Below are 51,165 nucleotides of genomic sequence, written 5' to 3'. Positions count from 1 at the left end.
CGCCAAATTCACGCCACTCTCGGCCTCGTCGGACAACCGCAGCACGGTCGGAGCCGATCCTTCCTGGACCAGCTCACGCAATGCAGCTGCGCCGGTGGCGAAGTCGGGGAAGCTCCACCCTTCGCGCACGGTGGTCTCGGGCAGACGGTGAACCCGCACACGCACGTGCGTGATGACGCCGAAGGTGCCCTCGGAGCCGACAAAAAGCTCACCCAGATCGGGGCCTGCAGCGGATGCCGGCGCACGCCCGGTCTCGATCACTCCACTCGGGGTGACAACGGTGAGGCCCTGAACCATGTCCTCGAAGCGCCCGTATCCAGCCGACGCCTGCCCCGAAGACCGGGTGGCGGCAAACCCGCCCAGAGTGGCGAACAGGAAGCTCTGCGGGAAGTGCCCGACCGAGAAACCGTGCTCACGCAGAAGCTCCTCGGCCCGTGGGCCGGTAGTTCCGCCGCCGAACGTCGCAATGCCCGATTCCTCGTCCAACCCGACAAGCTGATCGAACCTGCGCAGATCGAGAGATAGAACTGCGTCGAACCCGTCACGAATGGGATCGAGCCCGCCGACGACGCTGGTGCCACCACCGAACGGGACCACTGCGATCCGGTTGGCAGAGCAGTATCGGAGAACCTGCTCGACCTCTGCGTCTGTCCCTGGAGTGACGACTGCGTCCGGTGCGTCCTGCGGCTCGACGCTACGGCGGCGAAGCAGATCCGGGGTGCTCTTGCCACCGGCCCGAAGGATTCGATCGGAATCCTTGGTACTGACGTACTCGGCCCCGACCAGCCCAGCCAGCGCTTCGACATGCGACTGGGTCATAGCGGACGGAGCCACCTGGACGTCTTCGATGGCGAGACGCGATCGAGTCGGTGCGGAGACACCGAGAAATCCGGTCAACAATGATGTGACTGCGTCCGACAGTTCACGCTTCTTGGCCGGATCGCCCCAGGCGTCCCACTGCATCGGCGGTTGCAAGGCAGACTTTTCGGTGCTCATAGACACTAGTGTTACATATTTGTGTGATGTGTAAACATCCCGGTGGATCAATCCATCCATCAACCCATCGTCTTGGAACCGTCGATGGCTTCGCGAAGCATGTCCGCGTGGCCCGCATGCTGGGCCGTCTCGGCGATGATGTGCAGCAATGCGCGCCGCGCTGACCAGCGAGCTCCCGCTTCGAACCACGGCGCCGACGGCAGTGGATGCGAGATGTCGAGGCTGTCCAGCGAGGCCACCAACTCGTCGGTCCTGGCCGCGATCCCCTCGTACTCGGAAACGATGCCTGCCAAGGTTTCACCCTCGACCATCGCGAATTCGTTCGCCCGTTCCTGTTGCATCTCTTCCGACCACTGGGTCGGGTCGAAGTCCCCACCAAGTCCGGCCGGCCCTTCCAGAATGAAGTCGACCCATCCCTTTTCCGCCTGACCCACATGCTTGATCAATCCGCCGAGGCACAGTTCACTCACGGTCGGCCTCGAAGCGGCCTGCTCGTCGGTGAGGTCCTTGACGGTGAAGAGAAGGAATTCACGATGCCGACGCAGGCTCTGGAGGAGATCCGCGCGCTCGCCGGTGACGGTGGTGATCGGTGCGTTCATGATGTTTTCCTTCGCTCGTGGGTTCGTGCCCTGTGAGAACTACGTTAGAAGTTATTGCGGACAGAAACGGTCCTCATTAGAAAACGATCAAGAAAAAACTCCCGGCACCCACCGATGAAGGTGAGTGCCGGGAGTTCGAGCGAGCTAGACGAGATCAGACTGTGCGAGCCAAACGATCGGCCAGCAGGCGCGTGAAGTGCGCCGGATCGCTCAGTTCACCGCCCTCGGCAAGCAACGCCATGCCGTAGAGCAACTGAGCCGTCTCCGTCAGGTTCTCTGCATTGTCATTGGCGGCCTGCGCCTCCCGCAGACCCGAGACAAGCGGATGCTCCGGGTTGAGCTCGAGAATGCGCTTGCTGTGTGGAACAGGCTGACCCGAAGCCTTGTACATCTTCTCGAGCGTCGGAGACATGCTGAACGCGTCGCCGACGATGCAGGCAGCCGACGTGGTCAGTCGCGTCGAGAGACGCGTTTCCTTGATGTCTTCGGACAGGGTTTCGGTCAGCCACGTCAGTAGCGCGCCGAATTCCTTTTCCTTCTCTTCGCGCTCGGCCTCGGCCGCCTTCTTCTCGTCCTCGGTGTCGAGGTCGACCTCGCCCTTGGCGATCGACTGGAAGGTCTTGCCGTCGAAGTCCGAGACTGCGTCGACCCACATCTCGTCCACGGGATCGGTAAGTACCAGAACCTCGAGGCCCTTGGCCTTGAAAGCCTCCATGTGCGGCGAGCTTTCGATGAGGTGACGAGATTCGCCGGTCATGAAGTAGATCTGTTCCTGACCGTCCTTCATGCGCTCCACGTACTCGGCGAGAGTGGTCACGCCCTCTTCACTGTTGGTCGAGGCGAAGGACGAGATGTCGAGCAGCGTCTTGCGGTTGTCGGCATCGGCCATCAGGCCTTCCTTGAGCGCGCGTCCGAACTCGGTCCAGAAAGTCGAGTACTTCTCCGGCTCGTTCGCCTTCATGTCCTTGATGGTCGAGAGGACCTTCTTGGTCAGACGACGACGGATGGCAGCGATCTGCCGGTCCTGCTGCAGAATTTCACGAGAGACGTTGAGCGAGAGGTCTTGTGCGTCGACCACGCCCTTGACGAAGCGCAGGTAATCGGGCACCAACTCTTCGCAGTCGTCCATGATGAAGACGCGCTTGACGTAGAGGTGGATCCCGGCCTTGCGCTCACGCATGAACAGATCGAACGGCGCCGTCGACGGAATGAACAGCAGCGCTTGGTATTCGAAAGTACCTTCGGCCTTCATCGGGATGACCTCGAGAGGCTCGTCCCAGGCGTGGCTGACGTGCTTGTAGAACTCCTTGTACTCGTCCTCGGACACCTCGTCCTTGGCGCGAGTCCACAGCGCCTTCATCGAGTTGATCGTCTCGGTCTCGATGGTGACCTCGGGCTCCTCGCCCTCGGCCGGCGTCGACGTACGAGCGACATCCATGCGGATGGGCCACGCGATGAAGTCGGAGTACTTCTTGACCAGTTCCTTGATCTTCCATTCCGACGTGTAGTCGTGCAGGCCGTTCTCGGAATCCTCGGGCATCAGGTGCAGGGTCACGGAGCTACCCTGCGGTGCCTCGTTCACATGCTCGAGCGTGTACGTGCCTTCGCCGGTCGATTCCCAGCGCGTCGCGTGATCTTCACCGGCGCGGCGGGTCAGCAGCGTGACCTTGTCCGCGACCATGAACGTGGAGTAGAAGCCGATGCCGAACTGACCGATCAGTTCTTCGGATGCCGCTGCATCCTTGGCTTCCTTGAGCTTGCGACGGACCTCGGCGGTGCCGGACTTGGCGAGCGTGCCGATCAGGTCGACGACCTCGTCACGCGACATGCCGATGCCGTTGTCGCGGATGGTCAGGGTGCGTGCTGCCTTGTCGATGTCGATCTCGATATGCAGATCGGAGACGTCGACGTTGAGGTCTTTGTCCTGGTAAGACTCGAGGCGGAGCTTGTCCAGCGCGTCCGAAGCGTTGGAGATCAACTCACGAAGGAAGCTGTCCTTGTTCGTATAGATTGAATGAACCATCAGATCCAGCAGCTGACGTGTTTCTGCTTGGAACTCGAGCTGCTCGGTATGCGCGGTCACTTCGATCCCTTTCTCTTCTCGGACTGATCACAGGAATTTTACTTGACCGCGAATACCGCGGGTCGGCCCCCGCACAGACAAGGGAGGCCACGCGACCTGCGCGTGACCTCCCGTTATCTTCACCACCGATCTACTCGGTGACGTTCACCATCGAATAGTTCGAGACGCCGGCGGCCAGCACCCTGAGGTGATCGTCAGATGCGCCCAAAGTGTGTTCGATGGCCACCAGCCGCGAGACGTAGTGCCCGACCGGATACTCGGCTGTCATACCGATTCCACCGTGCATCTGAATTGCTTCCTGACCGATCTGATGCGCGGCGCGACCGACAGACAGCTTCGCTCGCGACGCGATGGTCGGATCGATCACTCCGTCGGCGATGGCCATGGTGGCGTACAGACTCATGCTGCTCGCCAGTTCGAGCGCCACGTACATGTCGGCCGCACGATGAGTCAGCGTCTGGAACTTCGCGAGCGGAACACCGAACTGCTTGCGCTGCTTCAGGTATTCCGTCGTCAGTCGCAGAGCTTCGGTCATGATCCCGATCGCCTCGGCGCACAGAGCTGCCTGCGCCCGAACCTCTGCTTCGACGATCGCCTCCGTGACATCGCCGCCCTCACCAAGCTGTTCGGCCGCGGCATCGGTGAACGTGAACTGCGCACCGCGACGGCCGTCGTGGGTGGCGTACGTGCTCCGTGTGACACCTGAGCCCTCCGCATCCACCAGGAAGAGCCCGGTGCCGCCGCCTGGAAGTGTGGCGCTGACGATCACGACGTGCGCGCTGTCGCCCTGCAGAACCGGGTTCTTGACGCCGGTGATCGTCCACCCCGATCCCTCCTGCGATGCAGTGGTCGTGACAGTGGCGACCGGCCAGCGCGTGCCGGGTTCCGTATGCGCGAAGGCCGACAGAGTGGTCCCGTCGCTGAGCGCCGGCAGGAGCCGCGCCCGCTGATCTGCCGAACCGACAGCCGCGATCAAACCGCCGGGGATCAGAACACCACCCAGATACGGCTCGGGTGCAAGCGCGCGGCCCAGTTCGGTCATCACGACCATGGTCTCGACCGGCCCAGCGCCCATCCCGCCGTCGGCCTCCGCGAATGGCAGGCCGAGCAGCCCGAGCTCGGCGAACTGCTTCCACACCGAGGCATTCCATCCCTCGTCAGTGGCCGAGGTGGCGTTACGCTTCTCCGCGTCGTAGCTGCGGTTGAGCAATTCACGCGTCGTGTCGCGAAGCATCGTCTGCTCGTCGTCGAGTTCGAAATTCATGTCAGATGCTCACAATCCGAGAATCGAGGAGGCAATGATGGAGCGCTGCACCTCACTTGATCCGCTGTAGATGGAAACCTTCCGGTAGTTCAGGTAGCGCGGCGCCGCCTGCTGCGCCCACTCCGGCGAGTCGATCTCGACCGTATTCACCGGCAACGAGTCCGGACCCGCAACATCCATCAGCAATTCCGTTGCGGCCTGCTGCAATTCGGAGCCGCGGAGCTTGAGCAGCGAGGACGCCGGGTTCGGCTTTCCGTCTGCCGAACTCGCCACAACTCGCAGTTGAGTCAGATCCAGCGCAAGCAAATCGTTTTCCAGCTCAGCCAACCGAGCCGCGAACAACGGATCATCGAGGAGGGTGCCGGTTCCGACGCGAACCTCCCGCGCCTTCTCTTTTGCCGTGGCGACAAGAGTTTTGGAGAACCCGACCCGCGTGACGCCCGTGCGTTCGTTGCCGAGCAGGAACTTGGCGTAGTCCCAGCCTTTGTTCTCTTCGCCGACAAGATTCTCCGCAGGGACGCGGACGTTGTCGAAGAACACCTCGTTGACCTCGACGCTGCCGTCGATCAGTTTGATGGGGCGAACCGTGATGCCGGGAGTTGCCAGATCGATGAGCAAGAACGAAATTCCGGCCTGCCGCTTCTGAGCACTTGCATCTGTACGAACCAGACAGAAGATCCACTCGGCGTGCTGCGCGAGAGTAGTCCACGTCTTCTGACCATTGACGATGTAGTCTGCGCCGTCACGAACAGCGGCCGCCTTGAGTGAAGCGAGATCCGAACCGGCTTCGGGTTCCGAAAAACCCTGGCACCACCAGATATCGGCGTTGGCCGTAGCGGGGAGAAATTTCTCCTTCTGCTCCTGCGAGCCGAAGGCCGCGATAACGGGCCCAACCATGCTCACGTTGAACGGCAACGGGTTGGGTACCGACGCCAACTGCATTTCCTCGGAATAGATGTGGCGCTGTACCGGAGTCCAGTCCTTGCCACCCCATTCGATCGGCCAATGCGGAACCGCCAGTCCGTGTGCGTTCAGAATCTGCTGGCCCGCAACGATGTCTTCACGCGTCAGCTTTCCGAATCCCGCTGCACGCGCACGAAGTTCGGGCGAGAATTCGGTGGTGAAGAACTTTCGCATCTCCTCGCGGAACGCAACTTCCTCACCGGTCAATTCGAGATTCATATGGAGTCTGCTTTCTTCTGGCAGGGTTTCAGAACAAGATTCGCGCGACGGTCTGCGCAACGACGGCAGGTTTGCCCACGCCTTCGATCTCGACGGTGTTGGTGATCTGACTCTGTAGTGAACCGTTCGGCAATTCTTCGATTGCGGAGAGCACTGCGGTATTTCGAACCTTGGCCCCGACTGGCACCGGACTCGGGAATCGAACCTTGTCGGACCCGTAGTTGATGACCATTTTCGCGCCGTCGATGCGATACACGGACTTCGACAGAAGCGGCAGGAGTGAGAGCGTCAGATACCCGTGCGCAATTGGTCCACCGAAAGGTGATTCGCGCCTGGCTCTTTCGTCGTCGACATGAATCCACTGATGGTCACCGGTCGCGTCGGCAAATTGATGGACCATCTCGCGGGTGACCTCGACCCACTCGCTCGAGCCCAGCGTTTCACCGACCGCCCCCAGGAGATCGGACTTGTTCTCGAACACCCGTGTCATCTGATCCTCCACGTTCCCGAACACTGTTAGGTTAATTGGATAATAAACTCACAGTGTAAGGTTGTCCAGTACTTTCAGACGAAAGGGTTCTGGCCGATGGCGCGACCGCGGGTTCCACTACTGAGTAAGCCGATCATCAGGGACACCGCCCTGAAACTGGTGGACGAGCACGGTTTGACCGACTTCTCGATGCGCAAACTCGCCACTGTTCTCGGCGTACAGGCACCGTCGCTGTACAGCCATTACGCCAACAAGGACGAGTTACTCGACGACGTCGCGAACGTCATCATGGAGTCCGTCGACGTGAGCGGCTTCGACTCCGACGATTGGCGCGGCGCGCTACGCACGTGGGCGCGGTCCTACCACGCCGCCCTGGGCAAGCATCCCAATATCGTTCCCTACTTGGCCTACGGTCCGAGCGTCAGGCCCATCGCCCTCGATCGCGCGAACGCCATCCATGGCGGACTGGTGCGCGCCGGATGGCCACAGCGCACGGCAACGCTGATCGGCGCTTCCGTCAAGTACGTGGTCATGGGTGCTGCGACGGCGACGTTCTCCGGCGGATTCGTGGACGATCCTGCGATCTACGCCGAGCGTTACCCGCACCTCACGCGAGCACATCTGTTGCGTGAGCGTGCTGCGGAAATCGACAGTGCCAGTTTCGAACTCGCGCTGGAATCCCTACTGGACGGGCTGGACGCCAAATATGCACTGCTGCAGCGTACTTCAGAGTAATCCCCTGAAAACTGTAGGTCGCTACTTTCGGTCGAGCACGCCGAGCATCGCAACGAAGGCCGCCTGACGATCCCCGAGAGCGGCAAAGAATTCCCGATCCGATGCTTCCACCGCACGGTTTGCCTTGCCGGCCAGGGCCGCACCCGCCTGGGTCACCACCACCGAGCGTGCCCGAGCATCGGTCGGATGTGGACGGCGTTCCACAAACCCCTTGGATTCGAGGGTCCGTACCACCTGCGATGTCATCATCGGGTCGGTGCGCGCGTACTCGGCAAGATCGCGTTGAGTTATCGAAGTCTCCGCGTCCAGCCAGGTCAGTGCGGCGAGCAGAACGAACTGCACGTGAGTCAGGTCGAAAGGCCGCAGCGCCGCGCGAATCGAAGCCTGCCAAGCATTGGTGACACGCCACAACATCAGACCCGGACTGTCGCCAGCATCCTCGAAGTCGGTTTCCAGTTTCTTCACCACAGCGTCAGTGTGTCAGCTCGTTGCCGAGCGCAGAATCTCGACGTCGTTGTCATCCAACGGAATCAAGCCACGCCGGAGTTGATACCCCCAATTCGGTGCCGAGGTCAGCGCCAATCGACTCCGGACTGCGTCGAGAGGAACGGGGTTGAACTGTTCGTACCGAACTCGCCGCCGAAACGGCTTGAAACACCCCTCGTCCGCCTGCCAGATCTCACCCTCTTCGATCACACCGAGAGCTGTGAACTCGCGCAACGGATCTCGGTCGCCCATGGACTCGACCGGCGAATAATAGACAAGCACGTCACCTGCTTTCATCCGTACCAAACCAGCTCTCTTTCCGTGCCCGATCTGTGCGATACCGAGATCCACTGCGCGACGCACATGTTCGGCACAGACAACCCCTAACCAGGCATTCATCGCCGGCCCCCTGGCGAACCGAAAGCACATTCATTCATACATTTAGTATGCGCGCTTATTATATTTCACGCAACAGATCCACTCTTGAACGTGTTCAACTCCAGGGCGTACGCTGCACTTGAACATGTTCAAAGAAGGAGTGTCGATGAGTACTCGCGGGATCGAGACCAGGGAAAAGCTGGTGGAAACAGCATTGCGGCTCTTCCGCGACGAAGGCTTCGCAGCGACGACCATGCGCAAGATCGCAAATGAGGCAGAGGTCTCGCTCGGGAACGCCTACTACTACTTCGCCAGTAAAGACGAACTGGTTCACGAGCTGTATCTCGTCATCCAACGCGATCACCGCGCGCGGGCGCTTCCACTCCTTCGCGAAGGTGGGTCACTGACAGAAAATCTCAGGATTGTTCTGCACACCGGACTCGATGTCATGGGGCCCTATCACGGCTTCGGCAGCACGTTTCTGCACGTTGCCCTGCCCACCACATCACAGTCCAGCCCGTTCTCGGCCGAGTCGACCGATGCGAGATCGATGGCCGTCGATCTGATGCGTGAAGCACTGGCGGCGTCGAAGGAGAAGACGCCGGCGTCATTGGAGACCCAGCTCCCCACGCTCTTGTGGCTCAGCTATCTGGGCGTGACGCTGCACTGGGTCACCGACGCGTCTCCGGGGCAAACTCGTACCCGATCCCTCGTCGACGGCCTGGTACCGATCATCGCGAAAGCGCTCACCCTCGCCCGGCTGCCAGTGGCACGAGGTCTGGTCGGCGATGTCGCCGCCCTGATGACAAAAGTCGTTTCTGCAGAGGGGAACACAAAACCATGAAGACCGTTGTTGTCTGTGGTGCGTCGGGTTACGTAGGCCAACACCTTCTTCGAACGCTCGAATCCAACGGGGTCGACGTTCGGACGATCGGCCGGGGAGGAACGAGCGATGCCACGTGGTCCGACGAGCACGGCGTCGCCGATGTACTCAGCGGCACGGATCTGCTCGTCAACCTCGCCGGCCGCTCCGTGAGCTGCCGCTACAACAAGCGCAATGCCGACGACATCTTCTCCTCCCGAGTGGAAACGACTGCACTGTTGGGTCGTGCGCTGACCCGCACGCCGCAGCCACCCTCACTCTGGGCGAATGCCAGTACCGGCACGATCTACCGAGACGCACGAGATCGACCGATGGACGAGAAGAACGGAGAGCTGGGAAAGGGATTCTCCGTAGCGGTCGCGCGAGCGTGGGAACACGAATTGTTCTCAGCCCCAACGCCTGTTCGCAAAGTGGCACTTCGGATGTCGATCGTCCTCGGAGCCGGCGGTGGGGCGATCAATCCGTTCGTCAACCTCGCCCGAATGGGCTTCGGCGGACGAATGGGCGACGGCCGACAGATGTTCAGCTGGATTCACATCGCCGACGTCATTCGCGCGATCATCCACGTCCACGAGAATCCGGAGATCTCAGGCCCGGTCAATATCGCATCCCCGTATCCGGTAACCAACACCGACATGATGCGGATGGTACGAGCGAAACTTGGCCGACAATATGGGTTTCCGACGCCGGGCTGGATGCTCGAGTTCGGCGCACGAATCATCCGCACCGAGGCTGAACTGGTAACGAAGAGTCGCTGGGTTTCACCAGGGGTGCTCGCGGACAGCGGCTTCCAGTATCAATTTCCGACGTTGGAGTCTGCGCTGAACCAGATCGCTCAAGAGACCCCGCGAGGGTTGCTTCCGGTTTCACTCGGCTAAATATCCTGCTCTCCGGTCCGCCCGCCGTACTTCGCAATCTTGTACTCCGTCGCAGCCAAAGACAACGTGAGCTCCTTGATCTGCCGACGAACGGTGTCCCGGTGCTCGAGCAGCATGTCGAGCCTCTCCGGAATTGTCCCTTCACCGGCGTCGACCAGTTCGACGTAGTGCTGCAGGTCGCGAATCGCCATACCTGAAATACGCATGCGGGTCAGAAACACCAGCCTGCGAACAGATTCCGGACCGTACACACGATGTCCGCTCGAGTCACGATCGACCTCGACCAGACCGATCTTCTCGTAGTAGCGCAGCGTATGTGCCGAGACATCCAGCAGGTCCGAGACTTCGGCGATCGACATCGGCTCCTGAACGTCTCCTGCATCGACGAGTCGGTGAATCACCTCGATCGACATGGGCCCGTTCACTTCCCCAAGTGCCTCGAGTGCCTTACGCATCAAGTCTTCGGTAGCCATGCTTCTCAGCCTAGAACGGACGGACAGGGCCGGCAGCATCCGCGAAATCGGCGCTGCGAGCCAGGTCGGCCCAGACGCATACCTCGGCGAGATTCTTCCGATACGACGCGGAGACACGCTCCACGGCTTCCTTTCCGAGTGGCAGACGAAGTGGCACATTCTCGCTGTGCACAAGCGAGGTGATGATCTCTGCTGCTTTCTCCGGATCACCCTCCTGAACACCGTCTGCGGCCGCCATGTCCCGCAGAACGGGATCCAGCAAATCACGGTATTCCGATGATGATTCGGCGAAGCTCAGAACGCCAGGCGTGTTGAATGCTGTACGGAATCGGCTGGGCTCGACGATCATCACCCGAACGCCGAACTGCGCGACCTCACCGGCGAGAGCCTCCGACCAACCTTCGAGAGCGAACTTCGACGCCGAGTACGCCCCGACGCCGGGAAACGACATACGGCCGCCTTGACTGCTCATCTGCACGATCGTCCCGCTGCCCTGCACTCGCATCGACGGGAGGACGGCGCGCACCAACGCGGCGGGTCCGATCAGGTGCAGTTCCATGAGATCCCGCAAGGTCGAATCGTCCACCATCTCCGCCGCGCCGACCATCCCACGACCGGCATTGTTGACCAGCACGTCGATGCGACCAAAACGCTCGAGCGCATATTCGACGACGCCCGGAGCCGCTGCGGTATCTCTGACGTCGAACGTCACCGCCGAGAACCGATCCGGATTCGCCGACGCAATATCTGCAACGGACTCGGGACGACGAACTGCAGCGACTACCGCGTCCCCGATCGAAGTGCAGACAGTGCGAGTTCACGGCCGAAACCCTGAGAAACTCCAGTGATGATCCAGGTCTTTGTTGTCATGGTCGGCAACGCTAGGGGTTAGAGCGCGCTCCAACGCAAGCCTGTGGTTCTACCGCCGAACTACACGCCGGCCCAGAGCGGTCGTTCTCCGCGAAGGAAACCGTCGACGCCGGCTTTGAAGTCGTCACTGCTGTAGATCATGCTCATCAGATCATCGTTGTCGGCAATCACTCGGGTTCTGATGCGCCGCAGGGACTCCCGAATAGTCCAGACGGTCATCGGGGCGGCGGCAAGTAGATCGCGAGATACCTGGGCAGTCAGGGTCGCGAACTCGGACTCTGTTGCACAGTCGCTGAGGAAGCCGCTCCGCAGAGCCTCGCCACTCGACATCACCCCAGCCCGAGCGATCAACGACATCAGACGCGAACTGCCGATCCTGTCCGCCAGCAAAGCCACGGAATGGATCGACAACGAGTTTCCGAGTGTGCGCGCGATCGGTAGGCAGAAGCGTGACCCCTGCGTCGCGATCCGCACATCGCACGCTGCCGACAGCAACAGCCCTGCTCCCGCGCACACACCGTCGATGACCGCGAGGGTGGGAACCCTCACTTTCTCGAGTTCGGTCAGTACGCCGACGAACCGGCTTTCGTAGTCGAGCCCGTCGTGAAAGCTCGAGAAGGTTTGAAAGTGGCCAATGTCGGAGCCCGCCGAGAACGCCTCTCCCCCAGCACCTCGGAGAGTGACTAACCGAATCTCGCGGTCGGAGTCGGCGCGCCGGCAGGCTCCGGCAATGGCGTCGTACATCTGCGGGGTCAATGCGTTGCGCTTTTCCGGCCGGTTGAACACGACGTCGAGGGTCTCGCCACGACGGATGATCAAGATTTCTTCGTGCGTTTCAGTCATGACACTCACGTTATTTCCGGTAGAGAAAAGTCGAAACACATTGCACTTGAATATCTTTGCGAATTCTCGATGCAAAGTTGCAGATAGTGCGAACGGAGAAGCGTCGACGAGGCCAGGAGACGGTGATGCCAGAACCGAACCTCGCCGACGCAGTATCAAAGGGGTGTCATGCCACGACAGCAAAAAGTGTCATGCCACGACTGTGCGCTGTGGCACGCCCGAATACTGGCTCAGCGGCCTGATCAGTGCATTCGACTGCCCCTGCTCGATGATGTGCGCCGTCCATCCGGTGATGCGGCTCATCACGAAGATCGGCGTGAACATCTCGACGTCGAAGCCCATGAGGAAATATGCAGGGCCCGTGGGGAAATCGAGATTCGGCTTGATTCCGGTGGCACTGACCATGGTCTTCTCGAGGATCTCGTACATCTGCACCCACTTCTCGCCGTCGGTCGCTGCCGCGACGTCGAGGAGGGCCTGCTTCATGGTCGGAACACGCGAATCACCGTTCTTGTAGACGCGGTGCCCGAAGCCCATGACCTTCTCCTTGGCAGCCAACTTCTCCGACATCCAGGCTTCGGCGCGGTCGGGGTCGTCGATCTCGAGCATGTCGTGCATGACAGCTTCGTTTGCACCGCCGTGCAACGGGCCCTTGAGCGTGCCGATAGCAGCGGTCACTGCGCTGTAGATGTCCGAAAGTGTGGACGTCACAACACGAGCGGCGAACGTCGAGGCGTTGAAGGAGTGCTCCGCGTACAGGATCAGCGAGACCTCGAAGGCCTTCACGATCGCCGACTCCGGAACAGCACCGAAACACATGTTCAAGAAGTTTTCGGCGAAACCCAGGTCCGACTGCGGCGCGATGGGATCCTGACCGCGCCGGCGGCGGAAATCGGCTGCGACGATGGTCGGCAGCACAGCCGTCATCCGCAGCGCCTTGGCCAGATTGGCCTTCTCCGAGTTGTCGTCCTCCGCCGGATCCTCGGCGCCGAGGTAGCTGATCGCCGTGCGGACAACATCCATGGGGTGGCAGTTGTCCGGCATCTTGGTCAGGAGTGAGAGCAGTGAGCGGTCGGCACGACGGGCCGCACGCTCACGCAGGCAGAGTAATTCGAGCTGCTCGGGAGTCGGCAGTTCGCCGTACCAGAGCAGGTGCGCAACTTCTTCGAAGCTGCAGTTCGCGGCAAGGTCCTGCACTGCGTAACCGCGATACGTCAACGAATTCGTCTCGGGCACTACCTTGGAGATAGCCGTCGTATCGACGACAACTCCGGCCAAGCCCTTGTAGATCGTCGGAATCTGTTCGGTCATGTCCTACTCCCCTCCAAGCTGAAATTGAAAATGCCACTGTCGAATTCGTTGTAGCGCTCGTACTCGAGAATCTCGTACAACCTGCTGCGATGCTGCATTTCGCCGAGCAGTCCTTCTTGCGTGCCCTCCGCAAAAATCTCGCGCAGACCCTTTTCGATAGCGAACATCGCCAGCCGAAGGGTGGTCACGGGGTAGATGACGGCGTTGAAACCGATCTCTTCCAATGTCTTCGCCGAAATGAGGTTCGACTTCCCGAACTCGGTCATGTTGGCGAGGAGCGGAGTGTCGACTGCTGCGCGGAACTTCTCGAAGTCGGCCTCGGTGGCAAGAGCTTCGGTGAAGATCAGATCGGCACCGGCATCCACATAGGCCTTTGCTCGCTCGATCGCCGCGTCGATACCGTCGATTCCGGCAGCATCGGTGCGCGCGCAGATGACGAAGTTCGGGTCACGACGCGCCGACACTGCAGCACGAACACGGCGAACCATGTCTTCGGTGGGCACAATTGCTTTGCCGTCGAGGTGCCCGCAGCGTTTGGGGTTGATCTGATCCTCGAGGTGCAGACCGGCTATTCCGTCGTCCTCGAAGATCGTGACCGTGCGGGCCGCGCTCATAGGTTCACCGAAACCGGTGTCGGCGTCGACGAGCGTCGGGAGGTCCGTGACGCGCGCGATCTGCTTGCTGTGGCCGGCGACCTCGGTCAAGGTGGTCAGTCCGATGTCGGGAAGCGCCAATCCGGCGGAGTACGCACCACCTGAAACGTAGACACCCTCGAACCCGATTTCCTCAATGAGCTTGGCTGTCAGCGGATTGATCGCACCCGGGAGTCGTTGAATCTTTCCGGACGTCAGTCCGGCCCGGAAGGCAATCCGCTTGTCGGCTGCAGACGTCGCGGCTGCGATGAGGCCCGACATCAGAAAAGTCCCTTGGCGACCTTGGGAGCCCGAGCGAGAACGTCTTCGGAAACGGTGAAGGTCAGCTGATCGAGTTCGCCTGCCTTCAATTCGGCGGTGCGCTGAGCCGCATCGAGGAAGCGGTCCTGTTCGCTCGGCTCGATGACGCCCTCGGCGAGGGTGCGGAATTTCGCGACGTACTGATCGCGAGCGAACGGACGTGCGCCGAGCGGGTGCGCATCGGCCACCGCAAGCTCGTCGACGATGACTTCGCCGCTCTTCAAGGTGATCTCGGCGCGAGCACCGAAAGCCTTCTCGTCCGGATCCGTCGAGTGGTAACGGCGTGTCCATTCGGGATCTTCGCGCGTGGAGATCTTGTTCCACAGCTCGATCGTGTCCGCGCGCTGTGCACGCTCGGACGCGTAGGAATGTTCATGGTGCCACGTACCGTCCTGTAGCGCAACGGCAAAGATGTACATCACCGAGTGGTCGAGGGTTTCACGCGAGGCGGTCGGGTCGAACTTCTGCGGATCGCCGGAACCGGTGCCGATGACGACGTGGGTGTGGTGGCTGGTATGCAGGACGATCGAGGCGATCTGGTCGAGATCACCGACACGAGAACGCATTCGGCGAGCGAGGTCGATCGGCGCCTGGCTCTGGTACTCCGCGGAGTGTTCTTTGGTGTACGAGTCGAGGATGGCGCGCTTCGCCTCACCCGAACCGGGCAGCGGAACGTGGTACTCCTTGTCCGGGCCACCGAGTAGCCAGGCGATGACGCCGTCTTCGCCTTCCCAGATCGGTGACGGTGCGCCCTCACCGCGCATCGCGCGGTCGACCGCCTCTACGGCAACCTTGCCTGCCAGCGCAGGCGCGTACGCCTTCCAACTGGATATCTCGCCCTTGCGGGACTGACGTGTCGCCGTCGTGAGGTGCAGCGCCTGGCCGATTGCCTGGTAGACCGTCTCGGTGCCCAGGCCCAGCAAAGTTCCGATACCTGCCGCAGCCGAGGGGCCGAGGTGTGCGACGTGGTCGATCTTGTGCTCGTGCAGGCAGATAGCCCGAACCAGGTCGATCTGGATCTCGTAGCCGGTCGCCAGACCACGAATCAGGTCTCGACCGTCACGGCTGGTGTGCTGAGCGACGGCGAGGATCGGCGGGATGTTGTCTCCGGGGTGCGAGTACTCGGCGGCGAGGAACGTGTCGTGGAAATCGAGTTCACGAACCGCGACACCGTTGGCCCAGGCGGCCCATTCAGGCGAGAACGTACCGGGGATACCGAACACGGTGGAGCCCGGCGTATACGGATGCGACTGTGCTTGCGCCCGCGCATTCACCACGGGACGGCGCACCAGGGAAGCTGCGGCAACTGCCGCGTTGTCGATGATCCGGTTGACGATCATGTCGGATGTGGCGTCGGTGACGTCGACGGAATCCGTCGCAACTTCCGCGATCTTCCACGCGAGGTGGTCTTCCTTGGGGAACTCTTCGGCAGAGCGGTGAGTGCGTACGAGATGCGTCTTCATCGGTCCTCTTCTCACGTTCTTCGGTATCTATTTGCACGCTACGCAGCTCATTCACCTCGGGATAGGCCCTCGCAATTGCCTATTTGTGCAATGACAATGCTGCAATGTTGCGAATGTTGCGAATAGCTTCTCGGTAGGGTGAACGCGATCGGCACCGAGGAGATTCGATGAAGAAGATGTACGCGGGAGCGCGGCTGCGACGGCTGCGGGAGGAACGAAACCTGTCACAGTCCGCACTGGCGAAGGCACTCGAACTCTCCCCCAGCTATGTCAATCAACTGGAGAACGATCAACGACCGCTGACGGTGCCCGTCCTTCTCAAGCTCAACGCCGAGTTCGATCTCGACGTGCAATTCTTCGCCTCCGATTCCGACGCACGCCTGGTTGCGGACGTTCATCACGCCTTGGCCGAAACTTCGGAATCTGGAGACGTATCTCTGGCCGAGGTGGACGAATTGGTGGCCCGCATGCCGGCGGTCGGACGCACCCTCGTGATGTTGCACCGCCGCCTTCACGCCGCGACAGAGCAGTTGGACCAGTTCTCGACGCAGTTGTCCGGCGAACCAGCGTCCGATGTGTCACTCGTACCGATGCCCTACGAGGAAGTTCGGGACTTCTTCTACGACCGAAAGAATCACATCGCCGTTCTGGACGACGCTGCCGAGCAGATGTTTCTGGACAACGGATTGTCCGTGGGCGCAGTGGATTTGCAACTGGCACGACTACTTCGCGATCAGCACGGCGTCACCGTGACGATCCGTACCGACGAACCCGACAAGCTCGGCCCCAAGCGTTACTACGATCCGAACAAGTCGGTCCTCACACTCGCCCGTCGTCTGTCGGCAGGACAACGCGCGTTCCAGATCGCAATGCAGTTGGCCTTCTTCACGCAGGCCGACGTGATCGATTCCCTTGTCGCCGAGGATGAATCATTGAGCGCCGAGTCCGCAGCGCTGGCTCGCGTCGGACTCGCACACTACTTTGCCGGCGCACTGCTACTCCCGTACACCCAATTCCTGCAATCCGCTGAGGCCTTGCGGTACGACATCGACCTGCTCAGCCTCAAGTTCGAGGTCGGCTTCGAGACAGTCTGCCACCGGTTGTCCACTCTCCAACGACACGGCCAACGCGGCATCCCTTTCTTCTTCGTCCGAACCGATCGCGCCGGAAACATCTCGAAGCGTCAGTCTGCTACCGCCTTTCACTTCTCCAGAGTCGGAGGCAGCTGCCCGCTGTGGGTCATCCACGAGGCATTCGCGAGCCCAGGTCGCATCCTCACTCAGGTCGCGAAGATGCCCGACGGCCGGACATACCTCTGGGTGGCGCGCACTACCCACAGCGGCGGACTCGGGTACCTCGCACCCGAGCGCAACTTCGCCGTCGGACTCGGTTGCGACATCGGCTACGCCGATCGCATGGTCTACTCACACGGAATTCAGACGGACGACCCCGCGACCATCGTGCCGATCGGCGCGGGGTGCAAAGTCTGTGACAGGCCAGCGTGCTCTCAACGCGCCTTCCCCCAACTCGGCCGCTCGATCTCCGTCAGTGAGAACAGCAGCAGCCATCTTCCGTATCCGCAACAATAGGGCGCAAACAATAGGGCGCACCGACTCCACCTGCAGTTTCCCGGAGCTACGACGCGCTTCTGCTTCCATGGACGTCATGCAACCCGATGCCGTGACCCCTCGTCGACTGGTTCTTCGCCGCCTTTCGGCCGTGGCCGGTGTGGCCGGCATCGTGACTGGTTTGGTTGCCTTGATCGCAACTCAGTTGGACGTCGATCACAACATCGTGATCGTTCTCGCGTCAGTGGCGCCCTTGTTGATGATTGCTCCGCTGATCGGTGCCGTCGTCTCGGGTATCGGGCGTCAGTGGATCGTGTGCGCCGCCTCGATCCTCGTCCTTGGGTTGTTCGGATGGTCTGTGAGCCCGCTGTACATCGGCGGAACTGGGGAGTCGACGTCTGCGAACGGTCCACCGATTCGAATCATGCAGGCCAACTTGATGGTCGGTGCAGCGGATCCGGAGTCGCTTGTGGCGATGGTCCGCGAACGCGAGGTCGACGTGGTGACGGTCCAGGAGTTGACGTACCAGGAAGCCGACGCGCTCAAAGCCGCCGGGCTTGACGAGGTTCTGAGCCACCAATTCCTCGTCCCGTACACCGACGGTGGTGGCGGGGCAGGAATCTACAGTCGCTTTCCACTCTCCAATCCGCGTAGCCTCGACGGATTCTCACCCGAAACGCTGTCCGCAGAACTGAATGTCGGCTTGGCGCAGCCAGTCACATTGTTCGCCGTGCATCCGGCACCGGCGTACATCTCACCGGCTTCGGTGTGGGCGGACGAGCAGCGAAGGCTTGGGTCTTACATGGACAAAGTCGCCGGGCGGGACAACGTGATAGTGAGCGGCGACTTCAACGCGTCGTACTCGAACAAACAGTTCCGGAATCTTCTCACGAACGGATATACCAGCGCCGCCGACCAATTGGGTTCCGGCCTGATCCCGACCTATCCGACCGACAAGCGGTATCCGGCGGTGGTCGGTATCGACCACATCATCACGAAAGGCGCCGTGGCGACATCCTTGGAACGGATCGAGATCGAGGGATCCGATCACCACGGCCTGATTGCCGACATCACGTTGTCTTGAGTAAATACTGGATTGAGCAAGCACCGGGGCATGGTTGTGCCCCGGTGCTCACGTCTTCAGTTGTCGCGGTTCACGCCGCTGTGGGTGGGCTGTTCCCGCCGATCGGCTGCTGATACGGATCCACCGACATCGGCGGATAGAACACCGCCTTCCGATCCGGTCCGATCTCCACCCGCCACTCGGTGTGATGCAGCGTCCGGTAGTGATGGCCGCACAACAAGATCAGGTTGTCGAGATCCGTTGGGCCACCATCGTTCCAGTGAACAATATGATGGGCATCGCACCACCCCGACGGTGTCCCGCACCCCGGAAACGCGCAACCACCATCACGAACCGCCAACGCCCGCCGCTGCGGAACCGTCGCCGTTCTCGCTTCCTTGCCGCAGTCGAGCGGAACACCATTCTCGTCCAACAAAATCCGCGTCACGGTGCAGTCGCACGCCAACATCCGCGCGGTATCGATACTGATGGGGCCCACCCAATCCGCCCACGCGAAACCCAACTCCTCCGTGGACGGCAACAGGTCTTTCAACGCCTTGAGGTCCGTCATGTCTTTCGCCGACGCAGTCACCGTGATGTGCGGTTTCACCCCGCCCTCGATCGGACCCAACCCCGCCCGCTCGTACCGCCGCAACAACTCGCAAAACCCATCCGCACGCCGTAATGCCGGAGTACGCGTGTCCTTGACCCCGTCCTTCTCCGGCGTCGGCGCAGACAGGCTCGACAGCAACGTGATCAGACGGGCCCCGTTCACAGCATCCAGATCACCCTTCACGGTCACCCGCCCGTACAGGCCCTTCGACGCGTAGAACTCGTTACGCTCCGAATCCTCACCCACCGGAACCCCGTCTTCGCGCTTGCCGTACTGCTTCTCGATCCGCCGGATCGCCGCCCGCACCGCATCACAATCGGCGATGTTCTGCGACGCCAGGCCAAGCAGGATTCCGCGGGCCTTGTCCACATCCGCCAGGGTCATGTTCTTGGGTGGATGCTGACAAAACGACGCCACCTGACGCGCCTTCAACGCGTCAACCTCACCGCGATGAAACGCATCGCCCACCACGGGTTCGAGCATCAACAACCGCGCCAACCCGACGAGCAGACTGCACTCACCGATCTCCAAATTCGTCGAACCATGCAACCACTGCGCGATCGCCCGAAAACCCTTCCCACCGAGAACCTCCCGGGAAAACATCTCCACGATCAGCAACACCAACCGCGACTGCAACTCGTGCCGGACACGCACCAGATCCAGAACCTCACCCTTGAGGTCCTCGCCATCCAGCTGCCACGCATCCCGACTGTCCATGCCCAAAGTTTAATCGAACACACTTTCGAGAACCAGAGACAAAACGGGCAACTTCAAAAAGGTGCGCGACTCGAGACCTGTTGAAGTACAGGCTCGTTCACGACTGATACAGCGCTAGGTCGGAGTGACTATCGCAAAGTTCGGATCCGGCTCGTCGAGGTATCCGGCAAGTTCTGCGAGCTTCGCCGGGTCGCCGGAAACCGAGATGGTTCCATTCGCAATCTCGGCACCCAAGTCCACACCACCGAGCAGCACACCGAGTAAGTCGCGCCGACTCAAACTGAACATCGCATCCACAGACCCAGCATCTGCAGACCCACCTTCCACGTCGAAATGGATCAGAACTCCGTTGCTGAGTTCCGTTCGGTGAACGATGTTTTCGTCAGTGATGTTCCAATCGACGACGATGTGCGAGCCCGCTGCGCGCACTCCATCCACGCGCAGCGATACTGCATCGAAGACTTGACTTACCGACAGCGCTGCGGTGATGTCGGGCGCCGCGGCAACCGTGGGCGTCCCCACTGAGCCGTTGCGCAGTTCGTATGCACCGGTGAGGTAGAAGTTCCGCCATGTGCCGTTCTCGGCGCCGTACCCGAGTTGCTCGAAGGTATCGGCCTGCAGATTCTTGGCCTCGACGTTGTCCGGTTCAGCGAAGACCACGTAGTTCACCACCTGCGCAACCCAGCGAAAGTCGCCGCGCTCGTACGATTCCCGAGCTTTCCGTAACACTTCTGCTGATCCGCCCATGAACTCCACGTGACGCTTGGCCGATTCGACGGGTGGATGCTCCCACAGATGCGCAGGGTTACCGTCGAACCAACCCATGTATCGCTGGTAGATGGCTTTGACGTTGTGACTGACGGAACCGTAGTACCCGTGCGTGTGCCACGCTTGCGCCAATGCAGTTGGCAGCTCGATCGATTCGGCGATCTCGAGACCGGTCCACCCCTGATTGATTCGACGAAGTGTCTGATCGTGAAGGTACCCGTAGAGGTCGCGCTGCAATGACAGGAACTCGGTGAGCCGTTCGGTCCCCCACGTCGGCCAGTGGTGGGACGCAAACAGAACGTCGGATCGTGAGGCGTAACGATTGATCGATTCCGTCAGGTACGCAGACCAGACGTGAGGATCTCGTACCAGGGCACCGCGAAGCGTGAGCAGGTTGTGGAGAGTATGAGTTGCGTTCTCCGCCATACACAGTGCGCGCAAATCCGGGAAGTAGAAGTTCATCTCGGACGGGGCCTCGGTTCCGGGCGTCATCTGGAATTCGATCCGAACGCCGTCGATCGTCTCCGTGTGACCTGTCTTCGAGATCGACACCGTCGGCGAAATGAGCGTCGGTGTGCCGGTTGAGGTGGTCTGCCCCAACCCGGCTCCGACGCTACCTCGGGGACCTCGGGGTAAGGCCGCTCCGTACATGTAGGCCGCACGTCGAGCCATTGCCGTTCCCGCATAGACGTTTTCCTCGACCGCGTGCTCCACGAGCCCGGTGGGTGCGACGATCACGCATCGCCCGGCGGCGACGTCGTCGTCGGTGGTCACTCCTTTGACCCCGCCGAAGTGGTCGATGTGCGAATGCGTGTAGATCACCGCGACAACCGGTCGATCACCACGATGCTCCCGATACAACGCGAGACCAGCGGCAGCGGTTTCCCGGGAGATCAGTGGATCGATGACGATGATTCCGGTATCTCCCTCGATCAACGTCATGTTCGACAGATCAAGTCCGCGAATCTGATAGATCGAATCCGTCACCGCAAAGAGTCCCTGCTTGGCGACCAACTTCGACTGACGCCACAAGCTCGGATTGACCGTTGGCGGGCAGTCCTCGTCAAGGAAGGCGTAGGAATCGTTGTTCCACAGGACTTTCCCGTCCGAATCGGCAACCAGCCCCGGATCGAGTGCGGCGACGAAACCCCGCTTCGCCTCGGTGAAGTCGGCGTCGTCGGAGAACGGTAGAGTCTCGGCGACTCGGGCGTTCGCGGCTTCGATTGCGGCCGATGCCGCACGTGGGTCGATCATAAGTCAGCCTTTCACGCCGAATTGCGGCAATGCGCATTGCCGCAATTGAAGAGAACAGCAGGGCTAGCTCAGCAACTGCGCCTTTGCCGCCGCGAACTCGGCATCGGTCAACACGCCGGACTGATGAAGCTGTCCCAACTCCTGCAGCTTGGAGACCAGATCGTCCGCGCCTGAAGGGGGAACGGACTGCACGGGGGCGACCTGCTGCTGCGGCGGCGGCTGTTGCTGCTGGTACTCCTGCTGATATTCCTGCTGCTGCTCGCTGGCCTTTCGTTGACTCCGTCGATCCATGGCGTTGGACGTCGCCTTTGCGGTTCCAGCCACTACCGCCGTGCGCGCCACCGTGCCGAGCAACCCCGGCCGCCCTCTGCGTCCACCTCGAAAAACCATGCCGAACTCCTTGGGTAATTGTCGCTACTGAAATGCTGCTTCGACCGCTGCGACGACTACCTCGCGCGGTATCTGAACGTGAAGGACTACGTCGCCGCCGCCACCGCGAACCGTCGACGCGAGCTCACGCGCCCACGTCTGCTCGTAGACGATGACTGCGGCGGACGTTCCTGGTTCGAGTGACTCACGGACCACGTCCAGGTCCTCGTCACTGATCAATGCCTTGGCTTCGATGGACAGAATCGCCAGTCCGATGTCGGTGAGATCTTCGTCGACATCGATCTGCGACACCTGTCCGTCCGCGTCCTTGGCGATGTACACGAGGTCGAGCAGAGTGACAAAACCTCGTTCCACCACGTTCTGCAGCGCGGCGACAGCTTCAGGATCCACAGTTGAACCTGGGAATGCCAGCACCACGAGCTCGACCGGTCCGATGTTCATTGCGTCGTTCATCCATCAAGCCTGGTGGCTCGGACGCTTGGGAACCTCACCCGCAGGGGATGAATTACCCGATGCGATCGAGTTATTTGTTGCGACGAATGACTTCGCGAATCGGCCGTACGTGTACGCCTTCTGCTGCGAGGGCTCGCCGGGCTTTGCCTCGGGTGACGAGCACACCGACGATACCGAGAATCCAAACCGGATATTGCACCATCCAGGCGACACGGAATCCGTCGAACGTGTACCCGCCCATGTGTCCGAGGATGACGCCCATCACTTGAATCACGATGAGGGAAGCGAGGAATCCCCCGATGTTGACCATGCCTTGCGCGGTGCCCATCGCCGAACTCGGGTTCGACGTACGCGCGTAGTCGAAGCCGATCACCGAACCCGGTCCACCCACAGAGATGACGACCACCAGGATCGTCAACAACCAGAGCGGAGACGGTTCGCTTCGTGAAAGCACGATCGTCCACATGAGCGCGCTGGCGACCATGATGGTGAGAACCAACCACGATCGACGCATGGGATAGCGACCGGTGAGAATACCGAGGATCGGGCCGGCCACGATTGCCGAGATGACTGACAGCGTCAGCAGCGAGCCGACCGTCGTGGAGTCGAGGCCTTGAGCCGATTTCAGGTACGGCACACCCCACAGCAGCGCGAACGTCGTGATCGAGAACTGAGTCCCCATGTGGCTGAAGAACCCGAGTCGGGTGCCGGGCCGCATCCACACCGTCTTGATCTGTCGCCCGATCTCCTTGGCGCCGGCCGGCACGGCTACCACGTCGGCACCGGGAGGCGCGTCGCGGATGACACTCAACGCCAGCGCAAACGCCAACAGTCCGACAGCGGCAGCGCTGCCGTAGGCAAAAGTCCAGCCCGGTCCGGACAACAGCAACATGAACGGAAGCGCAGACATCACCTGGCCCAGCTGACCGAGGATGCCCGTGAACTGCGAGACCAACGGCACCTGCCGGGGCGGGAACCACTGCGGTACCAACCGCAACACCGAGATGAAGGTGAGTGCATCCCCGGCACCGACGGCAATACGTGCACCGATCGCGACGGGCAGCGATTCGGTGAAGGCGAGAGCCAACTGCGCGGACATCATGATGAACGCACCGACTGCGATCATGATCCGCGAACCGTAGCGGTCGAGGAGGACTCCCGCCGGAATCTGCATGCCGGCGTACACGACGATCTGCAGCACGACGAAGCTCGACAGAACGCTGGGCGAGATCGAGAACCGATCAGCAGCAGACAGACCCGAGACGCCGAACGAAGTGCGGTGAAGCACGGCGATCACGTAGGCAAAAACACCGACACCCCAGACCAACCACACTTTTTTCATCGGGTCTGTATGTTACTCCTGTCTTTCGCAAGGCTCAGGACATGATTATTCGCGGCCCTGAGACACCCAATTCAGATCGGCCGAACGGAAGCCTTCGGTGATCGCGGCGAGGGAGTCGAGGCGAGCGATCTGGTCTTCGCTCAGAACGATGTCCAACGCTCCGGCGTTTTCGGTGACTCGTGCAGCGAACCGAGTGCCGGGAATCGAAACGGAAGGCAACCCGTACTGGCGGCCCTTGGCATCGAGCCATGCCAGGGAAACCTGTGCAGGCGTCGCGCCGAGCTCCTCACCGACGGCGCGGACCACGTCGAGAACCTTCTGATTGGCGGGAAGTGCGGAGTCCGAGAAGCGGGGGAAGCGTCGGCGTAGGTCGTTGTCACCGAGCGTCGCCGCATCGAACGATCCCGCCAAGAAGCCTCGGCCCACAGGTGAAAAGGGCACGAACCCGACTCCGAGTTCCGCCGCGGTGGGTACTACCTTGTTCTCGACGTCACGGCTCCAGATGCTCCATTCCGACTGGATCGCCGCGATCGGATGTACCCCGTACGCACGACGCAGTTCGTCACCGGTCGCCTCGGACAGTCCGATGTTGCGGACCTTGCCCGCCTTCACCTGCTCCGCGATCGCGCCGACGGTGTCTTCGATCGGCACGTTCGGGTCGACCCGGTGCAAGTAGTAGAGGTCGACATGATCGACGCCGAGTCGTCCCAGAGACTCGTCGAGTGCCCGCGGCACGTAAGCCGGGTCTCCGTTGATCCCGCGCTGACCGTTGGCGATGTTGCCGACCAGACCGAACTTGGTCGCCAACTGCACTTCGTCCCGGCGGTCTTTGAGAAGCTCTCCCACCGCACGCTCACTCGAGCCCTCGCCGTACACGTTCGCGGTGTCGATGAATGTGATCCCGATGTCCACCGCATGGTGCAGCGTGGCGAGCGCCTCGGCCGGATCCACCGGGCCGTAGACCGGGGCGACGGACATCGCGCCGTATCCCTGGGCGCTGACAGTGAGACCTTCGGCCAGAGTGACGGTGGGGACGGTCATGAAAACTCCTCGATTCGACTGAGCGACAACCCCGACAGTCTTCACCGAATCGAAGCCTCACGCACCGATTAACGTCACGCTGATCGGGTTACCCTCGAGTGATGGCATTCGATTGGCTCGAACTCGTACTCACCGCCCACCGCGAATTCGGTTCACGACTCGCTGCGGTCGAGGACTGGAACGCACCCACGCCCGACTCCGACTGGCACGTCGAACACCTCGTCCGCCACGTCATCGAGGAGCAGCAGTGGGTACCGCCGCTCCTGGCCGGACTGACGGTCGGCGAGGCGACACCGGACATCGTTCCCGTCGGGGACGACCTGTGGACCGAATGGCAGAAGTACTCCGATGCCGCAATCAAAGCGTGGAAATCGACGGACCTCAGTGCCCACGTTCACCTCTCGTACGGCACGGTGAAGGTGGAACCCTATCTGCGCCAGCAGACCTCGGACGTCACGATCCACACCTGGGACCTTGCGCGAGCGGTCGGAGCAGACGAGCGGCTCGATCCAGACCTCGTCGAGGCCGTCTGGTCCGACCTCGACGGGCAGCGCGACATGCTCGCCGAGAGCGGTCTGTTCTCCGCTCCCGTCGATCTTCCTGACGATGCGTCGTTGCAGGACAAGCTGATTGCCCTGACCGGTCGCGATCCTCGTTAGACGTTCAGCGACACACCCGTCGTGCGAGCGACGCCGTCCCAGCCGCCGGCAGGTGCACCGAGGCCGAGCAGAGCCGCAACCGTCGGCGCGACGTCGATCGTGCGAGCCTGCGTGTCGATCTTCCGTCCACCGTCCAGAGCGGGATGTCCGCCGCTGAGGAAGAACGGAATGGGCAGTGTCACGAAGTGGCCGTGGTTGCCGGGAATCGGGTTGGACAGTGGAGTCGGATCACTGAACCGCCAGCCCTGAGCGCAAAACGCAACGACGTCACCGGCATTGGTGCCGAGATCGAATTCGGCGGGGAGGTGGCTGGATTCGACGCCGTCCACACCATCCACGATCTGCTGAATCCGGCTGACGGCTTCCGCCCGTTCGCCATCGGGTCCGACGAAGTAGATCAGGTCTGCGCCACCGTTCTGGGCGATTCGAATCTTGCCTGCCAGCAATGGGTCCGCGTTCAGCGGTCGATCCAAGCCGATGAGCCGCGCGGGCTCAGACCAGTCCATGGAGTGGTCGGCCAACACGATCAGAATGCTCCGATTCCAGCGACCCGTGTCATGAAGGAAGTCGACGAAGCGGCGAACCTGGTTGTCGGTGTTCTGAAGTGCAGCCGTGCGGGCGATACGGATGGACGGACCGGACAGATCCAGGTGCCCGACCCGATCGACGTCACCGAGGTTGGTGAACGAGAGCCGCGGCGAGTTCCCGCCGACGATACGGATCAAGGCGTCGATCGTGAAGTTGTCCGGCGCATGCTCGGTACCGGGAACGAGCGGCTGCGGATCCCACACCAGTGAGGCGCGGTCACCGAACAGCCCGTGAAGGTAGCGCTTCGACAGCACACTCGCAGTGGTCAATCCGAGTTCGGTGCGTACCCGATCCAGAACCGTCGATGCCTGCAGGTCGGAAGGCCGATCGAGGTCCCGCTTCTTGTCGATGGACGGATCGTAGACGGAGTTGGCGGGTACACCCGAACGCGCCGGCAGCACTCCCGTCATCATCGCCGTGTGGTTCGGCAGCGTCTCTGCGATCGTGATGGCACTGGCGTCCGGGTAGTGGATACCGCCGGCCGCAAGCCCGGTGAGCGTCGGGGTGAGCTCCGATCGCAGCTCGTCCGGCCGCATGCCGTCGACGACTATGACATGCACGTCCAGGTCTGGGATTCCGGCGTTGGTGGGAACGCTCGCGCGCGCGGGCGTTCCGAGCAATGCCGTTCCGGCGACAACACTTCCACCGATCAGAACGCTACGACGCGAAACTTCGATACTCACTGGTCGACTCCTGGTCGGTACGAGGACTGATCGAGGGCGGCCGAGGTGGGTGAGACTCTACTGCCCGCGCCTGCCGGCAGACGGTAGCTCACGGCGTAGTGCGCATTGCTCTGCGGATTGGTGAGATCGTCGACGTAGTACCAGTCCATCTGAGTACCTTCGCGGGCGATTTCGAATACGCCGTAGCCGTGCGAATCCAGTTCGACGTACCGCACGTGTCGGTTCACGGCCTTGAATGCTTCTTCTGCCGCAACGGTTACCGTGCGCGGTGGCACTTTCAGCATGTCGTCGATATTGGGCGACGTCACCGACGGGACGACGAACTCGGCGCCGACGGTCGGCCCACCCGGATAGTTGGCGGCGTTGGTCGGTAGGTCGCAGGCCCATGACGTGTGGATGTCACCGGTGATGAAGACGGTGTTGTCCACACCGTTCGAGGTGATCGCGTCGAAAAGCCTGGTGCGGTCGGCGGTGTACCCGTCCCACTGATCCGTGTTGTACGGGACACCGGCCTGCGGCACACCCACCAGTTCGGTCAACGCCGCGGGGGTCGCCGGTTCCAGCGGCGGGAACACGCAGGGCGTGATCATGACCGGATTGCCGACGACCTTCCACTGCGTCGGGGAGGTGACGATTCCGTTGGTCAACCAATCCATCTGTGCGCGTCCGGTAATGGTGCGCGACGGATCGTCGACCTGCTTCATGGTCGGTTGCTCGTCGCGGTAAGTACGCAGATCGAGCATCGAGATCTCGGCCAGATTCCCGAAGCGGAACCGACGATACAGCTGAACGCTCGAACCACTACCCGACGGGCGGACGGGCATCCACTCGAAATATGCCTTGGCCGAGTTGGCCTTTCGATCTGCCCAGTCACCTTCGACACCGGGAGTGTGGTTTTCGGCGCCGTCCCGGTACGCGTTGTCGGCCGATTCGTGATCGTCCCACGTGGTGATGAACGGGAGCTTCAGGTGCAGAGCTGCCAGATCCGGGTCTGTCTTGTACTGCGCGTGCCGAATTCGGTAGTCGGCCAGCGAAATGATCTCGTGGGCCGGCTCGTGAAGGCGAACGGATCCGTTTCTCGCGCCGTACTCCCCCTGCCCGTACTCGTAGATGTAGTCACCGAGGTGGATGATCGCGTCGAGGTCTTCGCGGAATGCGAGGTGACGATAGGCACCGAAATACCCCGCCTCCCAGTTGGAGCAGGACACCACGCCGAAGCGGAGACGATCGAGATCTGCCGAGTTCGACGGAGCCGTGCGGGTGCGGCCCACCGGAGAAACAGCCGAACCCGCAGTGAATCGGTACCAGTACGTCGTCGACGAATCGAGTCCGGTGACGTCGACCTTCGCGGTGTGATCGGAATCCGCCGAAGCAGCAACACTTCCGGACGCAACGACGCTCGCGAACCCCTCATCGGTCGCGACCTGCCAGTTGAGAGTCACCGCCGGCCCGACGCCGGAACCGGGCGTCGCGTCTGCCGTCGGGGTGATGCGGGTCCAGATGATCACCGCATCCGGCAACGGGTCACCGGATGCCACGCCGTGCGCGAAGCCCGGGCTGCCACCCGGAACCTCGGCACCGGCGTGGCTCGCCGAAGCGACACCGAGACCTACTGCGCCGGCGAGGGCCGCCGATCCCTGCAGCAGGCCACGTCTGGATATTCGATCGAAGGCATTCGTGTGCACGCTAGGAGTGAACCCGCACCTGAACGGGCGTTCAAGAGAGCTTCGGGATGTTCACCCAGGCTTCGCCTGCGCTTCTCTGGAAGTTTGATCGAGTCGATCCCGATTACAACCGGTAATCGAGGGCCGAGCCTCGAACCACACCGACCTTGACTCCGATGTAACCGCCGAGTGCACCCCCGGCCGCGATCAGGATCCAGAACGCCGGCGGAAGCAGAGCCTCGGACCCGTCGACCTCGGAGAACGCGGAATAGCCTGCAATCAACGCGCCGAACAGGATGGGCAGTATCAGCAGAGCGGCAAAGAAAGTCACCCACACCGATACGAAGCGGCCCTTCCACCGGGCAATCTCGTGCAGAACCGTCAGAACGACCAGGAAGACACCACTACCGGTCAAGAAGGCGGCCAGAACTGCAAATCCGAAAGCCGAAGTCAGTTCCGACTCCACGTGAATCCCCCTGTACGTCAATCACCTGCACACTCAGCCCCAACTGCGATGCGACGAGTCTATTCACGACGGACGGCGTTTGTCGGCAAGTCGAGTCGCTCGTCTGCCGGAAACACACCCCGCTGACGCCTATGCTTGGAAAATGACCGAACCCGACATCAAGCCCAGAAGTCGTGACGTCACCGACGGACTCGAAAAGACCGCAGCGCGCGGCATGTTGCGTGCAGTAGGAATGGGCGACGACGACTGGGTCAAGTCGCAGATCGGCGTCGCCTCGTCCTGGAACGAAATCACGCCATGCAACCTGTCCCTCGATCGCCTGGCCAAGGCCGTCAAGGAGGGCGTACGGGAAGCCGGCGGGTTCCCTCTCGAATTCGGCACTATCTCCGTCTCCGACGGCATTTCGATGGGGCACGAGGGCATGCACTTCTCCCTCGTCTCCCGTGAAGTGATCGCGGACAGCGTCGAGACCGTCATGCAGGCCGAGCGTCTCGACGGATCGGTCCTTCTCGCCGGCTGCGACAAGTCGTTGCCCGGCATGATGATGGCGGCGGCCCGCCTCGACCTCGCCAGCGTGTTCCTCTACGCCGGCTCCACCCTCCCCGGCGTCGCCAAACTTTCCGACGGCAGTGAGCGGGAAGTCACCGTCATCGACGCGTTCGAGGCGGTTGGCGCCTGCTCGCGTGGGCTGATGAGCCGCGCCGACGTCGACACCATCGAACGGGCGATCTGCCCGGGCGAAGGCGCGTGCGGCGGCATGTACACGGCAAACACGATGGCCAGCGCCGCCGAGGCCATGGGAATGTCGCTGCCCGGCAGCGCTTCACCGCCCGCACCGGATCGTCGCCGCGACGGCTTCGCCCGCGAGAGCGGCAAAGCCGTTGTCGAGCTCCTGCGTCGAGGCATCACCGCCAGGGACATCCTCACCAAGGAAGCATTCGAGAACGCCATTGCAGTCGTCATGGCATTCGGCGGATCCACCAATGCAGTGCTCCATCTCCTCGCGATCGCGCACGAAGCGTACGTCCCGCTGACGCTCGACGACTTCGCTCGCGTCGGCGCGAAGGTCCCGCACCTCGCCGACGTCAAGCCTTTCGGAAAGCACGTCATGACGGACGTCGACCGTATCGGCGGCGTCCCCGTGATCATGAAGGCATTGCTCGACGCGGGACTCATGCACGGAGATTGCCTGACCGTCACCGGTAAGACCGTGGCGGAGAATCTCGCGCACATCACCCCGCCCGATCCCGACGGCAAGGTCCTGCGGGCGATGAACAAGCCCATTCACCCCACCGGAGGCATCACGATCTTGAAGGGGTCACTCGCGCCCGGCGGCGCGGTGGTCAAGTCGGCAGGATTCGAGTCTGATGTATTCGTCGGCACTGCACGGGTTTTCGAACGCGAGCGCGCCGCGATGGATGCTCTCGAGGACGGCACCATCACCGGCGGTGACGTTGTCGTCATCCGCTACGAAGGCCCGAAGGGTGGTCCCGGCATGCGCGAGATGCTGGCCATCACGGGCGCGATCAAGGGCGCGGGTCTCGGCAAGGACGTCCTGCTGCTGACGGACGGACGATTCTCGGGCGGCACCACCGGCCTGTGTGTCGGACACGTTGCGCCCGAGGCCGTCGACGGCGGTCCCATCGCGTTCGTTCGCGACGGCGATCAGATCCGGCTCGACGTGGGTACCGGACAACTCGAATTGTTGGTCGACGACTCCGAATTGGAAGCCCGCAAGAAGGGCTGGGAGCCGTTGCCGCCTCGCTACACACGTGGTGTGTTGGCCAAGTACTCCAAGCTCGTGGGATCAGCCTCGGGTGGAGCAGTGTGCGGCTGATCCCAGCCCGCCGCTAGATCGGCCGGTACCCGGCGCCGACACCTCCGTGGGCATTGATCGTGTCCACGATGGAGGTCATGTTGGTGCCGAGTTCCGGCCCCAGGCACGGCACCCAGAGGTAGGCGTTGACCATCGCGACCAGCGTCGTCCCGACCGTGACCGGGGCTCCCGAATCACCGTGGTCGACGCAGATCTGAGTCCAGGTGGATGCGTCGGCGCTCAGGTCTCCCCAGACGACGCCGCAGGTCGTGCCCGTCGTACGGCCTTCCTTGCAGGCTGTAGCCGGGAAGCTGGCTGGAGCGCCGATCGAGGTGATGGTTGCCGCGCCCACCGTTCGAACTGGTGTGACCTTGCCCGGATCGAACTGGATGACCCCGTAGTCCAGGTCCGGGTTCGACTCGACGAACGTGCCGACCACGCCTGCGTCCTCGTTGCTTTCCGGGATCACGAACGATCCAGGACCACCGCAGTGACCTGCGGTGATACCTACGAGTCTGCCGCCGTTGTCGTGACCGATAGTGGTCAACGTACAGACCAGCTGATTGTCGATGATGATGCCCGAACCACCACCCATGGGCGTGGGTGCAGCAACAGCGTTGCTGCTGACGATGAACCCGAGTCCGAGTGCCAAGACCAACGCTGCCAGAGCCGAAACAATTCGCTGCAACATCACAATCTCTCCGCCGGTAATCTCCCCGCTGCAAAAAACGCATACCCCGGAAAGTGCGGACCTACGCAGCGTTTCTAGTCGGTAGCTCCGAGCGCTTCGAGCATCTTGCGTGCCTCCTCGAGCTGACGACTCAACTCGTCGACTCGCGCTGCAGCCATGTCCCGTGCAGCGACGATGATGGACTCGACAGCCTCGATTGCGGTGGGCTCACCCAACTCGCGGACAGCTCGCTCGACCGCATCGGGTGCGACCGGAACTGCTTTGCCCGGACGCTTCGCGCCCTGTGTGACCGTCACGCTCCAGTCGTTGTCCGCGCCCGCATGGATCGTGACGCTGATGCCGGCCGGCAGTTTCTTCGCACGCTTGACGGCCGGACGAGGTGTCGCGGCAGGGGCAGCAGTGGTAGTCGGTACCGGAGCGGGTGCAGGCTGCGCACGCGGCTTCGGTCGAACAGGCTCTACGAGTGGCTCCATCAGGGGCTCGGACTCCACAACTGGTTTGGGCCGTGGCGCCGGTTTGGCCGGTGCCTCGGAGACGCGGTTGATGCGCAATTCCTCTGCCTCGAAAGGCAATTCGTCGTTGACGCCTTTGGGGCGGATCATCACGGTGTTGCCGTCCACCGACACGACTTTCGCCGAGGTACCGGCTTCGATCCCCAGGCTGGGAGTCGCCTCGCGCAGATAGACGGTGGCGCGCTTGCCTTCGGCGACAGCCGTGGCGAGCGCTGCCAGATTGTCCGCAGTGAGGTGATCCGGCGTTGATGCGGCAGCGCCGGAACGTCTACGGGGTGGCATGCGCAGGTCCTTTCAGAAGTATCTCGTGCATTTCGGTATCGACAGTGCTTTTCTCGGGGCAACTCTTGCACAAGCCACCGACGTGTTGACTCTCACCGCCCGCCTGAGCCCGAGGATCCGTAGACGGTTCGGCCAATTCAGTACTGTTCTCGGGGCACCGCGTGGAAGATGGTGGACATAAATTCGTTGCGGCAATAAGGAGCACGGTGAGCAGTTCGGAGTCAGAGTGGATCGACGAGGTCACCGAACCCGCCCCTGCTGAATCTCACGTTGCCGAACCTCACACCGCTGATCCGGTCGACGTCGATGCTCATCTGCTCAGCCGGATTCAAGCCGACATCGAGGAGTCCCTCCTCGGCGGACCGCGCTGCTTCACGCAATCGCAGATCGCGGAATTCGCCGGTGTGACACGCGAGCGTGCCGATCGTTTGTGGGTCGCGATGGGCTTTGCCGTCGACGAGGATCCCGACGCCGTCATGTTCACCCAGCAAGACGCCAACGCCCTCAAGACGATCATCGACATGGTCAATCGAGGAGTCATCTCGCAGAGCAGTGAGGTGGCTGCCGCCCGTTCACTGGGGCAGTCGATGTCGAGGTTGGCTGAGTGGCAGGTCTCGCTGATCAGCACACACATCATCGACCAGCTCGCCGACTCGGCAGATCACGAGCCCGAAGCGATCCGGAAGATCGTTCTGCGCCTCGGCGCAGAGATCATTCCTGCTGTCGAATCTCTGCAGACGTACGTGTGGAAGCGCCACGTCGCGTCGTCGACGGGCCGCAACGTCGGAAACCCGGGCGAAGAAGTAGCGAGTCGTGTTCTGGTCGTGGGTTTCGCCGACATCGTCGGGTACACCTCGCTGACCCGCGGCCTCGACTCCGCCGAACTCAACGATCTGCTCGAGCGGTTCGAGTCCGCGTCCACCGAAATCATCGGTCGCAACTACGGCTGGGTGGTCAAGACCGTCGGTGACGAGGTCATGTTTGCCGCCGAGAGTCCTCATCACGCAGCCGAGATCGCTTTGCAGATCCAGCAGGCGGTCCTCGCCGATCACGACGATCCGCAGCTTCGGGTGGGCCTGGCCATGGGGCCGACGTTGGTTCGCTTCGGAGATCTCTACGGTTCGGTGGTCAACAAGGCCGCGCGCCTCACCAGCTCTGCTCGTCCCGGCACCGTGCTGATCGACTCCGAGTTGGCCACCCAACTCGGCTCGGACGCCAATTTCAAACTGCGGCACCTACGTCCGCGACGAGTGCGCGGCATCGACAGGCTCGAGCAGTACGTGCTACGCCGCAATCTGGAGCCGTGAGCTCTCAGCTCGACACTCCGCGTGCAGCCAGAAAGTCGTCCACGATCTGCTCACACGCAGCCTCCCCGAGAGGCGTCAGCGTGGCCAGCTTGGTGAGCACCAAAGGTCCGACCAACTGAGCAAGTGCGACGTCGTAGTCGTACTCCCCCAACGCGTCGATCGCGTCCGGCGAGCGCAGGATCCGATCGAACGCGTGTCGGTACTGCTCGAAAACCGTCTGGCGCAGCGATCGCAATTCGGGCTTGTCCGTGGACAGGGCATCGACGCTCGAATAACCCTTCAGTTCCGGCCCCAAGCCGAGCCAGCACATCGCCGTCACCTGGATCGGTGCGCTTTCGATGGCCTTGGCCTGACTGGTCAACAACTCGAGCAACTGCGCGCGGAGATCGCCTTCACCGGACATCTCCGGCACCGGCGGCAGTAGACGTGCAAATGCCGCGGCGAGTAACTCCGTGCCGCTGTCGAAATGGCGGTACAGCGTCGCACGCGCGACGTTGGCCAACTTGGTGACGGCATCGATCGTCACGGCGTCGACGCCGCCTTCTGCCAGCAGCGTGGTCGCTGCGTCGAGCAACCTGGACCTGGAACGCTGTTTGCGCGGGTCCTCGTCGTTTCCCTGCTGTTCGATTCCCTGCTTGTCGATTCCCACCGTCACAACTTCAGTTATACCCACTTGGGGGTTGTGGAACTGCTGTTCTTGTAACGATACTGATGGTCTTGTTTCTATCGGGAGGTTTCGTGAGTAGCGATACGACGCTCGAACAGTCCACGTGGACCATCCGACAGATCTGGATGCTGACGGTCGCGTGCTGCGCCGTCGCGCTGGTCGTCGCAGCGATGGCCGCTCTCAACACGGCCCTTCCCGACTTGGCCCGCGATACCGGTGCAACACAGAGCCAGCTCACGTGGATCGTGGACGGGTACACGCTCACGCTGGCTTGTCTCTTGTTGCCGGCGGGCGCACTCGGCGATCGATACGGTCGACGAGAACTGCTCATGTTCGGACTACTCGTTTTTGCTGCCGGCTCGTCGATTCCGGTCTTCGCGGACGAACCGTCGTGGGTCATCGTCTCCCGCGTGATATCCGGCGTCGGCGCCGCATTTGTCATGCCGGCGACGCTGTCTCTACTCACTGCAGGTTTCCCGCCGGCGCAGCGTGCCCGCGCCGTCGGAGTCTGGTCCGGCGTCGCAGGGTCCGGTGCAATCGCCGGACTCGTCGTCTCCGGGCTACTCCTCGAAAAATGGTCCTGGCATTCGATTTTCGTCAGCCTGGCCGTCGTCTCGGTCCTCATCCTCGTGGTGTCGTTCACGATCGTGACGTCGAAGGACACGGAGGCAACTCCACTCGATCTACCTGGTACAGCGCTGATCGCCGGCTCGATCGGACTGTTCGTCCTGGGGATGATCGAGGCGCCGGCCCGTGGTTGGCTCGATCCGGTAGTTCTCGCGTTGCTGGTCGGCGGAATTGCCATGACAGCAATCTTCAGCTGGGTCGAATTACGCACTCGCCACCCACTTCTGGACGTCAGACTGTTTGCCAATCGTGCATTCGGCAGCGGCGCAGCGTCACTGACCCTGCAATTCCTGGCGACTTTCGGCTTGTTCTTCCTGATCGTGCAGTATCTCCAACTGGTGCTCGACTACTCCCCCCTGCAATCGGCGCTCGCCCTCATGCCGATCGCCGTGCCGGTGATGGCCCTGTCCGTGGTTGCGCCCCTACTGATTCCGCGTATCGGCCTTCGCGCCCTCACCGCAACCGGTGTCGCCTTCCTCGGAACCGGAATTGCACTCCTGACGCGCTTGGATGCCAGTTCGACCTATGCCGAAGTCTGTGTTCCCTTGGTAGTGGCCGCCATTGGATTGGGTTTGTCGACAACCCCCGCCACTGCTGCCATCGTCTCCAACGCACCGGACTCCAAACAGGGGGTTGCCTCAGCAGTCAACGACGCAACCCGTGAGATCGGCTCCGCCATCGGCGTTGCACTGGCGGGAAGTATCCTCGCCGCCGGCTACGGAAATCACGTCCAGCCCGCGGTCGACTTGCTACCCGAACCGGCCAAGGAGCCGGTATCCGGTTCTCTGGCCGCCGCTCTCCACGTCGCCGAAGCAGCCGGGCCGCAGGGTGCCCAGTTGGCCGAATTCGCCCGTGAAGCCTTCATCAAAGGCATGGATCAAGGAGCACTCACGCTCGCTGCGATCATGTGGGTATCCGCGATCGTTCTGGGATTCTGGGCTCCGGGTCGTCAGCGAGACTGACCGCCTCGTCGGTACGCCGGGGCCTTGGTCGTCTGCTCCGACTGCAGAGTCTGTAGAAGGGGCATCGACCGGAGCGGCACCACAACCGAGAGAACCATGACGCTGGTCGACCGGGTGGCTATCCCCGACCGATTCAGTTCGAGCAGCGTCGCTTGCAAATCCTCGTGCGACGCAGCGGCAATCCGGCACAGCACGTCGCCGGAGCCGGTGGTGGCAAAGGCTTCGAGCACACCGGGGATTGCCTCGAGTTCCGCGGTGACGGTGTCGAGCGCCCCCTGGGCGATCTGCAAAGTCACGAATGCTTGTACTCCGAAACCCGCTGCAGCCAAATTGACGTGCGGCGCGTATCCGGCGATGACGCCCGCATCTTCCATCCTTTTCAATCTCGCCTGCACTGTCGCCCGCGCAACCTTGACCTGACGCGAAAGCTCCAACGCACCGGCTCTCGGGTGCTTGTTCATCGCGTCCAACAGAGCCAGATCCACTGCGTCGAGATTCACGTCCGCTCCACTCGTCGTTCAACTATGCAAATTGCCTACAAAACAGTGCCACCATCTTCGCATTCCGGCGCTGTGTCTACTTTCAACTACCTCCATTGACTACCCAACCTCTGAAGGACTTATCTGTTTGTACTGGCAGTGCCGAACATGACTCGAGCACCGCGCTGTGTACATCGCACTCAGAGGGGACTCACCATGACCGTCGAACAGACTCTCACCGACGACGAACAGTTGGCCGGCCTGGATCTGGAGCAATTACGCCAGCTGGTCGGACTGGTCGAGTACGACAGCGATCACGATCCCTTCCCGGTGAGTGGTTGGGACGGCCTCGAATGGATCGTCGGAAACGCCACGCAGACTTCACATTTCTTCCAGTCCGCATTCGGCATGGAATTGGTGGCCTATTCAGGCCCGTCGACGGGAAACCGCGACCACCACGCGTTTGTACTCAAGAGCGGTGCCGTGCGCTTTGTCGTCAAAGGTGCTGTGGATCCGACAAGCGAGTTGATCGCGCATCACAGCCGTCATGGCGACGGCATCCGCGACATCGCGCTCAGCGTCCCTGACGTGGACAAGTGCATCGCGCACGCCATCACCCAAGGTGCGACGGTGTTGAGCGAACCGCACGACGTCACCGACGAGCACGGCACCGTTCGCCTGGCCAGCATCGCGACGTACGGCGAGACTCGGCACACCCTCGTCGACCGTTCCCGCTACACCGGCCCGTACCTTCCCGGATACGTCGAACGGACGTCGTCGTACCGCAAGCGTGACGGCGCGCCCAAGCGAATCTTTCAGGCCCTCGACCACGTCGTCGGCAATGTCGAACTCGGCAAGATGGACCAGTGGGTCGACTTCTACAACCGGGTCATGGGATTCACCAACATGGCCGAGTTCGTGGGCGGCGACATAGCCACCGACTACTCCGCGCTGATGAGCAAGGTCGTCTCGAGCGGCAATCACCGAGTCAAGTTCCCACTCAACGAACCTGCCATCGCGAAGAAGCGGTCACAGATCGACGAGTACCTCGAGTTCTATCAAGGTCCCGGCGCTCAGCATCTCGCGCTTGCGACCAACGACATCCTCGGAGCAGTCGATGCTCTGGTCGACGAAGGAATCGAGTTTCTCTCTACTCCGGCTTCGTATTACGAGGATCCCGAATTGCGCGCGCGTATCGGAGAGGTTCGAGTTCCGATCGAGGAATTGCAGAAGCGAGGTATCCTCGTCGACCGCGACGAGGACGGCTACCTTCTTCAGATCTTCACCAAGCCGATCGGAGATCGTCCCACCGTGTTCTTCGAGATCATCGAACGCCACGGCTCACTGGGATTCGGACTGGGAAACTTCAAAGCCCTGTTCGAAGCGATCGAGCGTGAGCAGGCCGCGCGGGGCAACTTCTGAGGTAGGTCAGCTGTTTTCGGTCCACGCCCAGACCACCGCGGGTCGCCCGGTGGCACTGACCCGGACTCGTTCGTCCGTACGTTCCAGCCCTGGCAACGCTTTGAGCGTCCGGTTCAAGTTGCCCGGGTCCGGACGCACACCGGAAAGCTCCTCCGCCACCGCCAGCGCGTACGACGCCGGAAACGACGGACCCAGTAGTGCCCGCGTGAATGCCTGATCTCGCCACAACAGGGTGTCAGCAAGGATCGGGCGGGTATCGGCGACTATCCGATTGTGGTCGAACGCAAGGTCCCCCGGGTTGTCCCAGCTCACCCATTCGGCCGAACCCGGCACCTCGTCCGACGAGATCACTGCCCACATGGTCACCGAGAGCGTCGGACCGCGGGGGTCGCGATTGGGTTCGTCGAACACGGTCAATTGACCGCTGACGAGGATCTTCTCGTCGGGAATTCCGAGCTTGGTGGTCACGGCTCGCCTGGCGGCGTCCTGCAACCGCTCACCGGCGCCCAGCAGTACACCGGGCAGCGCCAACTGCCCGGTGTACGGCTCCGCTTGCCGCGGAGTGACGGCAAATCGCAACATCCCGGGTTCCGGATTGCCGAACCGGAGCGCGATGACATCGATCGAGACAAGTGACTGGTCCACACCGTCCATCATGCAGGCACTGGGCATCGCATCTGACGATCGACCCGGTCGGCACCGTTCGCGGTCAGCACTACCGGCGCACCCATTTCCTCGCTCAGATACCGGGCGAAATCCTCCGGGTCGGCCGGAAGTTCCTTCGGCACGACCCCTACGGCTTTCAGGGAATCTGTCAGCGCCTGCTGGTGATCGAGATCCTTCCACTCTCCGACGGGAACGAACGGCAATCCTTCGTACGCGTGCACCCCGTGGATCGGGACGCCTGCAGCCCGCGCGCGATCCATCGCGTCGAGATGAGTAAGCGCCAAACCGTCGACGCCACCGCTCACCTCGATTGCGTAGTGCAACAACAACTCGTCGAGGTGGCCCATCCGGAATCCGCCTTGATACTCACCCGTCCCGTTGTGCAGCTCGGGCAACACCTTCGCCAGCTCCGGATCCTCCGTCGGGAAGGGCCCAGCTCCGTGTCGTGTCATGTACGTGCGGGTGACGCCGAGTACGTAACTGTCCCGGCCCAACTCGTCGATCATCGCTCGCGCGTTGGACGGTTCGACCGTCGACCACGTGGTGTGTGGGTGAAACCCCCGCCACTCGTCGAGAAGGACACCTTGTGCCCCCTCGAATACCAGACGACCACGGGCACCCAACGCGCCCAGCGCATCCGGGTCGGCGATGTCCACGACGGCACCGAATTCCGCGTACATGTCGACCATGTCGTCGATCGGCGGAAAACCGTGGCGACTCTCCGCGATCAACGGTCCGTAAAATGTGGCCATCGTCGACAACTTACGACGCAAGGAGTCAGGTCGCCGGCAGTCTCCCACCGTAGGCGCATTCGCAACTTCGAGCGCATACGCCGCGGTCTCACCGATCCCCTTGCCGCACGAGCCGTGTCGGTTACCGCCGCGAGCATCCTCACGAGCCCTGTTGGCGGCCACGTGAATCGGCGTCGTCAACAATGCGCGCGCGTCGATCCGTATCAAATCGAACGGATTTCGAACTCCGAGCGCTTCCAGAGCACGCGCCTCCCGGGCGAGCGCGATGGGCTCGACCAACACGAATCTCGAGAGAAACGTCGGGACGCCGGACAGCGTTCCCGAACCGAACTGCGAAAACGTGTGGTGGCGCTCGCCGACCGTCACGTTGTGCGCTGCCTGTGCCCCACCGTTGAACCGGACCACTGCGGCCACACCCAAATCGGCTTGGTCGGAGCAAAGCCAATCGACGGTTGCTCCCTTCCCCGCATCTCCGAACCCGAGGTCTACGACGACGATATCGCGGTCTTCGAACGGCTCCATCATGCTCTCCTTCTATGCGAAATCGACATCGTCCGTATCGGTTCCGAGATCGTGGGGCAACCCGGCCACCGTCGCGGTGCTGCGCCCTGGAATTAGAGCGAGAGCCTTGCCGACGGTCTCGGCTTCAGCTCTTGAACCGATGTCGCGGAGATCCGCCAGTCCGTCACGCAGGTCGATGCGGTCCTCGCCGATTCCGACCGTCAGCGCGATCAGTTCGCACACCGCAGCGGGGTCGTCGAGTTTGACGAAGCGTTCACCGAGCAACTTCTTCCAGTGATCCGCGATTTCCGGATCGTTGAAGTACGACGACTGATCTGGCAGAACGAAGTAGACATTCCATCTTTCTTCGAGTTCACGGTAGATCGACGAGACCGATACGTCCTGACGTACCTTGTCCCCGATCACCGAACGGATGTGACGAGCCGAGAGCCGCGGCTTGTTCAGCTCGTCGCCGATGATGAAGAGGTAGCCTTTCCTTCCGCGCTTCTCCCAGGCATCCGTACTGGTGTGGCGCGCCATGAAATATGCTGCCAATTCATAGCTTTCCGACTTCTGTCCGCCACCGTTGCCCTCGAGGAAGATCGTCCGAAGCTGCTCGTCCATCGCGTTACCCGACTCGAACTGACCGACTTGTAGTGGCACCTGATCGGAATCGGCGTCGCCGATACCACCGAACAGAATCTGCGGATCATCCGCGTATCCCTTGCGTTGCAGCAGCCCGTGCAGCTTTCCGAGCTTGTCCTGCATGATTCGCGGAACAGCGCCCATCGAGCCGGTGACATCGAAAAGCACTGCTATCGGGAGAGAATCGGGGTGCCCAGCCGAGTCTCGGCATTCACGCTTGTCGACGCCGAAGGGGTCGAGGGTCGGGTCCGCTTTCCAACTGCTTCGCGGACGCGACCGAAGCGAATCGGTGTAACCGAAATCGTCGACACCGCGTGCGGCACGAAAAGTCTTGCCCGCCAAATAGGTGTTGTCGTCCCAGTATCCGTAGCCCATGACAATCACTGTCCTTTCGTGGATGGAACTGCGAACGGACGAAATGTCCGCTGGCCATAGAGAAGATCGAGGAGTTCGTCGAACTCACCCAGTAGGTCGACCGCGTCGGGACGCAATCTCGGGTTGTCCTGCATGCAGCCGTCGGCAAACGCCTTCATCCGTTCGTGGGTCTGCTCGCCCAGCATTCGGAGCATCAAATGATGAGCCATGTAGACGTCCCAGGCCGGAGACGCTCCTTCGCCGAGTTCCGGTGGGTACGAATCACGATCGGAACCGATCGTCGCCACCGGGCGGCTGCCCGTATGGGTGGCAAAGGACCAGCCGACCAGCACCACCCCGTGCCGATCAGGCTCGATCAGCACGTTCTCCGCGGTAATCGCCGTGTGCACCCAACCAGTCGCATGCGCTGCTGCCAGAGCCCGAAGTAGCCGTCGGTGCATCCACGCCCAGTCCCGTGGATCGAGGCCACCTGGATACGCCTCACGGACGTCGGCGAGACTCACAAAACCTTCGGTCAGATCGTCCAACACATCGATCTGACGTCTCGTGCCGCTGCCCACATGGGTGATTTGATCGATCAATCGCGGGAAGTACGAGACTGCCCAACCGGCTTCGCACGAATTCTCGATGTCCGTCAACACATTCCGTTCGGCCTCGATCATCGAGTTCGCCCGAGGGTCTCGCGGAATCTTCAGTACGACACCGGCATCGGACCGGTACAGGTTAGCGACCGAGCCGCGCGCTACCAGTCCACCCAACGTGTACTCGCCCCGCTCGCCGACATAAACGGGCCGAGAATCTGCCGGCTCGAACTCCGCTGTCCAACTGCGGTATAGCTCGTTCAACCGAGATGTTGCGGCCGAGTATCGCACCCGATCTTCGGGCTTCGCCCGGTCCGGATGAATGGCGGAGGCGAGCCGATGAAAACGACGCTTCGCAGCGCGACGGGTGTCGAGATCGCTGGAGTCTCCCCCGAACACATCGGCCGAAACTCGTGCTGCCTCGACGATTTCAAGTGCCGTGCTGATCGTTTTCATGGTTTTAGTCTATCCGACTAAAACGGAGACGGCAAGAATGCGTATTTCATCCGAGTACATGCGCATCACATCAGGACACGGCAATCACCTGGCGGTACCGAGGGCTGAAACAGCTTTGCGTAGCTCGATCACTGCCGGACTGCTGTCGCCCTCGCGGGTACACAGATCGATCGAACACTGCTCGATGTCGGAAATGCGCACGAAACTGATATCCGAGCGGGTGTAGTACTCGGCAATGGTTGCTGCCGTTATCACCACCGCCCGACCGTTGGCGACAACCTCGAGCGCTTCGTCCATCGTGCGGACAGAGGGACCGTACCGGACGGGTACACCACTCGGGCGCGGGTCCACCGACCACCATTTCACCCATTCGGGTGGTGCGCCGTCACTCGAAACCTGCACAGTCCCATCTATTTCAGAAATCTCGATGCTCGCGCGACCCGCCAGTCGGTGCCCTCGAGGCAGAGCCAACACCCGCGGTTCGACGCCTATCCGTTCGAGCACCACACCGTCGAGCACCGGCAGTGGCGGTCGCACGAAGGCCGCGTCGACGGTCGCGCTCGCCACCGCGGAAACCTGTTGGGACCAGTCCAATTGGACCAGCTCCACCTCCGCATGCAACGAATCGATCACCGCACGTCCCAAACTTCCGGCCGCCCCGTTGATGAATCCGATCCGCAACCGCCTGGCCCGCCGACGCTCGAGTGCGTCGAGCCCGTTCATCGCGCGAACGGCGAACTCGAGAGCGGGCCGCGCATCCGCGACGAACACCTCACCCGCGGCGGTGAGCACCACCGGGTGCGAACTGCGATCAACCAACTCGACACCCACCTGTTCCTCGAGTCGACGAATCTGCTGACTGAGAGCAGGCGCCGTGACGAACAACCGGTCTGCCGCTCGACCGAAGTGCCCTTCCGCCACGACGACGAGCAACGAGGACACCAACCGCAGATTCAGATCTTCACCTCTTCTCGCCTTTTTCATTACCGTCCATTCGGTTGTCTTAGGCCGCTGTTCGCCAGCAAAGTGATGACCATCACGGTATCTGAACAGCGGAGTTAAGCAAACCGGCAATTGTCGAACGAAGTTCTACATGTACAGCGAATGCCACGTCAGGTCACAGTTGTCGCAGATCCGGACAGCCCGCCGAATCCGCGAAACCAGGAGATGTGATGAGCAAGTACGAGCACGAATTCGTCCACATGATGGATGGCGTCGAAAAGCAATTGGAAACCATCGACAATCCGCGGCACCAGAAGATCCTCCGAAACTACCGGCGCCACGCATTGCTCGAGGTCTCCGGTCGTTACAAGGAAATCCTCTCGCCCGACATGACCGTCGAAGACCCCGTCTACCGGTTGTTCGAAGACGGGCAGTCGATTGTTCTGGACGGCATGGACGCCGTCACCAACTTCTACCAGTCACTCGCCGAGACGGACACCCTTGTCATGTGGACCGGACAGTCCGACTTCGCGGTCTCCGACAGCGGATTCTCGGGTGAGACTCTCTTCAGTCAATTCGTCCCAGGATCGATTCTGGGAGACGGGGTGTTCGGCGCGGTGCACGAATCGGGTGGATCCACCCCCGCAGCCCCCGAACAGTCGTCGGACATCGACCCCGACGGTTGGTATCTCGTGCGTCGGACCTTGGCATTTGTCTGGCCGTACGACGAGCAGGGGCGACTCATCGGTGAGCATGTCTACGAAGATTCTGCTTCGAAAGTCGTGACCAAGGTGGACCCGAGCGAGGTCATCACTGCGGCGCGCGCAGCCGAACTGCTTGCCCCACTGCTCGAAACGCACCTGCCGTGAGCGCGCCCGTAGCCATTGTCACCGGCGCAGCTGCCGGGTTGGGCGCCGCTATTGCCGAGCGCCTTGCGGAGGACTTCGGCACCCTGCTTCTCCTCGACATCGAAGAGGCCGCACTCGCCGACACCGCAGCACGCCTGGAAAGCCTTGGCGTAGCAGTCCACACGGCACGATGCGATGTTCGACGTGAAGGTGACGTCAAGAACGCCTTCGACGTGGCTGCATCGGCCGGAAGCCCGACTGCACTCGTCAACGGCGCCGGAATCGGCGTCTTCACTCCGTTCCTCGAGATCACCGAAGACCAGTGGGACAACACCTTTGCGGTGAACACCAAGGGCAGCTTCCTGATGTGCCGCGAATTCGTGAGCAGAACCGAGGGTCCGGCAGCGATCGTCAACATCGCGTCGATCGGTGCCCGCTTGGGCGGTGACATGCTCGCGCACTACGGACCATCGAAGGCCGCCGTGATCGAGATGAGTCACAGCGTCGCCCGAATCGGTGCGACTCGAGGACTTCGCTCGAATACGGTCATGCCCGGCCTGATCCTCACCGACATGTGGCTTCGAACCATCAAGGAACTGCGTCGACGCGATCCCTCGCTCACAGATGTTTCCGATGCTGACGTCTTCGATTCTTTTGTCGCACAGATGGTTCCGATGGGTCGAGCTCAGACGCCCGGAGACATCGCCGAGATGGTCGCCTTCTTGCTCAGTGACAAGGCTCGCAACGTCACCGGCCAGACGATTGCCGTCGACGGCGGCGCCGTGATGACCTGATCGGGTCGATGGCGGTCAGCCCCAGCGCGACTGGCCGCCGTCGAGCGGGATCGTGGCACCCGTGAGGTACCCGGCGTCTTCGCTGACGAGGAAGACGACGGCACGACCGATGTCGGTCTCGGGGTCTCCGACGCGTCCCAGCGGAATACCTGCGACAAATGCCGCTGCCTCTTCGGGATTCTTTTCCATCCACCACTGCAACGCGGGAGTCTTGGCGTGCGGGGCAACATTGAGAACGCGAATGTTGTCCTTGCCCCATTCGCAGGCGGCAGCGCGGGTCAACGAGCGCATGCCTTCTTTGATGGAACCGTAAGCGCCGTAGTTACTGGCATCCCAGCGCACCGCCGCCGAGGTGACCATGTTGATGATGACGCCACCGCCACGACTGTTCAGGTGGGGGTACGACGCCTGCATCATGCGCAGGGTGGCGAGCGGCCCCGTCGCGAAGGAACGCTCGAAGTCTTCGTCGAGCACGCTCGAGAGTGGGCCGGGCTTGCAGTCGTTGGCGTTGTTGACCAGGATGTCGATTCCGCCGAACAGTTCGACGGTACGGTCCACGGCGTCGGTGATGTCGTCCTTCTTGCTGACGTCGCAGACCACCGCCTCACCGCGCGCACCGATGTCAGCCAGTAGTCCGCACGTGGTGTGCAACTTGGATTCGGTGCGGCCGGCAACGGCGATCACGGCGCCCTCTTTGGCCAAGGCCAGGGCAATCCCCTGCCCGATTCCCTGACCCGCACCGGTGATGAGTGCGACTTTGCCTTCGAGCTTGCCCATGTGACCACTCCAATGTCCGTCGACGCAGAGGTCCCTTTTGCGGGAGGGACCGGTCGATTCTGGTGACTGCCGCTGTTTGTCGTCTACACTCGACCTACAAAACAACCAAGCACTTGCTTGACCCTAAGGTGTGCGACCACGTCGCGTCAATCACATTGGGCGGCAATTCAGCTCGGCACCGCACCAGGAAGGCTCCACCGTGACACAGCCCAACCCCGTCGATTTCAGCGGACGCTCGGTGATCGTCACCGGCGGCACCAAAGGCATCGGCTACGTCATCGCCGAAACCTTCCTCGCCGCGGGTGCGAACGTGCTGGTCTGTGGCCGTAACGAGCCCGAAAACCTACCCACCGCCGACGGTCGTAGCGCAGCCTTTCGCGCCACGGACGTCCGCGATCCCGCCGACGCCGCAGCCCTCGTCCAGGATGCCGTCGAGCGCTTCGGCCGTCTGGACGTCCTGGTCAACAACGCCGGCGGCTCCCCCGACGCCGACGCTGCGACGGTGTCACCCCGCTTCGTCGAGAAGATCGTGGCCCTGAACCTGTTGGCACCCTTCAACGTTGCCCAGGCCGCAAATGCAGTGATGCAGACTCAGGACGACGGCGGTGCCATCATCAACATCGGCAGTGTCTCGGCAATCGACCCGCAGCCCGGAACCGCGGCGTACAGCGCAGCCAAGGCAGGCCTCCTCGTTCTGACCAAGGCATTGGCCCTCGAATGGGCGCCGAAGGTCCGGATCAACCACATCACCACCGGCCTGATCCGTACCGAGGCTGCCGCCGAGGTCTACGGCGCCGACGGCGGCGCTGCGGTCACCAGGACCATTCCGATGGAGCGCATGGCCGTGCCGGCCGATATCGCCAACTCCTGCCTGTTCCTGGCGAGCCCGCTCTCCTCGTACGTGAACGGCGCCGACATCGCCGTTCACGGCGGCGGTGAGTACCCGGCTCGCTACATGGCGACCCACCAGGATTGAAACAAATACGAAGCAGCCCCTGAGCGGATTCGCTCGGGGGCTGCTTCTTCGTGTGAACAACTGCGGGGCGCGACGAGGGGTCAAGCACCCCGCAGTTGAGTCTGGAGGGACTAGCGAGCGGAGAAGCTCACTCGTGCACCGGAAATCGCTACCTGATCACCCTTGGTGACCTGGAAGGCCAGGTCGTCGGGAGTTCCCCACGCAACGATGGACGGCGCTTCACCCGGATGGATTGCCGCAGCGAATCGACCCTCGAGACTCACGAGGTCCGCCGGATGCACTCCGGCGACCCGGGCAAGCTCGAGCGTGCTCGCGGCCAACGTGCACAGGCCGTGCATGATCGGACGCGGCTGGTTGATCCGCGCCGCAGCCTCGGGATCGATGTGGATGTGGTGCTTGTCGCCCAGGAGCCGGTACATCGCCGTCTGGTTCTCCGCTGTGGTCAACACACCGGTCAACGAAGGCTCGCCGGTCGGCTCCGCCGGACGTGAGGGTCCACGTTCTCCGCCGAATCCACCGGCACCGGGGGCAAAAAGTGACCAGGTCGCGACGAAGTATTCGCACTCCACCTTCACTTCGAACACGGCCGCTGCGCCCTTGTCCCACACCTCGCCGACCGAAGCCTTCAAGGTCACGTCACCGCTACGCGGAAGCGGAGCAAGCACTTTCAGCTCTTGCGAGCCGTGCAGTGCCGTCGAGGTGTCGAAGGCGCCCGCCGAACCCAGAGCGTCGGGAGCCCACTGCGCCAGCGTCAGAGCAAAGGTCGGCAGGACCCGAAGCTGATCCTCGAAGACGAGGTCCAGCTCGGTCGCCTTGGCGCCCACGGCAAGTGCGTACAGGATCGCGTCGCGCTCGGTGTACGACACGGTGCGGGTCCCGAGATCGGCTCCACGCCAATCGCCGGCGGTCTTCGCAGCTTCCGAAGTTGTCACTGTCTTTTCCTCTCTCAAACAGCGCCGAGAACGAGACCGCTGGTGGGTACTGCTGTTCCGGCTGTGACCAATACGTTTTCGACGCCCTCGGGCTGGTTGGTCGACGTGCCTCGCACGAGTCGCACACCTTCGGCAATTCCGTTGACACCGTGCAGGTACGCCTCGCCGACCTGACCACCGTGAGTGTTGGACGGCAGGCGTCCACCGATCTCGAGGTTGCCTTCGCGAATGAAGTCCTTGGCTTCGCCTGGCTTGCAGAAGCCCAGTTCTTCGAGCTGCGGAAGCACCAACGGGGTGAAGTGGTCGTACAGAATCGCGGCGTTGATGTCATCAGGGGTCAGGCCGCTCTGGCCGTACAACTGACGAGCAACCAGGCCCATCTCCGGGATACCCGAGATGTCAGGACGGTAGTAGCTGGTCATCATGTGCTGATCCTTGCTACTGCCCTGAGCGGCTCCCTTGATGACGACGGGCTTGTTGGCCAGATCCTTTGCGCGCTCGGCAGAGACGATGACCAATGCCTGGCCGCCGTCGGTTTCCTGGCAGCAGTCGAGCAGGTGCAGAGGCTCGGCGATCCAGCGCGAGTTCTGATGGTCCTCGAGTGTGATCGGACGCTCGTAGAACCAGGCAGCCGGGTTGTTGGCGGCATGCTTGCGCGCCACCACTGCAACTCGTCCGAAGTCCTCACTCGTCGCACCGTACTGGTGCATGTAGCGGCGGGCGAACATGGCGACCCACTGAGCGGGAGTCGACAATCCCTGCGGAGTCATCCACGCATATGCCGCGCGATCCGCGGTGCTGTCCATGGGTCGATCGTGCTGCCCAAGGCCGTAGCGCACACCGGAGCGCTCGTTGAAGGCGCGGTAACAAACCACGACGTCGGCAACACCCGTCGCAACTGCCATGGCCGCCTGCTGCACGGTGGCACACGCGGCGCCGCCGCCGTAGTGAATGCGCGAGAAGAACTTCAGCTCGCCGAGGCCACAGTTGCGAGCCACAATGGCTTCGCCGTTCGTCTCCGACGTGTAGGTGGACAGACCGTCGACCTCGGACGGGTCGATACCGGCGTCAGCGAGTGCCGCGACGATGGCCTCACACGCCAACTGCAGTTCGGTGCGGCCGGAGTTCTTGGAGAACTCGGTGGATCCGATGCCGACGATGGCGGCGGTTCCCGAGAGTGGGCTGATCGCCATCAGGGCCTCTCCTCTTCCTTGAAAGCGACTGCGACGGTGCCGGATGCATGATTGCCGAGGCTGTTTGCACCCTGCACCTTGACCACGACCACTCCATCTTCCTTGGACACGACCTCACCGGTCATCGTCATGGTGTCACCCGGGTAGTTGGGCGCCCCGAGACGAATGGCGATGCGGCGCAAGGTCGATGCAGATCCGGCCCAGTCCGTGACGTATCGACCGACAAGACCGTTGCTCGTGAGGATGTTCATGAAGACATCCTTGGATCCGCGCTCTTGGGCCAGGCTCGGATCGTGGTGCACGTCCTGAAAATCGCGAGTGGCGATTGCCGTGGCGACGATCAACGTGCGGGTCAGCGGGATCGCCAACTCGGGCAATGCCTCTCCGACAACGACGTCTGCGTAGCTACGACCGGCAAGAACGGTCATGCGAGCACCTCCACACCGGATGCGAGCTGCGCACCCAGACGCGCGAGATCGGAGCTGGAGCCGCCGAGGGTGGCAGCAATCTGCTTGCCCCACAAGAGGTGACGGTGAACCGGGTAGTCGGTGTCGACGCCCATGCCGCCGTGAACATGCGTGGTGCGATGCACGACGCGCTGTCCGCCGTCGGTAGCCCACCACTTGGCGACCAGTACCGAGGTGCCGAGATCCAGTCCCTCGGAGATGCGCCAGGCGGCCTGCCACAGTGTCACGCGCATCGCTTCGAGATCGATGTAGCAGTCAGCGAGTTGATGATTGACGGCCTGGAAGGTCGCCAGCGGACGGCCGAACTGCTTGCGGCCGTTCAGGTACGTGACGGCCTGCGCGACTGCACCCGACCCGACGCCCCATTGGATTGCGGCCAATGCCAGCTGAACGCGGTCGATCAGCCACGGAACCGTGGTGCCGTCAGCCGCACCGATCAGCTGCGCGGGGGCACCGGCAAAGGTGACGTTGGCACAGATCTCCCAACTGGTGGACTGCGTCTGTTCGAGCGTCACTCCCTCGGCACTCAGGTCGACCAGCAGCAGTGCCGTACCAGTGGAAGCGGTTGCCGAAACGAGAGCAAGGTTCGCGACGTGAGTCATCGGCACTACTGCCTTCTCACCCGTCAGAGTCCAGTTGCCGTCGGCGTCCTGCTCAGCCGTGGTCAGTGGGTCGCCGCCAGTGTACGGACCGAACTCTTCGAGACCGACGGTCAGGAATCGACTGCCGTCGGCGACTCCCGGAAGGAGTTCGGCGCGAAGGGAATCAGAGCCGAATTCGTTGACTGCCAATGCTGCAAGGGTCGTTTCCCAGATCGGCACGGCCGCAACGTGACGTCCCTGCTGTTCGAGCAGTGCGTACAGCTCGGACAAGCCGAGGCCACCGCCGCCGAACTCCTCCGGCAGGGCGATACCGAGCAACCCGGTGCTCGCGAGCTCACGCCACAGTTCACGGTCGACGCGCTCAGCGGAGAGTTCGATCTCCTTGGTGCGCTCGATCGTTGCCTTGCTGGTGAAGACCTCGTCGGCCAGTGCGCGAATTGCTTCCTGCTCTTCGCTGAAATTGAAGTCCATCAGTGCTCCTCGCGTACGGCCGGCCGGAACGCGGGAAGCGTCAGATCCGGGTCGGCGTCGATCCAGTCAAGTTCCACGGGCATGTCGACCACGACATCTTCGGGCGCGATACCCACCATGTTGGCGATCAATCGGGTTCCCTCTTCGAGTTCGATTACCGCAACGATGAGCGGGTAGTCGAACGCGTCGATCTTGGGGTGATGATTGACCACGAAGCTGTACACCGTGCCACGCCCCGACGCGTCGATCGTGTCCCACTCGAGTGACTGGCACTCCCCGCACATCGGGCCGGTGGGATGACGCAACGTCTTGCAGGACGTGCAGCGCTGGATCACCAGACGGTGCTCTTTGGCCGCTTCGAACCAGAAAGCGTTGTCCGCGTTGAGAGCCGGACGCGGACGCAGTGCACGAGGAGCTTCGGGCGCAGCAGATTCCTGAGGTTTGAACCGCAGCGTCCGCCACCGCTGGGTGCCGACAACCTGATCGTCACCGTTGCGGTAGGTCTTGAGCGGCGTGACGAAGTGTCCGACACCGAGGCCGGTCTTCTTCTCCGGCGAAATCGACTCGATGACCTCGGTGTAGTTAACGCGATCGCCTGGGCGCAGTTCGGCGAAGAACTCCTGATCGGAATCGGTGGCCACGACAGAGCTGTAGCCGGCTGCGTCGAGGGTGGCGATCAGATCGGTCCATACCTGCGACGGGTCGTTGCCCGCCATCTTGTCGGTAAAGGTCCGCATGATCCAGACCTGAAGCATCTGAGCGGGAGCGACGACGCCGTCACGGCCGGTGGCGCGGGCAGCTTCGTCGTCGAGGTAGACGGGGTTGGTATCGCCCATGGTCTCGGCCCAATGCCGGATCATGGGGATGTTGACCTCGTCTGGCCCCCAGGTGGTGGGAACAAGCGTCTGGCCGACAAAAGCGTCGAGTTGCGCCGAAATGTCGCTCACTTGACCCTCTTTTCGCGAACGAGTCCCAAGCCGATGGTGCCGACCATGTCACGCAGAACTTCGTTGACGCCGCCGCCGAAGGTGTTCACGACACCCTGACGCGAGATCTGCTCGATCTGACCGGCAAGCAGAGCGCCCGGAGACTCGGGGCGGATGCGACCGGCGGAGCCGAGAATTCCGAGCAGGGTGCGGTAGACGTCGACGTGAGTCTCGGTCCCGTACGTCTTGGTGGCACCGGCGTCGGCTCCGGAGAGCGTGTCCTGTGCGACGGCTGCCGTCATCTTCCAGTTCAGCAGTCGCATGGCCTCGAGCTTGGCGT

Annotated in this window: 51 protein-coding genes and 1 pseudogene; 13 read left to right on the top strand and 39 right to left on the bottom strand. The window is 62.0% G+C overall.

Features of this window, described 5'->3' with window-relative positions:
• The 6 genes from A2J01_RS29640 to A2J01_RS29615 all read right to left on the bottom strand — a co-directional run.
• The coding region (locus A2J01_RS29640; protein ID WP_156519444.1) for an FAD-binding oxidoreductase at positions 1-963 on the bottom strand (963 nt) is incomplete at its 3' end.
• Positions 964-1,055: 92 nt separating this feature from the next.
• Positions 1,056-1,595, bottom strand: a complete 540-nt coding sequence (locus A2J01_RS29635; protein WP_030535159.1) for a DinB family protein — start codon at positions 1,593-1,595, stop codon at positions 1,056-1,058.
• A 154-nt stretch (positions 1,596-1,749) separates the two neighbouring features.
• The gene (gene htpG, locus A2J01_RS29630; RefSeq protein WP_063315798.1) at positions 1,750-3,678 is read right to left on the bottom strand and encodes a molecular chaperone HtpG; all 1,929 of its coding nucleotides are present in this window, start codon (positions 3,676-3,678) and stop codon (positions 1,750-1,752) included.
• Positions 3,679-3,808: 130 nt separating this feature from the next.
• Positions 3,809-4,942: an acyl-CoA dehydrogenase family protein gene (locus A2J01_RS29625; protein WP_064114158.1), complete on the bottom strand. Its 1,134-nt coding sequence runs from the start codon at positions 4,940-4,942 to the stop codon at positions 3,809-3,811.
• Positions 4,943-4,951: 9 nt separating this feature from the next.
• Positions 4,952-6,124: an acyl-CoA dehydrogenase family protein gene (locus tag A2J01_RS29620; protein WP_064114157.1), complete on the bottom strand. Its 1,173-nt coding sequence runs from the start codon at positions 6,122-6,124 to the stop codon at positions 4,952-4,954.
• Between the two features lie 28 nt (positions 6,125-6,152).
• Complete coding sequence (locus tag A2J01_RS29615) at positions 6,153-6,614, bottom strand: MaoC family dehydratase (protein WP_042453553.1); 462 nt, start codon at positions 6,612-6,614, stop codon at positions 6,153-6,155.
• A 96-nt stretch (positions 6,615-6,710) separates the two neighbouring features.
• Between A2J01_RS29615 and A2J01_RS29610 the strand changes: the two genes are divergently transcribed.
• Entirely contained in the window at positions 6,711-7,349 is a 639-nt protein-coding gene (locus A2J01_RS29610; RefSeq protein WP_042452773.1) for a TetR/AcrR family transcriptional regulator, read from the top strand.
• A 21-nt stretch (positions 7,350-7,370) separates the two neighbouring features.
• On the opposite strand, the gene A2J01_RS29605 is transcribed toward A2J01_RS29610, so the two are convergent.
• Both A2J01_RS29605 and A2J01_RS29600 read right to left on the bottom strand, forming a co-directional pair.
• On the bottom strand, positions 7,371-7,817 hold the full coding sequence (locus A2J01_RS29605; protein ID WP_080726731.1) for a MarR family winged helix-turn-helix transcriptional regulator: 447 nt from the start codon (positions 7,815-7,817) through the stop codon (positions 7,371-7,373).
• A 12-nt stretch (positions 7,818-7,829) separates the two neighbouring features.
• Complete coding sequence (locus tag A2J01_RS29600; protein WP_042452776.1) at positions 7,830-8,234, bottom strand: EVE domain-containing protein; 405 nt, start codon at positions 8,232-8,234, stop codon at positions 7,830-7,832.
• A gap of 145 nt (positions 8,235-8,379) precedes the next feature.
• Here A2J01_RS29600 and A2J01_RS29595 point away from each other — a divergent pair, with 145 nt between their 5' ends.
• Complete coding sequence (locus A2J01_RS29595) at positions 8,380-9,057, top strand: TetR/AcrR family transcriptional regulator (protein WP_064114159.1); 678 nt, start codon at positions 8,380-8,382, stop codon at positions 9,055-9,057.
• Complete coding sequence (locus A2J01_RS29590; protein WP_042452778.1) at positions 9,054-9,974, top strand: TIGR01777 family oxidoreductase; 921 nt, start codon at positions 9,054-9,056, stop codon at positions 9,972-9,974. The genes A2J01_RS29595 and A2J01_RS29590 overlap by 4 nt, the downstream gene beginning before the upstream one ends.
• Here the strand turns inward: A2J01_RS29590 and A2J01_RS29585 are convergent.
• The 6 genes and pseudogenes from A2J01_RS29585 to prpD all read right to left on the bottom strand — a co-directional run bounded on the left by A2J01_RS29585 (position 9,971) and on the right by prpD (position 15,887).
• Positions 9,971-10,447 carry a MerR family transcriptional regulator gene (locus A2J01_RS29585; protein ID WP_064114156.1) on the bottom strand — a complete coding sequence of 159 codons (477 nt, stop codon included), beginning with the start codon at positions 10,445-10,447 and terminating at the stop codon, positions 9,971-9,973. The two genes, A2J01_RS29590 and A2J01_RS29585, sit on opposite strands and share 4 nt — an antisense overlap.
• A 10-nt stretch (positions 10,448-10,457) precedes the next feature.
• Positions 10,458-11,317, bottom strand: a pseudogene (locus A2J01_RS29580) (SDR family NAD(P)-dependent oxidoreductase).
• Between the two features lie 60 nt (positions 11,318-11,377).
• On the bottom strand, positions 11,378-12,160 hold the full coding sequence (locus tag A2J01_RS29575) for an enoyl-CoA hydratase (RefSeq protein WP_064114155.1): 783 nt from the start codon (positions 12,158-12,160) through the stop codon (positions 11,378-11,380).
• 189 nt (positions 12,161-12,349) lie between these two features.
• Positions 12,350-13,471: a bifunctional 2-methylcitrate synthase/citrate synthase gene (locus tag A2J01_RS29570; RefSeq protein WP_047269777.1), complete on the bottom strand. Its 1,122-nt coding sequence runs from the start codon at positions 13,469-13,471 to the stop codon at positions 12,350-12,352.
• On the bottom strand, positions 13,468-14,385 hold the full coding sequence (prpB, locus tag A2J01_RS29565) for a methylisocitrate lyase (RefSeq protein WP_058226554.1): 918 nt from the start codon (positions 14,383-14,385) through the stop codon (positions 13,468-13,470). The genes A2J01_RS29570 and prpB overlap by 4 nt, the downstream gene beginning before the upstream one ends.
• Positions 14,385-15,887 carry a 2-methylcitrate dehydratase PrpD gene (prpD, locus tag A2J01_RS29560; RefSeq protein WP_007732586.1) on the bottom strand — a complete coding sequence of 501 codons (1,503 nt, stop codon included), beginning with the start codon at positions 15,885-15,887 and terminating at the stop codon, positions 14,385-14,387. The genes prpB and prpD overlap by 1 nt, the downstream gene beginning before the upstream one ends.
• Positions 15,888-16,054: 167 nt before the next feature.
• Between prpD and A2J01_RS29555 the strand changes: the two genes are divergently transcribed.
• Both A2J01_RS29555 and A2J01_RS29550 read left to right on the top strand, forming a co-directional pair.
• A complete protein-coding gene (locus A2J01_RS29555) occupies positions 16,055-17,476 on the top strand; it encodes a short-chain fatty acyl-CoA regulator family protein (RefSeq protein ID WP_003939891.1) in 1,422 nt (473 codons plus the stop codon).
• A 67-nt stretch (positions 17,477-17,543) separates the two neighbouring features.
• Positions 17,544-18,539 (top strand): endonuclease/exonuclease/phosphatase family protein, encoded by a 996-nt coding sequence (locus A2J01_RS29550; RefSeq protein WP_064114154.1) that lies wholly within the window; start codon positions 17,544-17,546, stop codon positions 18,537-18,539.
• A 70-nt stretch (positions 18,540-18,609) separates the two neighbouring features.
• Here A2J01_RS29550 and A2J01_RS29545 read toward each other — a convergent pair whose 3' ends face one another.
• The 6 genes from A2J01_RS29545 to A2J01_RS29520 form a co-directional block, all read right to left on the bottom strand.
• Entirely contained in the window at positions 18,610-19,848 is a 1,239-nt protein-coding gene (locus A2J01_RS29545) for an HNH endonuclease signature motif containing protein (protein WP_064114153.1), read from the bottom strand.
• Between the two features lie 114 nt (positions 19,849-19,962).
• The gene (locus A2J01_RS29540) at positions 19,963-21,870 is read right to left on the bottom strand and encodes an alkyl/aryl-sulfatase (RefSeq protein ID WP_050656827.1); all 1,908 of its coding nucleotides are present in this window, start codon (positions 21,868-21,870) and stop codon (positions 19,963-19,965) included.
• Positions 21,871-21,933: 63 nt separating this feature from the next.
• Complete coding sequence (locus A2J01_RS29535; RefSeq protein WP_003939954.1) at positions 21,934-22,260, bottom strand: SHOCT domain-containing protein; 327 nt, start codon at positions 22,258-22,260, stop codon at positions 21,934-21,936.
• Positions 22,261-22,284: 24 nt separating this feature from the next.
• Positions 22,285-22,713: a DUF6325 family protein gene (locus A2J01_RS29530; RefSeq protein ID WP_007732604.1), complete on the bottom strand. Its 429-nt coding sequence runs from the start codon at positions 22,711-22,713 to the stop codon at positions 22,285-22,287.
• 70 nt (positions 22,714-22,783) lie between these two features.
• The gene (locus A2J01_RS29525; RefSeq protein ID WP_007732605.1) at positions 22,784-24,055 is read right to left on the bottom strand and encodes an MFS transporter; all 1,272 of its coding nucleotides are present in this window, start codon (positions 24,053-24,055) and stop codon (positions 22,784-22,786) included.
• Positions 24,056-24,100: 45 nt separating this feature from the next.
• Positions 24,101-25,096, bottom strand: a complete 996-nt coding sequence (locus tag A2J01_RS29520) for an aldo/keto reductase (RefSeq protein WP_037128852.1) — start codon at positions 25,094-25,096, stop codon at positions 24,101-24,103.
• 101 nt (positions 25,097-25,197) lie between these two features.
• On the opposite strand from A2J01_RS29520, the gene A2J01_RS29515 reads away from it, so the two are divergent.
• Positions 25,198-25,755 (top strand): TIGR03086 family metal-binding protein, encoded by a 558-nt coding sequence (locus A2J01_RS29515; protein WP_020970773.1) that lies wholly within the window; start codon positions 25,198-25,200, stop codon positions 25,753-25,755.
• Here the strand turns inward: A2J01_RS29515 and A2J01_RS29510 are convergent.
• The 3 genes from A2J01_RS29510 to A2J01_RS29500 form a co-directional block, all read right to left on the bottom strand.
• Positions 25,752-27,026, bottom strand: coding sequence for an alkaline phosphatase family protein (locus A2J01_RS29510; protein WP_064114152.1), 1,275 nt, complete (start codon positions 27,024-27,026; stop codon positions 25,752-25,754). The two genes, A2J01_RS29515 and A2J01_RS29510, sit on opposite strands and share 4 nt — an antisense overlap.
• Positions 27,023-28,711 carry an alkaline phosphatase D family protein gene (locus A2J01_RS29505; RefSeq protein WP_064114151.1) on the bottom strand — a complete coding sequence of 563 codons (1,689 nt, stop codon included), beginning with the start codon at positions 28,709-28,711 and terminating at the stop codon, positions 27,023-27,025. The genes A2J01_RS29510 and A2J01_RS29505 overlap by 4 nt, the downstream gene beginning before the upstream one ends.
• 103 nt (positions 28,712-28,814) lie before the next feature.
• On the bottom strand, positions 28,815-29,156 hold the full coding sequence (locus A2J01_RS29500) for a hypothetical protein (RefSeq protein WP_003940142.1): 342 nt from the start codon (positions 29,154-29,156) through the stop codon (positions 28,815-28,817).
• A 142-nt stretch (positions 29,157-29,298) separates the two neighbouring features.
• Here A2J01_RS29500 and ilvD point away from each other — a divergent pair, with 142 nt between their 5' ends.
• Positions 29,299-30,993, top strand: coding sequence for a dihydroxy-acid dehydratase (gene ilvD, locus A2J01_RS29495; RefSeq protein WP_003940201.1), 1,695 nt, complete (start codon positions 29,299-29,301; stop codon positions 30,991-30,993).
• Positions 30,994-31,006: 13 nt separating this feature from the next.
• Here the strand turns inward: ilvD and A2J01_RS29490 are convergent, their stop codons facing one another.
• Together A2J01_RS29490 and A2J01_RS29485 are read right to left on the bottom strand one after the other, a co-directional pair.
• Positions 31,007-31,663 (bottom strand): S1 family peptidase, encoded by a 657-nt coding sequence (locus A2J01_RS29490; RefSeq protein WP_007732621.1) that lies wholly within the window; start codon positions 31,661-31,663, stop codon positions 31,007-31,009.
• Between the two features lie 74 nt (positions 31,664-31,737).
• Positions 31,738-32,457 carry a DUF6319 family protein gene (locus tag A2J01_RS29485; RefSeq protein ID WP_064114150.1) on the bottom strand — a complete coding sequence of 240 codons (720 nt, stop codon included), beginning with the start codon at positions 32,455-32,457 and terminating at the stop codon, positions 31,738-31,740.
• A gap of 206 nt (positions 32,458-32,663) precedes the next feature.
• Between A2J01_RS29485 and A2J01_RS29480 the strand changes: the two genes are divergently transcribed.
• Complete coding sequence (locus A2J01_RS29480; RefSeq protein WP_007732623.1) at positions 32,664-33,764, top strand: adenylate/guanylate cyclase domain-containing protein; 1,101 nt, start codon at positions 32,664-32,666, stop codon at positions 33,762-33,764.
• Positions 33,765-33,768: 4 nt separating this feature from the next.
• Here A2J01_RS29480 and A2J01_RS29475 read toward each other — a convergent pair whose 3' ends face one another.
• Positions 33,769-34,419: a TetR/AcrR family transcriptional regulator gene (locus tag A2J01_RS29475; protein WP_030537009.1), complete on the bottom strand. Its 651-nt coding sequence runs from the start codon at positions 34,417-34,419 to the stop codon at positions 33,769-33,771.
• Between the two features lie 56 nt (positions 34,420-34,475).
• Between A2J01_RS29475 and A2J01_RS29470 the strand changes: the two genes are divergently transcribed.
• Positions 34,476-36,020 carry an MFS transporter gene (locus A2J01_RS29470; protein ID WP_058037678.1) on the top strand — a complete coding sequence of 515 codons (1,545 nt, stop codon included), beginning with the start codon at positions 34,476-34,478 and terminating at the stop codon, positions 36,018-36,020.
• On the opposite strand, the gene A2J01_RS29465 is transcribed toward A2J01_RS29470, so the two are convergent.
• The gene (locus A2J01_RS29465; protein ID WP_051649709.1) at positions 36,008-36,520 is read right to left on the bottom strand and encodes an Lrp/AsnC family transcriptional regulator; all 513 of its coding nucleotides are present in this window, start codon (positions 36,518-36,520) and stop codon (positions 36,008-36,010) included. The genes A2J01_RS29470 and A2J01_RS29465 overlap by 13 nt on opposite strands.
• Positions 36,521-36,715: 195 nt before the next feature.
• Between A2J01_RS29465 and hppD the strand changes: the two genes are divergently transcribed.
• The gene (gene hppD / locus A2J01_RS29460) at positions 36,716-37,921 is read left to right on the top strand and encodes a 4-hydroxyphenylpyruvate dioxygenase (protein WP_064074306.1); all 1,206 of its coding nucleotides are present in this window, start codon (positions 36,716-36,718) and stop codon (positions 37,919-37,921) included.
• A 6-nt stretch (positions 37,922-37,927) separates the two neighbouring features.
• On the opposite strand, the gene A2J01_RS29455 is transcribed toward hppD, so the two are convergent.
• The 5 genes from A2J01_RS29455 to A2J01_RS29435 form a co-directional block, all read right to left on the bottom strand.
• Complete coding sequence (locus tag A2J01_RS29455) at positions 37,928-38,578, bottom strand: NUDIX domain-containing protein (RefSeq protein ID WP_020909123.1); 651 nt, start codon at positions 38,576-38,578, stop codon at positions 37,928-37,930.
• A complete protein-coding gene (locus A2J01_RS29450) occupies positions 38,575-39,864 on the bottom strand; it encodes an adenylosuccinate synthetase (RefSeq protein ID WP_030537006.1) in 1,290 nt (429 codons plus the stop codon). Before A2J01_RS29450 ends, A2J01_RS29455 begins: the two co-directional genes overlap by 4 nt.
• Before the next feature lie 9 nt (positions 39,865-39,873).
• The gene (locus tag A2J01_RS29445; RefSeq protein WP_030537005.1) at positions 39,874-40,860 is read right to left on the bottom strand and encodes a hypothetical protein; all 987 of its coding nucleotides are present in this window, start codon (positions 40,858-40,860) and stop codon (positions 39,874-39,876) included.
• 5 nt (positions 40,861-40,865) lie between these two features.
• Positions 40,866-41,897: a hypothetical protein gene (locus tag A2J01_RS29440; protein WP_064114149.1), complete on the bottom strand. Its 1,032-nt coding sequence runs from the start codon at positions 41,895-41,897 to the stop codon at positions 40,866-40,868.
• Positions 41,898-41,981: 84 nt separating this feature from the next.
• Positions 41,982-42,881, bottom strand: a complete 900-nt coding sequence (locus tag A2J01_RS29435) for a LysR family transcriptional regulator (protein WP_054187448.1) — start codon at positions 42,879-42,881, stop codon at positions 41,982-41,984.
• A 188-nt stretch (positions 42,882-43,069) separates the two neighbouring features.
• On the opposite strand from A2J01_RS29435, the gene A2J01_RS29430 reads away from it, so the two are divergent.
• Together A2J01_RS29430 and A2J01_RS29425 are read left to right on the top strand one after the other, a co-directional pair.
• The gene (locus tag A2J01_RS29430) at positions 43,070-43,708 is read left to right on the top strand and encodes a hypothetical protein (RefSeq protein ID WP_064114148.1); all 639 of its coding nucleotides are present in this window, start codon (positions 43,070-43,072) and stop codon (positions 43,706-43,708) included.
• Entirely contained in the window at positions 43,705-44,481 is a 777-nt protein-coding gene (locus A2J01_RS29425) for an SDR family NAD(P)-dependent oxidoreductase (RefSeq protein WP_007732641.1), read from the top strand. Before A2J01_RS29430 ends, A2J01_RS29425 begins: the two co-directional genes overlap by 4 nt.
• 15 nt (positions 44,482-44,496) lie before the next feature.
• Here the strand turns inward: A2J01_RS29425 and A2J01_RS29420 are convergent, their stop codons facing one another.
• Entirely contained in the window at positions 44,497-45,258 is a 762-nt protein-coding gene (locus A2J01_RS29420) for an SDR family NAD(P)-dependent oxidoreductase (protein WP_064114147.1), read from the bottom strand.
• Between the two features lie 199 nt (positions 45,259-45,457).
• Here A2J01_RS29420 and A2J01_RS29415 point away from each other — a divergent pair, with 199 nt between their 5' ends.
• Positions 45,458-46,234 (top strand): SDR family oxidoreductase, encoded by a 777-nt coding sequence (locus A2J01_RS29415; protein WP_064114146.1) that lies wholly within the window; start codon positions 45,458-45,460, stop codon positions 46,232-46,234.
• Positions 46,235-46,344: 110 nt separating this feature from the next.
• On the opposite strand, the gene A2J01_RS29410 is transcribed toward A2J01_RS29415, so the two are convergent.
• From A2J01_RS29410 to A2J01_RS29385, 6 genes are all read right to left on the bottom strand, one after another.
• Positions 46,345-47,166 carry a MaoC/PaaZ C-terminal domain-containing protein gene (locus A2J01_RS29410; RefSeq protein WP_003940443.1) on the bottom strand — a complete coding sequence of 274 codons (822 nt, stop codon included), beginning with the start codon at positions 47,164-47,166 and terminating at the stop codon, positions 46,345-46,347.
• A gap of 14 nt (positions 47,167-47,180) precedes the next feature.
• Positions 47,181-48,359 (bottom strand): lipid-transfer protein, encoded by a 1,179-nt coding sequence (locus A2J01_RS29405; RefSeq protein WP_064114145.1) that lies wholly within the window; start codon positions 48,357-48,359, stop codon positions 47,181-47,183.
• Positions 48,359-48,787, bottom strand: a complete 429-nt coding sequence (locus A2J01_RS29400) for a MaoC family dehydratase (protein WP_003940399.1) — start codon at positions 48,785-48,787, stop codon at positions 48,359-48,361. Before A2J01_RS29400 ends, A2J01_RS29405 begins: the two co-directional genes overlap by 1 nt.
• Entirely contained in the window at positions 48,784-49,899 is a 1,116-nt protein-coding gene (locus A2J01_RS29395; protein ID WP_030537002.1) for an acyl-CoA dehydrogenase family protein, read from the bottom strand. Before A2J01_RS29395 ends, A2J01_RS29400 begins: the two co-directional genes overlap by 4 nt.
• Complete coding sequence (locus A2J01_RS29390) at positions 49,899-50,846, bottom strand: bifunctional MaoC family dehydratase N-terminal/OB-fold nucleic acid binding domain-containing protein (RefSeq protein WP_064114144.1); 948 nt, start codon at positions 50,844-50,846, stop codon at positions 49,899-49,901. The genes A2J01_RS29395 and A2J01_RS29390 overlap by 1 nt, the downstream gene beginning before the upstream one ends.
• Positions 50,843-51,165: acyl-CoA dehydrogenase family protein (locus A2J01_RS29385; protein ID WP_269455345.1), on the bottom strand; the 323-nt coding region annotated here is incomplete at its 5' end. The genes A2J01_RS29390 and A2J01_RS29385, both read right to left, overlap by 4 nt.

Source organism: Rhodococcus sp. EPR-134 (assembly GCF_001647205.1).
Taxonomy (GTDB): Bacteria; Actinomycetota; Actinomycetes; order Mycobacteriales; family Mycobacteriaceae; genus Rhodococcus_F; species Rhodococcus_F qingshengii.
The sequence above is the reverse complement of the archived record's forward strand: the minus strand, read 5'-3'. Positions and strand labels throughout refer to the sequence as shown.

What these genes read in the sequence shown, in the direction of transcription:
- A2J01_RS29455 (WP_020909123.1), bottom strand. Translation starts at nt 38,578, where the DNA reads ATGATGGACGGTGTGGACCAGTCACTTGTCTCGATCGATGTCATCGCG.
- A2J01_RS29485 (WP_064114150.1), bottom strand. Translation starts at nt 32,457, where the DNA reads ATGCCACCCCGTAGACGTTCCGGCGCTGCCGCATCAACGCCGGATCAC.
- A2J01_RS29595 (WP_064114159.1), top strand. Translation starts at nt 8,380, where the DNA reads ATGAGTACTCGCGGGATCGAGACCAGGGAAAAGCTGGTGGAAACAGCA.
- A2J01_RS29395 (WP_030537002.1), bottom strand. Translation starts at nt 49,899, where the DNA reads ATGGACTTCAATTTCAGCGAAGAGCAGGAAGCAATTCGCGCACTGGCC.
- A2J01_RS29445 (WP_030537005.1), bottom strand. Translation starts at nt 40,860, where the DNA reads ATGGGCTACGGATACTGGGACGACAACACCTATTTGGCGGGCAAGACT.
- A2J01_RS29575 (WP_064114155.1), bottom strand. Translation starts at nt 12,160, where the DNA reads ATGACTGAAACGCACGAAGAAATCTTGATCATCCGTCGTGGCGAGACC.
- A2J01_RS29400 (WP_003940399.1), bottom strand. Translation starts at nt 48,787, where the DNA reads ATGACCGTTCTTGCCGGTCGTAGCTACGCAGACGTCGTTGTCGGAGAG.
- A2J01_RS29530 (WP_007732604.1), bottom strand. Translation starts at nt 22,713, where the DNA reads ATGAACGACGCAATGAACATCGGACCGGTCGAGCTCGTGGTGCTGGCA.
- A2J01_RS29585 (WP_064114156.1), bottom strand. Translation starts at nt 10,447, where the DNA reads ATGGCTACCGAAGACTTGATGCGTAAGGCACTCGAGGCACTTGGGGAA.
- A2J01_RS29590 (WP_042452778.1), top strand. Translation starts at nt 9,054, where the DNA reads ATGAAGACCGTTGTTGTCTGTGGTGCGTCGGGTTACGTAGGCCAACAC.
- prpD (WP_007732586.1), bottom strand. Translation starts at nt 15,887, where the DNA reads ATGAAGACGCATCTCGTACGCACTCACCGCTCTGCCGAAGAGTTCCCC.
- A2J01_RS29555 (WP_003939891.1), top strand. Translation starts at nt 16,055, where the DNA reads ATGAAGAAGATGTACGCGGGAGCGCGGCTGCGACGGCTGCGGGAGGAA.
- A2J01_RS29435 (WP_054187448.1), bottom strand. Translation starts at nt 42,881, where the DNA reads ATGAAAAAGGCGAGAAGAGGTGAAGATCTGAATCTGCGGTTGGTGTCC.
- A2J01_RS29520 (WP_037128852.1), bottom strand. Translation starts at nt 25,096, where the DNA reads ATGACCGTCCCCACCGTCACTCTGGCCGAAGGTCTCACTGTCAGCGCC.
- A2J01_RS29625 (WP_064114158.1), bottom strand. Translation starts at nt 4,942, where the DNA reads ATGAATTTCGAACTCGACGACGAGCAGACGATGCTTCGCGACACGACG.
- A2J01_RS29430 (WP_064114148.1), top strand. Translation starts at nt 43,070, where the DNA reads ATGAGCAAGTACGAGCACGAATTCGTCCACATGATGGATGGCGTCGAA.
- ilvD (WP_003940201.1), top strand. Translation starts at nt 29,299, where the DNA reads ATGACCGAACCCGACATCAAGCCCAGAAGTCGTGACGTCACCGACGGA.
- A2J01_RS29550 (WP_064114154.1), top strand. Translation starts at nt 17,544, where the DNA reads ATGGACGTCATGCAACCCGATGCCGTGACCCCTCGTCGACTGGTTCTT.
- A2J01_RS29515 (WP_020970773.1), top strand. Translation starts at nt 25,198, where the DNA reads ATGGCATTCGATTGGCTCGAACTCGTACTCACCGCCCACCGCGAATTC.
- A2J01_RS29420 (WP_064114147.1), bottom strand. Translation starts at nt 45,258, where the DNA reads ATGGGCAAGCTCGAAGGCAAAGTCGCACTCATCACCGGTGCGGGTCAG.
- hppD (WP_064074306.1), top strand. Translation starts at nt 36,716, where the DNA reads ATGACCGTCGAACAGACTCTCACCGACGACGAACAGTTGGCCGGCCTG.
- A2J01_RS29600 (WP_042452776.1), bottom strand. Translation starts at nt 8,234, where the DNA reads ATGAATGCCTGGTTAGGGGTTGTCTGTGCCGAACATGTGCGTCGCGCA.
- A2J01_RS29615 (WP_042453553.1), bottom strand. Translation starts at nt 6,614, where the DNA reads ATGACACGGGTGTTCGAGAACAAGTCCGATCTCCTGGGGGCGGTCGGT.
- A2J01_RS29620 (WP_064114157.1), bottom strand. Translation starts at nt 6,124, where the DNA reads ATGAATCTCGAATTGACCGGTGAGGAAGTTGCGTTCCGCGAGGAGATG.
- A2J01_RS29635 (WP_030535159.1), bottom strand. Translation starts at nt 1,595, where the DNA reads ATGAACGCACCGATCACCACCGTCACCGGCGAGCGCGCGGATCTCCTC.
- A2J01_RS29525 (WP_007732605.1), bottom strand. Translation starts at nt 24,055, where the DNA reads ATGAAAAAAGTGTGGTTGGTCTGGGGTGTCGGTGTTTTTGCCTACGTG.
- prpB (WP_058226554.1), bottom strand. Translation starts at nt 14,385, where the DNA reads ATGTCGGGCCTCATCGCAGCCGCGACGTCTGCAGCCGACAAGCGGATT.
- A2J01_RS29610 (WP_042452773.1), top strand. Translation starts at nt 6,711, where the DNA reads ATGGCGCGACCGCGGGTTCCACTACTGAGTAAGCCGATCATCAGGGAC.
- A2J01_RS29405 (WP_064114145.1), bottom strand. Translation starts at nt 48,359, where the DNA reads ATGGCGATCAGCCCACTCTCGGGAACCGCCGCCATCGTCGGCATCGGA.
- A2J01_RS29570 (WP_047269777.1), bottom strand. Translation starts at nt 13,471, where the DNA reads ATGACCGAACAGATTCCGACGATCTACAAGGGCTTGGCCGGAGTTGTC.
- A2J01_RS29450 (WP_030537006.1), bottom strand. Translation starts at nt 39,864, where the DNA reads ATGATGGAGCCGTTCGAAGACCGCGATATCGTCGTCGTAGACCTCGGG.
- A2J01_RS29540 (WP_050656827.1), bottom strand. Translation starts at nt 21,870, where the DNA reads ATGATCGACCCACGTGCGGCATCGGCCGCAATCGAAGCCGCGAACGCC.
- A2J01_RS29490 (WP_007732621.1), bottom strand. Translation starts at nt 31,663, where the DNA reads ATGTTGCAGCGAATTGTTTCGGCTCTGGCAGCGTTGGTCTTGGCACTC.
- A2J01_RS29535 (WP_003939954.1), bottom strand. Translation starts at nt 22,260, where the DNA reads ATGGTTTTTCGAGGTGGACGCAGAGGGCGGCCGGGGTTGCTCGGCACG.
- A2J01_RS29470 (WP_058037678.1), top strand. Translation starts at nt 34,476, where the DNA reads ATGGTCTTGTTTCTATCGGGAGGTTTCGTGAGTAGCGATACGACGCTC.
- A2J01_RS29545 (WP_064114153.1), bottom strand. Translation starts at nt 19,848, where the DNA reads ATGGACAGTCGGGATGCGTGGCAGCTGGATGGCGAGGACCTCAAGGGT.
- A2J01_RS29440 (WP_064114149.1), bottom strand. Translation starts at nt 41,897, where the DNA reads ATGAAAACGATCAGCACGGCACTTGAAATCGTCGAGGCAGCACGAGTT.